Here is a 57671-nt window from a genome sequence, read left to right as displayed (position 1 = left end):
TTAAATGGTAGGAACAATGGTTACCTACTCTTTAATCCCATGCCTTATGGCAACTCTAGATTTTCTATGTGGAGCTTGGTGGTAGGAACCATTAAGATTTGCTACATTGGCCAATTATATAAAGTGAATTAACTATTGCCAAAGAGAATCTCTAGAATGAAAAAACACCTTTATTTAATTGCCTGTATCACTCTTGTGGTGGCATGTCAAAAGAATGCTACCACCGAAACCATAAAAGTGAATGAAGAAAAGCTGCTTTATAATTTAAAGGTAATCTCACACGATTCCATGCAAGGGAGATTCTTTGGAACTGAAGGGAATTACAAAACGCAACACTACATTGCAGAACAATTTGCGGCACTTGGAATAGCACCCGCATTTGCATCGGGAAGTATTCAAAATTTTCCATACACCTTTAAAGGAAAATTTAGACATAGAATTTATCCTGTTGCCAATCCTTCCCTAGACTATAGCAATGTGCCGGACACCACGGTAACCGGTGGGAATGTAGTCACTATGATTAAGGGTGAAAGTGAAAGGGCCATTGTAATAACCGCGCATTTAGACCATTTAGGGGTAAGGGATGGTGAGATTTTTAATGGAGCCGATGATGACGCGTCCGGAACTGCGGCATTACTGGCCATAGCCGATTATTTTAAAAACAGATCCCCAAAGCACACCATGATTTTTGCGGCGGTAGATGCCGAAGAGATCGGGTCTCTAGGGGCCGATTATCTACTCAATAATTTCCCGATTGCCATAGAGAACATTGCTCTCAATGTTAATATGGATATGATAGGGCGGAATGATTCCTTACAACTTTATGCTTCAGGACTGTACCATTACCCAAATTTAAAGCAGCCTTTGGATAAGGTAAAATCTACCAAAATACAGCTGTTATACGGTCATGATGATCCTAATGATGAGGCAAAGGCAGATTGGACGTTCTCTTCTGATCATCGTATATTTCATAAAAAACAGATTCCATTTATTTATTTTGGGGTAGAAGATCATAAGGATTATCACCAGCCTACCGATACCTACGAGCAGATAAGTAAAACATTTTATGTAAGTGCGGTGGAATTAATTATTGAGGCCATTGAAAAATATGACTCCTTTTTAATGGATGAAACCTAGACCTGTTTAGCTCAACCTGAAACCGTTTCTAAGGCTTTAGAAGAAGGGTGTACATGTTAGAAATGCATCGTGAAACCTTGTTCTAATGCTTTCTGGTGAAGTAGCGTTCATGCATTAATAATATTACTTTAAGTATGAAATTTCACTTAGATTTCCATGTCAATTCAGGATATAGGAATAGAAATTATATCTGTATGTTGACCATCATTAAAAATCAGGATTATGCAAAAAACTTCAATTTTTATTTTATCAATTTTTATCTCAGTTTTATTATTTTCATGTACCGGAGATTATGAGGAAGTTTCAGAACAGGAATTCATCAATAACATACTTCCAGAAGTTGATATAAATAATGTTACAATAAAAAACAACGAATTAATCCTCATATCCACAAATGATAACGAGAGGTATAGGATTAAAGGTAACCCACCGAATTCTTTAAATATCTTGATAAATAAAATACAGTCGGAAAATCAAAATTTTGGGGTGACCTATACTGATGAGCCAAATTATTTTGGTAGTATATTTTTACTAATTCCTATTCTCATGCCCTTTATAATCCTAGTGCATATTATATTGTTATGGGTAGCGCTTAGAAGAATTATTCAATCGACAGTAGCGCCTATGGAAAAATTGGTTTATACTATTATTTCAATATTTGTTCCACTTTTTGGCCCTATAATCTATTTAACTACCAAAAAGAATTAGATCATAATCACATTTAAGAAAGAGGCTGCTCCCCATCGGTAGCAGCCTCTTTCTATAAAGATCTGCAATATTAAGCAACCGTTTCCTTCTGGTTCAGTAACGTAATTTTACTTTCTACGCCTACACCGTTCACTAAATTGTCCAATATGGGGCAACGCGCTTCTACAGCTGCAATTAGTTCTTGTATCCTTTCAGGATTTTCGTCTGAATCGATTATAGTTTCAACCTCTATTTTCTGGTATCCGGGACGTACATTTTCGTCTATTCCAAGGAAACCGCGCCAGTCAATATTACCTTTGGTTTCTACCTTAACCCCATTTAGCTGTATACCCTTTAGCGCGGCTACGGCCTGATAAGTTATTACTTGGCATGCGCCTAGAGATCCCAGCAAATACTCAATGGGATTGGGGCCTACATTTGTGCCCGCTAAAGCTTCCGGCTCATCGGCGATAAACTGGAATCCCCTAGCGGTGTTTTTTACTCGGACATGCTCTTCCAATTCGGAAGTGACCCTAAAAACCCCTTTTGTTTTGCTTACATCCTTCTTGGATTCTTCAATAATACCTTGAAATGTACTTCTTACTAATTCTGACATGATTTTGTTTCGTTTAGGTTTATAATAATTATGCGTAAATAATACTGTGGATTAGGCAACCAGTTCCCTGTTATTCTGAACTGTTAATTTGCCTTTCACTTTATTTGTATTTGCAAAAATGTCCAATACCGGGCAAACTGCTTCTACTTGTTTGTATAGCGCTGCCAGTATTTCGGGATCTTCTTTCGATTCGATAACGGCATCAACTTCTACCTTTAAATAGCTAGGACGTGTTTCTTTATTTAGGCCTAAGAAGCCATTTAGGTCGGTGTATCCTTTAACCTTTACCACTACATTGTCTACCTGTATGCCTTTTAAAGACGCTAACGCCTTATAAGTAATGGCTCGGCATGCGCCTAAGGTTGCCAATACATATTCTACGGGTTTGGGTGCAGAATCGTCACCTCCTAAGATATCTGGCTCGTCAAATTCACAATTGAACTGCCTAGTGGTACCTTTTACAGTGAGTTTTTCTCTCAATAAAGCGGTTGCTTCAAAGTTGGCCGTTGCCTTTTCTGGATTCTTGTGGATATCCTGAATAAGGTCTTCAAATGATTGTTTTACAATCTCTGACATTGTTGTAAAATTTATGGATGAAAAAATAAATACGTAGGAATAGGGGAGGGCAATGCAAAAGCATATGCCCAACAGACGGAAAGGTCTTCGGTCTTGTCTATTTTAAAATGGGTGGATTACATACAGCCACACATAGACATCTCCATTTTCTGCATACAGCAAAATAAATGGTGACTCTTGTGGAGTATAGATTTCTTAGAAAAAGTGTAATTGAGAAATGTGTCCTGTGTCTTCATGATGTCTTTTTTATATTCCTCTTTTCAGAGTCAGGATTTGGCACCTTTTCATTTTTTGACGGTTGCCAGTAGGTCATAGAGCCAGTCTCTCGCTACTTCTTTATAAAATCAAGCATCTTTTTAGGATGTCATTGACGAAATTGTAGGGCAAATATAGATGTAGAATCTTAAAAACAAAACTTTCTGGCCTCTTTTTTAAAAAAGCACTCCATAAATAACTGTCTAAAAATGAGATAATCCTACTACGGAAGAAGATGAGGCGTATTCTACAGGTCAAAATAGAATCACATAACCCGATAATTTATGTTTAAAGATTAAGAAGAAAAAAACAGGGAAGATATTTAAGAGAGTTATCGCTAGTATAGTTAAATGTTTATGGAATTATTAGCATCTTTAAATCAAGAAAAACAAAACACAAATGAATATGGATAAAATTGAAACAGTCACTTTAATAGAAACAACTAAGAGCTGGAACGGTAAAGCTTTGCCTACATATCCGGAGGGGAAACCTAAGGTTACAATCTTGAAAATAACCATTCCCCCTCAATCTAGATTAAATATTCATAAGCACCCTGTTATCAATGCCGGTGTACTAACAAAGGGTGAATTAACGGTGGTTGATGAAGAAAATAATACGCTTCAATTAAAAGCAGGCGATGCGTTGGTGGAGTTGGTAAATTCTTGTCATTTTGGGGTAAACAACGGGGATTCCCCTGCCGAAATCATTGTTTTTTATGCAGGAACAGACGAGTTGCCTATAACTGTTGAGGAGAATAAGAAGTATAGCGATTGTTATACCGCCTGGAAATCGTCCTAATAGCATTCTAAGATGAATCTTGATTTTTAGGTAGTTAATTTGCAAATGATTTATCTTCCGACAATAGCCGATTTCGACTATGCCTGCCCATGTAAGGCAAACGAAATCTCAACATCCGGTGACTAGTGGTGCCGAAGGGTATTCTAATGAAAGCAAGCCCAAATAAGCCATTCTAAGCAAGGATAATTGTAGCCAAGGCTATCGTAAAGGTCGGGTTTTAGTGTTTTTAGAAGGCAGCTGTGCACTTCTGGGATTAGTTGTAAATTCCCATGTGCCGCTATTTAAATCAAAATAGATCCCTTATTTTTGACCGAAATGGGATTTCTTCAAAGACTTCCATTGGTAGAATTAATTCATAACTATGATAGAATTAAATAAAGCAGTTGGAGTCCTTACCGTTAGATTGATATTAGGATTTATTTTCTTAATGCAAGGCTTTGGTAAGGTCGTTACTTGGGGCATCGAAAAGGTATTTCAGGCCGACTTCTTTCATGGTACTTTTGAAGGTATATTGCCCGAGTCTATTATTTGGGCAACAGTGTATTATACTTCCTATGTGGAGTTAATTGGTGGGTTGCTCCTTGTTTTGGGACTTAAAACCAACTATGCCCTGTACGCTCTTGCCTCTGTTTTAGTTGTTGTAACTTTTGGACATGGATTAGCAGAGCCCATTTGGGATCTATCGCATGTGCTGTTTAGAGCTATCCTGCTTGTGTCCCTACTTTTATTACCGCGAGAATGGGATAGGTTTTGCTTAGATACTATTATGAAGAAAAATTCTGACGCTAGATAATTCTAAACGGAATTGAAATGTGGTTTAGCTAATATGAGTAAGCATTGTGCAGATCTTAAGAATACAAAATCAAGAATACGCCCAATAGAACTCCTGCTAAAGGCACCAATTTCTTTCGCTTATTCTGTTCCTTAAAAATAAGTCCGCCAATTACCACGGCTATTAAAAGCTGACTTCGTTTAATTGCAGAAAGCAACATAATTAAAGCCTCTGGATCTTGTAAGGCTTTAAAATAAAAATAATCGGCCGCTAGCAAAAATAATCCAACAGCAGGAATACTCCAACGCCATTTAAAAGCGCTTCGCTTTTCGGCATGTGGGAACCATGATATGGATAGAATGACAAGTAAAATAAGAATGACATAAAAACTAAACCAAAAAATTAAGGTTTGTGGGTTCAAATCTAAATACTGAATGAGGAACTTATCATACAGGCCGCTAGAAGCGCCTAAAAATGTTGCAGCAATAATGGCAAATATCCATTTGTTCCGTCTAAAATTAATGCCTTCTTTCTTCCCTACTTTAGAATATAAGATCATAGAAAAAATAATGACAAAAAAGCCGAGCCATTGTAAAAGATTAGGTCTTTCATGATAAATAAAAATGGCGCCAATAAAAGTAAAAAATGGACCAGCAGATCTAATAGGAGTCACAATAGTTATGGGCAAATGTTTTAGCGCTTGATAGGCTAAAATCCAAGAAGCTGCCATAATAGCGGATTTTATAAATATATAGCCATGAACCTCCCATGGAATTTCGGAAATATAAAATCCACTGGCCTTACTGTACTCGGGAAAAAAAACAGAACCAATAAAAAACGGTAGAATAAAAAGAAAACCCGAGCCAATAGTACCTAAAAGTACCGGAAATACTTCATTTCCCTGAACAGCATGTTTTTTACATAAATTGTGTAATCCTAAAAAAAGCGCGGCTAAAAGCCCTAAATACATCCACATTTCGCGAAGATAAGCTTATTTTTAAGACCTTAATTCTGCGTTAAATCCGACTTCAGATTGCTTTTGGAATCTTTTATTATTTGAAATCAGCACGATCCAAAATTGGTCGAAAATACCAATGTAGATAGGCGCAACCGAAATGCTGTTCCGTCTATCCCTTCATGATAATTCCACGTTTTAAAATAGCAGTTAATCGATTTCTTCTACGTTTTACAGTGCTGGTTATTTTATTCAGAATTAAATAATGCTGTATATAATAAAAGCAATTGTAGTCCGTTATGTACACTCTTGTGACGACAAAACTCAAGATTAATATCAGAGGAATTAGCACTGTAGTATTGATGAATATTATTTTTTATGAGGTTTTTATTGTTAATAATCTAAAAAACATTTCTATTTTAGAAGTTTTTTAGGGTAAAATGCTCCCTTTTTGTGCTAATAATATAAAACTAAAAGTAGCCTGTAAATAGAACTTTTAACCATAAGTCGGCTTTCTTTCTAGACCTGTAATGTATGAAGAATACACTATTCGCTTTATTTAAAATTGCCCTTCTATTAATGGGCACTCATCTAGCTACAGCCCAAGAAGAGGAAACTAAAAAATCACCCGTTGAACTTACTGGAAGTCTTGGCTTTTATTATGACTATTACTCTTTTTCACAAGAGAATTATGCAACCTTTAGACCCCGTTATCCTGAAAACTTGCTACGTCTTAATGCTCAAATGAGCATCAATATCGGGAGCCACTTCAGTATTCCGATAAGTGTTAATGTGACCAATCAAGATGTCATGTATACCTTGCCTTCTGTACCAGAAGAAAGTGTTTTAGACTATATACAAAATCCTGCCAATCAAATTAGTATAAACCCCAAGTATAAATGGGCACAAGGTTTTTTTGGAACGCAAACTCCTTTTTATTCTCGACTTAGTACTGGCGATATTCCCATTTTTGGGGTAGGGGTTGAAATTAATCCTGGCCGGTTTATACTATCTGCTACTACAGGAAAATCACAACGCGCTATTGAGCCAGACATCAGCTTAAACATTCCTGGTGCTTATGAGCGGAACATCGTTGCGGCCCGTATAGGGATTGGAAAACTAGAAGGATCTAAATTCACCCTTAATATGGTACGGGTTCAAGATGATGTCTCATCGGTGAATACGGACCCTGTGGGTGTGCAACCTATTGAAGGGGTGACCATTTCGCCTTATGCCGAATTCAAATTATTTGAGAAATTACACCTGCAAACAGAAACTGCGGGATCTGTTTATACCAGCGATGTTCTTAACACAGGAACCATAGATGAAGATTATGTGACTGCTTTAGAAGATGTTATTACTATTAACGCAAGCTCTACCGCAGATTTTTCCCACAATACACGTCTAGATTGGAAGGGAGATAAATTTCAAATCGGTGGTGAGGTAGAATACATAGGACCTGGATTCTTGCCCGTTGGGTATCGTTTTATAGAACGTGATATTCTTGACTACAAATTAAATACGGGCATGAAATTATTTAAGGATAAAGTAAATCTTACGGGTAGTTTCGGGATACGAACAAATAACTTGAACAACACTAAACTATCCTCATCAAAGCGAGTAATATCTAATGCGAATCTGTTTGCTCAGTTGACAGAATCATTTTCAATGAATGTAAATTATAGCAACTTTGGATTTAATAACGATGCAAATTTATTAAATCAGCGTATTGAATTAGTGAATAATTCGATCACCATATCCCCAGCGTATACGATTAAAAGTGAGAAGTATGTGCACCTTATTTCTGGGAATATGGCATTCAATAGTTTTGAGCAGTTTGATGTGATTAATAATGCATTCGCAAAAGCTGAAAACGAAACCTTTTCCCTTAATTATAATCTAGCCTTCTTAGAAATGCCTCTCAATTTAGGGGTGCAAGGGATTTACTTGGAAAACCAGTTACCAACGGGCGATTTTAATATGCTGAACTATGGTGTCATGGCCAGTTATAAATTATTCGATAAAAAATTGAGTCCATCCATAGGACTCAACTATGCCCATATAGATGTGCCAGGTTTCACAACAGATTACAGAACTAATATGAACCTGAGACTGGGTTATAAACTGACGAAAAAATTACAATGCAAACTACAGTACCGCTATATCAATTTAGATTATGGCGATTCTAAACCGAATGCATATGTAGATCAAAACAGAGTACAATTCTCTATTCAACAACGATTTTAAAAGTATAATTGTGAAATGAGCATACCCTAAACTGGTCGTAATTACCAATGAAGATATGCAAACCAGACTGCCATCAGGCAAGTTTACAGATGACCATTTAAAAACAATATATAGCTATATATGAAAAAGATAATCTTAGTACTCCTGTTCATAATTTCTGCAGCTTGGTCTGTACAGGCGCAACTTCAGGTAACCTTAAATGTAGACTCCAATCCTACGCCAGAGTTAAGTGAATGGGTGAATCGTAACAATTTGGCAATTCTTACCGTCACAAATCCTACCGATAAATTTATGCCGGAATATCGCATTAGGGTGAGCCTCCTACTCAATGGTGAAATGAAGCTTACCACCGATGAATCGGTGCCTTATATGGTTGCCGAATTTGGGACGGAAACTTTCTTGGCAGATGAGTTAATACCCTATAACGCAGTACAATTTGTAGATGCTGGGTTTAAAGATAAAATTGGTCGTACCGGTATGTTGCCACCAGGTTCATACAGCTTTTGTGTGGAACTATTAAACCGTGAAGGCCGTAGCCTAACCGTGCCACAGCAAATCTGTAGACCCATGATTATTACAGATTACCAGATGCCAGAACTGCTGTCACCTATAGACGGTCAGGAAATAGATCCTTTATTAATCAATTCCTTGATGTTTAAATGGACGCCTTTGGTTCCTATTCCAGATCCAAGGACTGGACTTACTTATTTAATTGCAATCAGTGAAGTACAACCAGGTCAGACCCCTAGTCAGGCATTTGGTGTTAATTATCCTATCATTGAGGAGGAGGTTCGTACGGGTACTCAATTTATATGGCCTATAGATATAGAAGCACCAGAAGAAGATAAACAGTATGTCTGGGGAATTAAGCCAATGACAGAAGAAGGGAATACCTATCGGGCAAAGAATAATGGTTTTGTGAACTACGGAGTTTTCAATGTCAAAGGAACTAACAAGTCGGGTGAAGATGAAGGTGATAACGATGGCAACACCAAATCACTTGATAAAGGAATAGTGAATTGCAACATAAATCCTTTTGAATTAAGTAAACAGCTTATCGCTATACCTAGAGACAATAATACTAAAATTGACTTAACAGGAATCAGTAGTCTGCAGAATAGCTATTGGATGCAAGTAACTGGAGCAATTGATCCTACAAAATATCAATTGGTGACCACCATAGATTGGGGCTGTACACATTCTATAGATCCGGTGCCTTATCTCACTGCTTCAAAAACCCATGATTATAACAATCCTAATGACCATAATATAGCAAGTCCTACCGCTATTAAAGTGAGCATGGAATTGCGACCATTGCAGGCAGGCTTGGAACCGTGTAAGATCGTAGTCACTAAAGATTTGAAAAGTTTATCAGGCGAGGGAGATGCTCTGGTAGATACAAAAGGTCCCCCTACTTCTAAAGCTTGTAAATTCCCTTCACAAAATGATTTTGAGAACATAGTAAACTTCATAGGTAGCTCTCCTAATGATCCGCTTCAAATAGAATTGGCAGATATACAGGCGTTTACCATGAGTTTAAAGGCTGAAGTGGCAAATGGGGGTAATCTTTCAGATGTTGATGTGTCCTTATCGGTGAATTATGGTGGCAACCATAGTGTTGAAAGTGAAGGAGACGGAATGGATATGGTTATCGGCCACACCTATTCTTATGTGTGTAAACATGGGGTTGATACCCCTACAAAAGTGTGCCTAACATATGTAGCGAGGAAGATAGTAAAAGGTAAATTGATCAGTTGTGAAAAAACTTATTGTATTGCGTTGCCCCAAGAAACAATTAAAGCCATAGAGGCGTTAGTAGAACCTGGTGCTGATGATAATACCGCCGAAAAGGAACCTTGTGCTTGTCTTAACGATAGTCAAGTTAATATTCCAGATTTAACAATGGAGTACGCTGAAGATAATGATCAGCACACGCTTACCATTCCTGATTCTCCTACTACATTACAATCCATTATAGACTGTATGACTACAAATGAGCTATTTTACGGCTCGGAGAATATGGATGGTCATCCAGAATATAATTATCAGGCGCAGTTTTTTACTGGTACAGTTACACATAACTGGCATATTCCAAATGCCATGAACGACCCTAGTAATACACATACATTTGCGGTGTTGGGGGTGAATGATCAGCCATTGCCAGAATTTGTCACAGTTACTTACCACATAGAGAACCCTACTGCAGGTATCGATTGTTATTTTACACAAGAGGTAATGATACCGCATGAAGCTTATAATGCAATTAATGGTATTGATCCTTGTGAGTGTGATCTAGAAGTAGCCACTCCAGAGCTCACGTTATTAAGACCTGATGCAGCTGAAGAACCCCGCGAAATTATGTTAGGTGGTGTTACTGCATACAGAGATTATTTATTAAACTGTAATAGTAATTATAGTCTTGCCACCCATAGCATGGAGGTGACGATTAATTGGGATGGAGCGCATTCAGAGGAGTCCATTGTAAACGCTGGTCCATTTACCCATATTTTTGATGCTAATCAGCATCAAATTCCAATTGAAATATGTGTTACCTATGCCATCACACCTCTGTTTCCTTCTAGCGATGGTCAAGCATGTCTTACCACTATATGTTTACCAGTGCCTGCTGATTGGCAAGCACTAAATACAGCTGCTGTTGGTAATGGCCCACTTGCTGCTGGTGGTTCTATTTTTGCAGGGGAACAGGTTAATGGTCAGGGTGAATTTGAAATTATTACCGATACGGTTATTGGTAACGGTCCATACTCGGGTACAGGGTCGGTGTACATTCCGTGGTTGCTAGCTCATGTAGCTGTAGAATTTACAAATATTACAGTTGATGCTGCTGCTAATTTAGTTTCTGGAGAAATTACTGTAGTAGTGTCAGATGATGCTCCAGTGTATCCGTACGGCTGTGTAGGAATGGGGCACGATGACGCAAATGATATACAAGCATGGTTAACCACCGATGGTGACATCGTGGATTATGCTCCTAGTAGTGGATTTATGACGCCATTAGAAGCTCCTTTTGGGATTAATTTTGATAGCGGCGATGTCATAGCGGTAAGCGCTATGGTTTTTAAACCTACCAAATCGGAATTTAACTTATTGGCTATCAAACAGTTTCAGCCAGATGTGAACCCAGATCAAGTTTTAGGTTTTAAAGCCTGTGGTACTGATTTTCATCCAGCTGCTCCCGTATGGCCTCCAGAACGACTAGAATTATTGGAGGATATTACCTTAGGAAATATAAATAATAAAATCACCTATACCTTTAAAGCTCCAGTTCCCGGTGCCGGCCCTGGTTGTTTTATAGAATGGGGAGAATTGGGTATAACCAACTATGCCGTAGAAGTAGATGTCGACTTTACCAGAGAATGGTTAATACCCGTAAATGAAATAGATGGAACAGAAAAGTCCACCGCAAACCTCGTGGGCGTTGGTACCAACTGGCACGGATTAATACTTACCGGTAACTTGGAGGAATCTATTTTATCTGCCACCATTCCTGATCCTGATAATGGTACGCCAACCGATTCAGGTGCGCACGACTTTATAATTCTTGCAGATGAGATTGCCTTTGATATGTCTGATACCATGAACACCCCAGGGATGGCCTTTCCCCCTATTTACACAGGAGAAACAACCAATCTTTTTAAAGGTTTTTATATGGATGAGTTAACAGTAAAATTCACTCCTAATAAAATGAACACGCCAAACGGTGGGCCAGTAGAGGTAAGTATTAATGATATGATTATTGATAATACGGGCATCACGCTAATGGCAGAGGCAGAAAACCTTATCGCGTTTGGCGGTGCTGAAGTAGCAGACATGGTTGCTAGTGTAGATCGTATTTATCTTGAAATTCTTTCCAGCAATTTTGTTGAAGCTGGTGTAGAGGGGCGTATTGCTATTCCTGTAAACGAAGGAAACGGGATTGATAATTCCTTGGGGTATACCGCCCTATTTAACAACCCATTGGACCCTGCATTGAATAATAATTTTCAAATTATTCTAGTACCTGATCAGCCCATACAAAATGATCTCTTTGGCGGTGGACAATTCACCCTAGATGAGACTTCTAATCTTACAGGCTATTTTGATAAGGACAAAAAAACCTTTAGCATGGATCTTAATGGTGATTTAGCTTGGGTAGATGCTACTGTGGGGCCTGTAGATCAAATTAATATGGCCTTAGGCTTTGAGGGCTTAGGCTTTGACTATGACAGCAGTGCTCCCACTAATAAATTACAGTTCGATCAAGGAAATTGGGCATTTGCAAGTCCTCAAAAAAAGATGGCGAATTTCCCAGTGACCATAGAAGAAGTGAAATTTACTCAAATGCCGACCACTGGAACTCAATTATTACACGGGAAGTTGAATTTTGACGTAATCTTTAACCTGTCTTCAAAAATAGGAGGTCGTTCTACCTTAGGCCTTGTAGGTGCAATTACAGATAAAAAATCAAGTGGCGGAAAAACCTTCGATCCAGAATTTTTAGGCGTAGTGATAGATTCCATCAACGTATCTGCTGATATGGCTGCTGTGAAAATCAATGGTGCCATTGGTTTTAGAAATAACGACCCTATTTATGGGAATGGTTTTATAGGAACATTGGATGCCGAGTTTAAAGTGGGTGGAATTAAAGTAGGTGCCTTGGCCGAATTTGGTAATACGGACTATAATCACAGCAGTCTTTACCGTTATTGGCGTGTGGAAGCCAATGCTACTTTTCCAGCGCCCGGTATTACCTTCCTACCTGGTGTTGCCTTTCGTGGTTTTGGTGGTGGCGCTTTTATGAATATGATTGCCACGCCGTCTGGTAGCGATTTTATCTTTACACCAAAATATGACCAGATAGGTTTTAGGGCAAATGCTGTCATTGCTACTACTCCTAAAGATGAGACCTTTAATGCAGACGTCGGATTGTTAGCTGCATTTTCACCCTCTAGTGGAATGACCAATATTGCTTTTACGGGAGACTTTTTTGTAGGTGCTGCAATCGCAGATCGTAGTAAAGCAAAAATAAGTGGCGAGGTTGGTGTAAGTTATAATTTTCCGGATAAGAGATTTATCCTGACTGCGGATGTAAGTGTTAATGCACCCCCTATTACCACACCTGCACCGGCAGGTTTGATACTGGATATAAACGGAAAGAAAAATGAATGGTTTTTCAAATTTGGAGAGCCTGGTAGACTTAATGTTGTTAAAATAAGTGGTATCACCTTATATGAGTATATGATGTTTGGGAATAAAATACCGTATCCAGGTGGATTTACCCCCTCTTTTAGCACGAGATACTATAACGCCGTAGGGAACTATCCGTATGCCGGATCTACAGGAGCTGGTGGTGTAGGTAGTAATACAGCGACAGGAAAAGGTTTTGCATTGGGTATAGGCTTCATGTTTGATGAAAGTGGAGAATATAAAATAACCAAATTTAATAATGGTAATAGGAAACATGTTCTGGATTGGAACCTCGCTGCTGGCGCAGAATTGCATTTATCCTTTATGCAATACCTAGGTGCGTGTGGGGGGTATTCGCCAATTGGAATCAATGGCTATCGAGCTAAAGGTGGACTAGGGATGTACGGTAGTGTGGGCGCAGGGGTAACCCGATACAAGAAGAATGGAAAAACCAAATGGCATATCAATTTAGCTTCTTTAAAAGCCGGAGCTTGGATTAGTGGCGAATTCCCTAAGCCTAATTATGCCGCTGGTGCTGTAGAAGGACAAGTAGGGTTATTTGATGACTTAATTTCCTTTAACTTCCATCAATCTTTTGAATATGGCACCCCATGTTACAACGGTGGTGCAAGTTCAGGCACTCCGGTAACTCAAGCTGATGCAGCTGCAGAACAACAAAATGCACTAATTACCTATGTTAAAGCCTCCCCGGGTTCAGAATTTCCATTAACGCAGCCTATTATAGCAAAATTTGGTCTTGCTCCTAATGAAGTATTTGATGTAAGCGAGCAACAATCTAATGGGACGGTTAAAATGCGCACGTTTAAAATGATTAAAACAAAATCTCTTAAAATTAAAAATGAAACTACGGGAGCTTGGGAGCAGGTGATTGTTGGACATTCTCAAAATAATCTTGGGGAATATCTATACGTGAAGCAAATGCCTATAGAAGCCATGGCGTCAGTGATTACAATGCCATTGGCTCCTGCTTTCGGTAGCCTTCCTGTAGCTCCGCCTGCCACAGTCTATATGTCGATGCCATCTATGACAGCCATGCCAGCCATGCTATCTGCTGGCGTATTTGTTAATACGGGGCCTCCTGGGGTGACGACTTATCCAGTGCCACCTAGTAATAGTTATGATGATTTACCACCAGATCCAGATCCTGTAGTAAATAGTCTAGAATATGACCGTAGGTATAAGTTTACGGTAACAGCAACCTTAAAAGAATATAATGGTTCCTCGTGGATCACGGCTCTAAAAAGTAACGGTACACCAGTAACGGAGACCATTACTAAAACATTCAGTACTGGTCCTATGGGAGCTATAACTGTTGGTGCTTCAACTTTTTAAAATGAAAGAAATGAAAAAATATACATACCTCATATTGCTCGGATTATTGTTTTTTGTTTCTGCTGTTGTTCGTGCGCAAGAGGAACCGACTTCATATATTAAAACCAAAGGAAGATTTATTGATAATAGCGTGGAATTACGTTTTTTTCCAGATAGGAAAAGTGCGCTTAATCTTGCTTTTAAATCTGGTTTTATTATTGAACGAGCTATTGGTTCCTCTAATAAATTTCAAGAAATAGGGCGTACCCAACCCTTTAATGAACAGCAGTGGGAAGTGGCAATGAAGGCTACAGAAATTCAGTTAGAAAAGGATGAAATTGAACTGGCTCAAGATTTTTATTTGGACATCCTTGAAAATAGTGGTGGCACTATGAATCTCTCAGCTGGTATTGCAGATCTTAAAAAGCAAAAAGCTATGGAAGATTTTAAGCTGATGATTTCATTACTTACCGCTGTTAAAAATGCAACTGCCGCAAAAGGGTTAGGATTTTCATTTACTGATAAAGACATTAAAGCTGGGACGGAGTACACGTATAGAATTAAGTTGGTAGCGGTATCTCCTATTTACAAAACAGAATCGATTCCTTTTAAAATTACCACTACGGCCGATGAGAATGCATTTAAAAATAAAGTTTATGTAAAAACTGGCGATACACAACTGGGATTTGTATGGGATGACCATCCAGATTTAAGCGGTGTAGATGTGGAACGAATTATAGATGGTAAAAGCGTAAAACTTAATGAAGCCCCTATATATACATTAAGAGGTGACGAATATGATGGCCCTAAGCGCTCCGGCTTTAGTGAAGAAAATTTGGTAAATTATCAGAAATATACCTATCATTTTTATGCCCAAACTCTTTTTGGTGAACGAGTGAAATTTGCAGAAGTAACGGCTATGCCGCGTGATTTAACGCCACCGCAGCAGCCATTTCTGAAACAACCGCAACATGTTAAACCTGATGAGGTGCATATAGAATGGAAAATGAACACAGCTGTGGCAAATGATTTTAAAGGATTTGCAGTTTCTAGATCAGAAGAAAACAATGGAGAATTCACGCTTCTACATGATAAATTACTACCCGGGAGTACTCGAAAATTCATTGATAAGTCATTCCTTACCGGAAAGACCAATTATTACCTTGTACAAGCAGTGGATACCGCAAATAATATAAGTTCATCATTTCCGGTAGCCGTTACACTAATAGATAGTATTCCACCTATTAAACCAATATTTATCGAAGGTAAGATAGACACTACTGGGGTGGTGACCATAGCGGTGAAAAGAAATCCTGAGACAGATTTAATGGGATATAGATTATATCGCTCAAATGCTGCCGAACATGAGTTTTCAGCGATAAAGGAAGGTTTTTTATCCATAGATAGCTTGGAGCAAAAAGTGCAAACCACTTATAGAGATACGGTAACCTTAAAGTCGCTAACTCCCTATATTTATTATCGGGTAGAGGCATTGGATTTTAATCACAATACCTCAGAATTTTCAGAAATTCTAAAAGTGAAAAGACCCGATAAAATTCCTCCGACTACCCCTGTTTTCAAAAAAGTAAAATCGACAGAAAATGAAGTCGAATTGAATTTTATTTTAAGTAAAAGCATCGATGTTAAGGAGCATATATTATATCGTAAAACAGATCTAAAAGCGCCATGGGAAAAATTCCAAAACTTAAAGCTAGATCAGGTTGCCTACCGTGACGAAGAAGTGAAAAAAGGCACTATTTATTATTACAGCATGCGCGCCATTGATGAAAGTGACAATGCTTCAGAATACGCTGTACCTGTGCAGGGAAAAACTTTTGACACTGGTGTAAGACCACCTGTTGAAAATTTAAGAGCTGCTACCTCCAAAAATGGTAAAGTAACCCTTACATGGAGCTATAAATACGTAGACAAGAATACTTATTTTGTAATATATAAGAAGAATAAAGAAGGACAATTTCTACAACATGGAAGAAGTGATGAATTAAGCTTCCTAGAAAACGAGAAAAGCCCAAGCATTTATGCTGTTAAAGTTTTTACTAAGGATGGTGGGCAATCTAAGTTGAGTAAAGAGGTGCGTAGCAATTAATAATGGAAAAATAAATTAAAAATGATGCTGGAAATGAGGGAGTACTATATAAAAAATAGAATGCTGAATAAGCAATTTAAACATTAAGGGTTTAAATATTCAATAATTGTATAACTTGCCTCAAAAATTACAATCTTCGACACTATAATTTTCATCGAATGGAAAAAAAGACGAAAAATGTATTTGTGCAAGGACCAATTACTCCAGAGTTCATTGCCAATTCCATTGCAAAGCACCAGTCTAAGACCACTATTGGCGCCCATAATATATTTTTGGGCCAAGTAAGGGCCGACATGATAGATGGGTCGGAAGTTACGGGAATTGAATATACTGCCTACGCGGAAATGGCCAATCAGAAATTTCACGAAATAAGGGAGGCTACCTTTGCCAAATTTGATCTCAGCTGTATGCATATTTATCACAGCTTAGGAAAAGTAGCGGCAGGAGAAATATGTTTGTTCGTATTTGTATCATCTCCACATAGAAAAGAAGTTTTTGAAGCTTTGCACCATGTGGTCGAGGAGATAAAAAATCAAGTGCCTATTTTTGGGAAAGAGCTGTTTGCGGATAATTCGTATCAATGGAAAGTAAATAAATAAGTATGGTAGATATCACTCATAAGAAAGACAGCTTACGTACCGCTATTGCACAGGCTGTGGTTCAGGTAAGTTCCGAGGATACCATAACTGCTATAAAAAACAATACCGTGCCCAAAGGTGATGTGTTTGCTATGAGTAGGGCTGCAGGCTTGCTAGGAGTAAAGAAAACAGCAGATTTGTTACCCGATTGTCACCCTATGCCCATAGAATTTACCGATATTGTTTATACCATTAAGGGGCTGCAGATTCAGGTCTTGGTTACGGTAAAAACCATATACAAAACAGGCGTGGAGGTAGAGGCCATGCACGGGGCAAGTATTGTAGCCTTAAATATGTACGATATGCTAAAGCCTATCGACAAGGGCATTGAAATACAGAATATAAAGTTATTGAGGAAAACAGGGGGGAAGTCGGACATAGGAACGGATAGTTCGAAAAATGTATAGCCCATTTTTTAACATTCTATTAATACGATATACTAGTATCTTTGTAGTGTGAAAGTAGCTGCTTATTATAAAATTTTACTTTTTGTTCTCTTCTTGGGCCTAGGGAGGGTTGCCATGGCAACCACCCAAGTTCAACCAGAGGATCCCGTTATTTCAGATTATGGGGTGCATAAGAATGATCACCAAAATTTTGGGGACATTCCTACTTTTACCACTATTTTACTGCAGGAAAGTAATCCGGAATTACCTTCCGCATCCGATTTTAAACTACCATCTCATCACACTAAAAATTATCGATTATTAGTTGATCGGAATCCGTTGACTATTTATAAAAAGAGGGCGGATATCACAGTCAGTTTGGATAGTCTGACCCTTATTTTTCCTTTCCATACATTTTTTTAGAGCACTAGGTTTTTTGCTTTTTCAATAGTAACCCTATTGAAGAAAATCCTATCCCGCCTTTTAGGGTCGGGAGGTAATTCAGTCTAAAAAAACATACAATTATAAACGTTGACTGTTTTAAATTCTAGCTATTTTTTATGGCCATCAGACAGGGGGTAACTACCTCCTATACGCTTATGGTTCCACATATGATAAAGATAGCATCCCAGGGTTTAAATCCGTCGTGCTTAAAAAATAAGAAAATGAACAACTCAATGACTTTAATATCCGTGCTTTTGGTGCTGGCAGTGGTTATCCCATTTTTGGTTTTAAATTCCTCCGGGAAAGGGGAGGCCAAAACAATTGCTAATAGAATAAAAGAATTTGCAAAAGAAGCTCATCTTAAATTCGACCAAAAGGAAAGTTGGGGCAATAGGTTTATCGCGATAGACAAAACTCGGAAAATCCTGGTTTTCTCCAGAATAGTGAACGGGGAGGTGGTGATAAATGAGGTGCCTATGGACCAAGTGGAGAAATCAACCATTCAGAAGGCCACCAAAATGGTGAAAACCAATTCAGGAAAAGAAAACGTCTTGCAGAAACTCGATTTGGAAATCACCTATTTTGCGCATCATGAAAAGGCGCTGTTGCTTAATTTTTATGATATAGACCAGATCTATACAGAGGACTACGAGCTTAAAAGAGCGGAAAAATGGAATGTCATTATTAATGAGGTTGCTACTACTTCCTCCGTTGGGAAAATAGTGGCCTAATTATTCCGTATTTCCAATGTATTTTTTAATTGCTCGGCTATGCTTATAAATATGGCCGGGCAATTTTTTTTATGTTTTTAATTACTCCCTTCTTATCCATATTTCATGCAGTGGGTCTCCCTTGCTGCTCTTTCCGCTATGGTGCCAATCTGGCCCTTTTAATTCAAAGTCGAAAGAAAGGCTAGCGCCAACCCTAGCGTTGTCCCTAGAGAAATAGCTTATATTTTCTGTGTATTTGGCATTGTCAGCTTGATAATTACCGCCACCAGTTCCAAAAAATTCCATGGTTTCGGTATTGAAAGCGATCCATTGGAAATGTCCGTCCAACAAAAATTTCATGGTTTTCCGCGGTCTAGAAGTAGCTACCCGTTCTTCCCCTTGGTCCGTTACCCTTCCCGAAAACAGCCATTTCCCATCTAAGGCTTGGGAGTATTTGGGAACCGGAACGAAGGTCATTGGAGAGCTGCCTTCCAAGATTAGTGTTTCCTTGTCCATTTTGTACGGGAGATTCATAGTGTTGGAATTCTCGGTCGCGAAATCAGAATTAAATTCCAATACTAATTTTATATGATTATTTTCAATGGTATAGAATCCGCCAAAGGTCTTTATAAAGGTTGGTGGAGCTTCTTTATACACACTGTGAATAAAATAATTTCCGTCAATTTTTAGTTCGTGTTTTATCGTTTCCCCATTATTTTTTTCATCGAAATGATAGACCTTGGATGCTATTTGGGCATTGAGGATATCCAAAAAACCAAGAACTAGTAAAATGGCCAGTGCGATGCAATGTTTTGGATGTGTCATAGCTAAAATTTTATCCATTAAAATTATAAAATAAGTAATTAAAAATCAATAGATTAAGTGTATATTCTTTTATTTTTATTTGAGAGGGGAAAGATTAAATTAACTTTGTCCTAAAATTTTTTAAAACTCTTGTTTTTTCATTTTTTTTGTTTTCATTTGCTCCCTCAAATAAGCATCAAAATTTAGATAAGACAAATAAAGTCTTGCTTTTAAAAATGAACCATATTTTTAGATTTGGACAATGTAGATCGGGGCAACATGTGCCGGTTGATTCACAGATGGTCCACAGCCGAAAATGGAAGCAAGCCCTAAATTTTTATTTCCTTGTTGCAAGTCAGCACGAATATTTCTTTAAGCCAACAACAGAAAGACAGTTAATAGTATAGGGCTTGGTATTTATTCATTATTTTATTTTGCATTTACAATACTAATTACTTACTTATATTTATAGACATAATATTCATGAACACAAAGTATATTAATCTTATCGATCAGACTTATTACTTTCCCCAAGAGGAGTTTACCTTGGAGGACGAGAGTTTGAAATTTCACGACGTTCCCCTAATGGATTTGGTGGAAAAGTACGGAAGTCCTTTAAAGTTTACTTATTTGCCCAAAATTTCGGAAAATATCAGCAGGGCAAAGGAGTGGTTTAAATTGGCTATGGAAAAGAATAATTACAAGGGCAAATACCATTACTGTTATTGTACCAAAAGCTCCCATTTTAAACCGGTGCTTAACGAGGCCTTAAAGAATGATATCCATATAGAAACCTCTTCTGCTTTTGATATCAATATTGTGGAAAAGTTAAAGTTGACGGGTAAAATAAAGGATAATACCTATATAATTTGCAACGGCTTTAAAAGGGATCAATATATTTCCAATATTGCCAATCTAATTAATAACGGGCACCAAAACTGTATCCCAATCATAGATAACTATGAGGAATTGGACCTTTTGACCGATGCCATAAACGACACTTTTAAAGTTGGGATTAGAATTGCCTCCGAAGAAGAACCTAAGTTCGAATTTTATACCTCCCGTTTGGGAATCGGATATAAAAATATTGTACCTTTTTACGAGAATCAAATTCGGGACAATGATAAGGTGGAGCTAAAAATGTTACATTTTTTCATCAACACTGGAATTCGGGACAATGCTTATTATTGGAACGAGTTAGTAAAATGTTTAAAAGTGTATATTAGGCTTAAAAAGATTTGTCCATCTTTGGATAGCCTTAATATTGGCGGTGGGTTCCCCATTAAAAATTCCTTGGCATTTGATTACGACTATCAGTATATGATAGATGAGATCATTAACCAGATAAATATTGCCTGTCAGGAAGCAGACGTTGACGTGCCAAATATATTCACCGAATTCGGTAGCTTTACGGTAGGTGAAAGTGGGGGTGCCATTTATGAGATATTGTATCAGAAGCAACAGAACGACCGTGAGAAATGGAATATGATAGACTCTTCTTTCATTACCACCTTGCCAGATACTTGGGCGATCAACAAGCGGTTTATTATGTTGGCTATCAATCGTTGGAATGATGAATATGAACGTGTTCTTTTGGGTGGATTGACCTGTGATAGTGATGATTATTACAATAGTGAACAGAATATGAACGCCATTTATTTGCCAAAGTATAAAAAGGACAAACCCTTGTATATTGGGTTTTTTAATACAGGAGCCTACCAGGAGTCAATTGGAGGTTATGGGGGGTTACAGCACTGTTTAATACCGCATCCTAAACATATCCTGATAGACAAGGATGAAAATGGTAAGATAACGACCGAATTGTTCAGCGAACAGCAAAAAGCGGAAGATCTGCTCAGAATTCTTGGTTATGAAATGGGGAAGAACGGGGAAACCGAAAAAGAATAATATTATAAAATAGAACAGTAACCCTCTGCAGAAATGCAGGACTGAACAATAAAAACATTAAACTTTAACAAATGAAAACAACTAACAATTACGCTGGCATACCAGACGAGTTTGCGCAATTGGAGAAGGCAAAGGTAGTTTTGATTCCTGTGCCTTATGATGGGACCAGTACCTGGGGAAAAGGTTCCGACCAAGGTCCGGAAGCTTTTTTGAAGGCCTCTGAAAACATGGAATTGTACGATATAGAAACCGATTCAGAAGTATATCAGCAAGGGATATTTTTGACGGATTTTGTGGAGGAGGACAGCTCGCCCGAAGCTATGGTGGATACCGTGCACAAAACAACCAAGGAGTATATAAAACGCAATAAGTTTGTTACCGTATTTGGTGGGGAGCATTCCATTTCTATCGGAACAATCAGGGCGTTTAATGAGTGTTTTGATAATCTTACCGTACTACATATAGATGCGCATGCAGATTTGAGGAAAACTTACGACGGTACAAAATTCAACCATGCCTGTGCGGTCCATGAAGCCAGTCAGACTACCAACCTTATCCAAGTAGGTATTCGTAGTATGGATGCCATAGAAAAAACCTTTATGGACGAGGAGAAGACCTTTTTCGCTCATGATATGGTTACGGATGAATATTGGATGGATAAGGTGATCGAATTAATGACCGACAATGTGTTTATTACCTTTGATCTAGATGCTTTGGATCCTTCTATAATGCCGTCTACAGGAACTCCGGAACCAGGAGGATTGTTGTATTATGAGATCTTGGATTTCTTAAAACAAGTATTTACGGAGAAGAATGTAGTTGGATTTGATATTGTAGAGCTTTGCCCTAACAAGAATGATAAATCCCCCGATTTCTTAGCTGCTAAATTGTATTATAAAATGTTGAGTTATAAATTTATGGGAGAGGCCGTTACTAATGATTACGACAACACTTATGACGTTCAATCCAAAGTAGCAGGTAATAACCAATCAAAATTTGACGATGATGACGAATAAAGGACCGATTTCTAATTTTATAGAAAAATATTATTTGCATTTTAATGCTGCGGCATTGGTAGATGCGGCAAAAGGATACGAGGCTCAGCTGGCTCAGGGATCTAAAATGTTGGTGTCTATGGCTGGCGCCATGAGTACCGCCGAGATAGGTAAAATTTTTGCTGAAATGATCCGGCAAGATAAAGTACAGATTATTTCTTGTACTGGAGCCAACTTAGAAGAAGATATTATGAATCTTGTGGCTCACTCGCATTACAAACGAGTGCCTAATTATAGGGACTTAACCCCGCAGGAAGAATGGGATTTAATGGAAAAAGGACTTAACAGGGTGACGGATACGTGTATTCCTGAGGAAGAGGCCTTTAGAAGGTTGCAAAAACATATCCATAAGATATGGAAGGATGCAGAAAATGCTGGGGAGCGCTATCTTCCACATGAGTATATGTACAAGATGCTCTTGTCCGGGGTATTGGAGGAGTATTATGAGATCGATATTAAAGATTCCTGGATGTACGCTGCTGCCGAGAAAAATTTGCCCATAATATGCCCAGGTTGGGAAGATAGTACCATGGGGAATATTTTTGCCTCTTATGTTGTAAAGGGTGAATTAAAGGCCAGTACAGTGAAATCTGGGATTGAATATATGACCTTTTTAGCGGATTGGTATACTGCAAATTCCCAAAATGGAATTGGATTCTTCCAGATCGGTGGAGGTATTTCAGGGGATTTTCCTATTTGTGTGGTTCCTATGCTGTACCAAGATCTTGAACGTACAGATACCCCATTTTGGAGCTATTTCTGTCAGATAAGTGATTCTACCACTAGTTATGGGTCTTATTCTGGGGCAGTGCCAAATGAAAAGATAACTTGGGGGAAACTAGATGTAAATACCCCAAAATTTATAATTGAGAGCGATGCTACCATTGTTGCTCCCTTAATTTTTGCTTACTTACTAGATATGTAGTTTATGGACAATTTAAAAAGAGTTATTGTTGATTTTAAGAAACTTACGCCAGAGGTGTTAAAACTCTTGGTGGAGAAGTATCCCGATGGATATGACGACCTTAACATCATAACCTTTAAGAACGCCCAAGGCGAACGGGTAGAGGCAGTAGAGGTCACTACCGAGGACACCAAGTATCTGGTGAAGATCAGTGCTAAGTTGGAGAAGACCATGGCCAATTATGACGAGGATGACTATGAGGATTTTGATGATGATGATCCAGAAGCAATTCCGGATGTGGACCTTGAGGGCGTAGAGGGTGTAGATGATGAAGATGACGACTAGAAAAGATGTTTGAGGTTGTTGCTTATCATATAGCGACTACCATTAATATTAGGCAATGTAGAACTTTATTGCCCCTAGAGATTTTGTTTTCAGATAGCGATGAGCTTTATTTAAAAAATGGGGATAAGAAGTTTATCTATATTTTTAGATATGGATTAGTATCTTTTTTTAACCACTCCCAAAAGGAGCAGGGGATCATATTAAAGTCGCTGTCGTCTATTTTAGATGAGGTTAATTCTCCTCAACTTACAGAGTCTATTCAAGTAGAAATAATCGAAGGCCGCCAACAGGTGGCCTTCGATAAAGTAATCTTGCCAAATTTTGATTCGGAATATATTAGATTGGTGATGTTGAATACTTCCCAGTCCGTTGCCTTGGATCGTTATTCCGAAATTACGGATCAGCTTTTGTCCGAGACTAACGAGCATACCGCCTATTTAGAAAAGAAGGGTCGGTTGTATATTTCTGGAGTAAAGTTAAAAAAATTTATAGGGAAGGTTCTAAACATCAAAAATCAGATTTCCGAAAACCTTTATATTTTTGATGAACCCGACAGTACCTGGGAGAACGAAAATCTGAACAGGTTGAACCTAGAGCTTAAAAATACTTTTGACCTTAAGACCAGGTATAGAAATATTCATGAGCGCATAGAGATCATTAAAGAAAACTTGGATCTGTTCAAGGATATTTTGGACCATAGGGAAAGTAGTAGATTAGAATGGGTGATCATTATTTTAATCTTGGTGGAAGTTCTAGATCTTTTTCTGTTTAGGCTTATTAGGTAGTTTGCGATTAAACTTTTTTATTACCTTAGATATACCTCAACCCAGAAATAATAATATCATGAAAAATGTACCTTTTCATATGTCCTTGCCATGTTTAAGTATTAGTAAAACGGAAGATTTTTACGTAAATATGATCGGTGCCGAAATAGGAAGGCATTCTCCTCGCTGGTTGGATGTTAATTTGTTCGGGAATCAAATAACCTTTACTAAGGCCGGTAGCTTTAATTTTACTTTTAAAACCTATAAGTTTGAGAATACCGTATTACCCTCCTTTCATTTCGGAATTATTGTAGACAAGTCCACTTGGGAAGGTTTGTATGCTAAATTGGCCAAAAGTGAATTCGATGTAATGGCCGAAGTGGTTTTCTTGAAGGATAGGAAAGGGGAGCATAAATCGTTTTTTATTCAAGATCCCAATGGGCATACGTTAGAATTTAAATGTTTTAAGAAGCAAAAAGAAATGTTTTTAATGTAACACTAGGCCTAATCCCTATATTCCAACTTTTTATTTATTATTTAAAATAATAGACAAGAAATCTTGATTCTAAAGAGTCAAGTTGCTTATTTTGCACACTTATAAATTAGATTATAAAAATGACAGCTAATAACCTTAGTATAATTGGAAGTGAAGAATGGTGTGTTTTTGAGGAGCTGGAAATTCCAGCGATAAAGGCTAGGGTAGACTCTGGTGCAAAAACATCTTCCATTCAAGCAAATAATATAAAGATATATACAAAAGGAGCACACGAATGGGTAAGGTTTGAAGTAAATCCCTTGCAGGACAATAGGAGTATTAATATTGAGTGTAGGGCACGGTTGATAGACCGTAGGGTGGTAAAGAGTTCTTCTGGAATATCGGAAGAACGCTACGTCATTAAAACGCCTGTAAAAGTGGGGGAGTTAATTTTTGATATTGAGCTCACTTTGGCCAGTAGGGATACTATGGAGTATAGAATGCTTTTAGGAAGGGAGGCCCTAAGTGGAAGGTTTGTGGTAAATCCGGCTGTAAGCTTCAATATAAATGAAATGAGCCTAAAGGAGGTCAGCGATAAGTACGCCTCTTATGTTAAGGAAAAAACGGGTCTTAAAATTGCAATTTTAGCGAGCAACCCGCAATTGTACAGTAATAAAAGGCTTATGGAGGCTGGCGCTGCACGAGGACATGATATGGTGTTCTTAAATGTGGAACACGCCTATATGAAACTAGATGCCAATTCCCCAGAAATTAGGTATAGGGGAGGAAATATCTTGAACGAATTTGATGCCATTATACCTAGGATAAAACCAGCGGTCACTTTTTATGGCTGTGCATTGATCCGACAGTTTGACAACCTAGGGGTCTATTGCCAAAATTCTGCTGAGGCCATCACCCAATCTAGGGATAAGCTTTTTGCCTCACAGTTATTTTCCAAGAATGATATTCATATTCCCATCACTGGATTTGCCAAATCACCTATGGATACCAAGGATCTGATCCGAATGGTAAACGGGGCGCCATTGATTATAAAATTATTGGAGAGTACCCAAGGGAAGGGCGTAGTTTTGGCGGAAACCAATAAGGCTGCAGAGAGTGTGATCAATGCCTTTAAAAGTGTACAGACTAATATTTTGGTGCAGGAATTCATCAAGGAGGCAAACGGACAGGATATCCGTTGTTTTGTAGTAAATGGAAAGGTGGTAGCTTCTATGCAACGCCAGGCCGAAAAAGGAGAATTCCGTGCAAATTTACATCAAGGAGGGAAGGCCTCGGTAATAAAGATTACCGTAGAGGAAAGAAAACTAGCGATCAAGGCTGCGAAAGTACTTAATTTAGCCGTTGCCGGAGTAGATATTATCCGCTCCAACAAAGGGCCATTGCTTTTGGAGGTGAATTCTTCCCCGGGATTAGAAGGGATAGAAAATGCCACTGGAAAGGACATTGCAAACAGTATGATCGTGGCAATAGAGCGAAAAATAAAATTTAGCTTATTATAAGGATAAGGAACTGGGCTATTTGCCCAGGTTCCTTAACATCTCCTCTGTGGTTTGTTCCAAGTTGAAATTCGACTTCCAGTTCCAATCTTTTTGAGCCTCGGAGTCATTAATACTGCTTGGCCAGGAATCGGCGATATCTTGTCTAAAGTCGGGATTGTACTCTATTTCAAAACTAGGGATATACTTCTGAATGCTTTTGGCAATCTCTGCTGGAGTAAAACTCATCCCTGCTAAATTGTAAGACGATCTTTCCAAAATAGTATCGGAATCACATTCCATAATAGCAATGGTAGCCCTTATGGCATCATCCATATACATCATAGGTAGTTTAGTGTTCTCCTTTAAAAAGCAGCTGTATTTTTTATGGGAAAGTGCACTGTGATATATGTCTATCGCATAATCGGTAGTGCCTCCGCCGGGGAGGGTTTTCCAACTGATTAAGCCTGGATACCGTACACTTCTAACATCTACCCCGTACTTTTTAAAGTAATAGGAACACCAGCTTTCTCCAGATTGCTTACTGATGCCATAGACCGTACTGGGTTCCATTATGGTATGAAGGGGAGTATTCTCCTTGGGGGTGCCAGGACCAAACACGGCGATGCTAGATGGCCAGAAAACCTTGCTTATCTTTTTGTCCTTGGCTAAATTCAATACATGAAAAAGGGAATTCATGTTTAAATCCCAGGCTCGCATCGGGAATTTCTCGGCTGTGGCGCTAAGCATTGCTGCCATAAGGTACACTTCCTCAATTTCATAATGCATTACTATATTTTCTACGGCTTGATAATTAGTGGCATCCAAAAGCTCAAAGGGTCCAGATTGCATAAGACTTTCATTCCCTTCCCTAATATCGCTGGCAACTACTCTGTCGTTTCCATAACGCTCCCGTAGCGCTAGGGTCAATTCTGTTCCTATTTGCCCACAGGCTCCTATTATCAATATTGATTTTTGCATTAAATTGTGCTTAAATATAAGTTCGGGTAAAGATAGCTTTTTATTAAAATTTGTACCTTCGTCTTATGGGAAAAATATTATTCTATGGTGTGGTGTTTTTTATGGTGTTGTCCTGCAAGCAGGAGACTGGTAAGGAAGTCGACTTGGATACTCAAGAGACCTTTTTTAGTGTGGATTCGCTTCCAAAACCGGTAGCAGTGAATGTCAAGGCTGTGGAGATATTGAAAGATTGGCAGGCTTTTAAGGACATGGAAACCGCGTTCGAATCCCTTTATCGCGTTGCTAATAGGGAAGATCTTACCTTGGTGATAGAAGATCTAATAGAAAAACAGAAATTATTGGAAAATTCCGAATATCCCGCAGTTTTTAATAAATCACAGATCAAGAGCAGACAAAAAGTATTTCAGACTTTTATTCTAAAGACAAAAAGGGATTTGCAATATTTTGTTAATGCTAAAGAATCCACATTGGAAATGATAGCGGCTTATAACGCTTATAGAAATCAGTTCAATGTGTTGATGAATAGTGAATTGGACCTAAATCTAATTATGAATGAATAAATGTTGTATTTTATTATTGACATTCATACTATTTTATGTACCGATGTGGTCTCAGGAAGTTGCGGTGAAACAAGCTATAAATTCCGTTATAGATCAATGGCATTTGGCGGCTGCCGAAGCTAGGCTAGAGGATTATTTTAACGCCATGTCCGCCAATGCGATCTTTATTGGGACTGATGCCAGGGAGAATTGGCATAAGGACGAATTTCTAAGGTATGCGAAGCCCCATTTTGATAAAGGAAAAGCGTGGAACTTTACAGCACTAGAGCGAAATTTGTATGTAAATGATAATGAAAATATTGCTTGGTTTGACGAGTTGTTAGATACTCAAATGAAGCTTTGCCGCGGTTCTGGGGTACTGCAAAAAATTGATGGTGATTGGAAAATATCCCATTATGTGCTTTCCATTGTGATCCCCAACCAAAATGTTTCCGAAGTGGTCCAGATTAAACAGGAAACGGATGATGATATCATAGAGGAATTGAAGAAGCAGTAATGTATTTTATCAATAGAAGAATGCTCCTTTAGATAATACTTTAATTAAAATTCATAAAAAATAGCCACTGATTGCAGTGGCTATTTATATAATACAAGGTTTAATGATGAGCTAGGCTCATAATTACTTATTCCTGTGCCTCAGGTTTTTCCTTTCTCGACTGTAATGCCTGCTTGCTTAAGCTAGCCAGATTAAAATTAGGATCAATTCTTAAGGCTTCCTCAATGGTAGCAAGTGCCAAATCAATGTTGCTTTGGTCGTTGTTGAACTGTACTAGCGCTCTTAGGTGAAGCAGTGCCGCTTTTAATGAAACTTCATAGGGTTGTTGTCTCTCGTAAAAGGCATATTTCATATCGTCCTTAGCATTTGCAATACCATAATCGATATTTGCAGTTGCTCCTACATTGTCACCCGTTTGTATCTTAAGATCGGCCAATTCATAGGCTAAATAAGAATTTGGAATTCTTTGGTTCAAAATTTCAAATTGTTCCAAAGCTCTTTTTGGTTGGTTCAATGCCTTTAACGAAATCGCTTTAACCTGAACGGCTAAATCTGAATCCTTCTCGTTCTTTTCAATGCCAATGGTGTTTAAGGCTTGTAGGTGCTGATTGTCGTTGGCGTATATGTAGGCTAAAGTGTCATTGCGTTCTACACTAGGCGATAGTATGTTTAGATGTGTCAATGCGTTGATTACGCCGTCTACATCGCCTTGCACCCTCATTTGATCATAAAATGCCTCATAATGTTTAAGTAAATCACTCTTGGTCTGGGCATTAGCGGAAATTCCTACAATAAGGAGGAGTATCAGTCCTATTTTTTTCATTATTCTATTTTTAGTGTGCCAAATCTAATAAATTATTTCATTTCTAGTGTTAAGGAAAGTCTTAAAGCTTTGATAAGCAATAAAAAAGGATGCCGTAAAGCATCCTTGTATTTATTATGGCAATAAATTGCTGTATCATTAAGAAACAAGGGCCAATTTAGAATCCTTGTTTCCATAGGTTTTTAATAGCTGGGCATAGAAGGCAATATTGGAATTGTCAGTGTCCAAACAAGAATTCAAAAGCTCCTCCAGATTGTCAAAAAACATATTTGTTCGCAATAAGGGGAGTGATAAATTAATTGTTTGTGGATTATAGTAGCTATCGTCCATTACAATTTCCATAATCACGCGATTTCTATTATAATCTATAGATGCGTCTACCGCATTATAATGGTTTTTTATTATTGATTCGTGTAAATTTTGAGATTTACGCGATAGCCTATTCTTTGAGCAGCTTTCAGAAATCAAGCTTTTTATCTCCAAAAATACGGTGCTTTTTAGCCTTGAATTTTCCATAGTAACTAATTTTAAATATTTCAATAAAGGTATATTTTACCGATGAAAGGTAATAAATCATCGATGAAAATTAACATCAGGAAATGGTCTTTGTTGTGAAAGTGTCAAATTGTGTGGTGAATCAACTGATAATTGATGTGAAGTAGTGGTATATTTTAACAATTTCGGGTGTATTTTCTATGATTTTGTCGCCTTTTTTGTTTGTTACAGGGAGATAAGTAGGGGGGGAGATGCCTTTTTTACTGGCCTCGGAGGTGTAGTATTCCTTTTTTGTGGGATGTAACGGGTAGACCCCATTGATCAATACATTCTCATAATTTTCTGTCAGAATTGTTCTGATGAGTCCAATACAATCGTCTAAATGAATCAAATTGATGCTATCCATCCCGTTGGTTAGATCCTTCTTGCCCGAGAGTTGATTTATAGGATGTCTCTTGGGTCCAATAAGACCGCCAAAACGAATAATGGAGGTGTTTAATACGGTATCTTTTCTAAAGATATTTTCTGATGCTAAAAGCTGTTTTCCAGATTCGGTATTGGGCTGCGGCAAGGTGTCCTCGGTAATCCTGCCTTGGCAATTTCCATAGACCGAGGTGCTACTTATAAATACAACTGTTCTTATCTTGGCTTCCTTTATGGCTTGGTGTAAGTGGGTTATTTTTTTAACGTAATTTTCTTTAGGTTCACTGCGCAATCTAGGGGGAATATTTATAAGCACAATCTCCAAATCTTTTAGGAATCCTTTGATGTCACCATTTATTCCAATTTCTGAAAGCTGAATCAGGAAGGGAGTTATCCCTACATTTATTAAATCTTCTATTTTTTCTTGGGTGGTGGTAGATCCGTGAACCTTGTAATTATTTGATACTAAGGTTGTGGCTAAGGGCAATCCCAGCCATCCGCATCCTAGAATGCCAATAGTTTTATTCAAATTTTATTTTTTTAGTAATTAGTATTGCGTCGTTTAAAACAAATGGTGTTGGAATATTGTCTTCTGGGCGTTGCGGGACACTGAATTGTGGATGGTTCAATAGATCATTGGATGCCTCATAGAGTGTGAGTTCCAATTTGCTTTGCCTCGGGATGGCTATTTGTAAATAGGTGGGATCGTTATTACTTACGTAATGAGTGATTAATTTATTGCCATTTCTGTTTTTTAGATAGTAATCGGTCAATGGAATCGTATTGATGACCGCTTTCGATATTTCAATCTCATTGGTGAATACTTCCAATCGGTTTATAGGTCTTTGGGGGCTAATGATAATTTCGAGCAATCTATCCTCCCCTGATATGGTATCTTTTACTATTTCTACTTTTGGTGGTGTCATATTTTTCAAAGGCGCGTTGGCTACAAAGCTAAATCCGGTTCCGTATTTACTGCTTAGGTGTTGGTGCTCCGTTTTACGGGGTGTTTCCTTATTGATGCCTATATATTGTGCAGTCCAAGGTGATAAAACCTTATCGTAGGTAGTCCATTGGGCGGTGTTGCTATCTGCGTCCAAAAGGTAGATCAGGCTGGTGGGTTTCGCATTGTCCTTGTTGAAGCCTGAATTTAGATGGGCCGATACAAGAAAGCCAATAAAAAGGAGTAGGCATAGATAGGCCAGACGCTGTTTTGCCTTTATAGTACCAATATTTGGTAGCAGTAGAAAAAAGCTAAGGGAGGTTAGTAAGGTAGTAGTGATAATCATTTTAAGGCCAAGGCCTACTGGGAACATTTTTATCAGTGGCGAATACAGCCATATGGCGGGAAGCGCCAAGACTACAAATAATAGTGGATGGGGAGATTTCTGACCAATTAGAATCCACAGCGATGCCAAAAGCGCAAAGACGGGCAGGATAAAAAAACTGCCTCCTTTTAAATATATAGCCAGAAAACCACATATAATTAACCAAAGTACTGCTGGGGCAATTAGAAGATTTGGGATACTGGCCTTGCCTAACCTGTGATAACACCAAAACCCTACTGCAAGGCATACAAAAACAAATGCGGTAATATAGGAATATCCATTATAGGTGAAACCATGGAGTATGTCTTGGTATTGAGGGTAAACCTTTAATATTAAAGACCATCCAAAATACCCAATCAGGCCATTAATGACCAAGGTCAATAGCATAGGAATAAAACCGGTCCCAATTTCCGTAAAGGTCAAAACCTTTTTTCTAAATCCGTGGAAGATCAAAATCAAAAATAGAAATACGGCGCCTATCAGCATAGGCCATATCCATTCAAAAGGATAGGATAACAGTCTAAAATATGGCATATTAAAATAGACCAGATCGTTAGGACTTTTAAGATGGGTAAGGTCGGCATCGCTAAAATGTTGTAACAATGGCATTAGATAGGTCCCTTGGTGGGCCAAGGTGTTGGCATCCAGTCGGTCGTAATTATCCCTTACAGTATGGTAGTCAAAGTGGTCATCTATAAAAGCAAAGTTGAAACCGTCTATATCTCGGTCTTCCCTAAAAACTGTTAAGTCAGTATCATTGGGAAGCATTTTATAGATGCTATAGACTAAAGAGTTCGCTACAGGGTAGGTGGGGTTGGCGTTGATGAATTCTTTGATTAACGAACCGTTTCCCCTGTTGGTTTCCAAAAGCATATAGGATGGACCGCCGCTGCCCCTAGCTTCAAAATTAAGAGCCAATTTCACTTCTTTTGCCCAAGGATGGTTGTTTACAAATAGATCGGCACCATTTAATCCTAATTCCTCCGCATCTGAAAAAAGAATGATGATATCATTTTTAGGGCTGTTATTTTCTTCCAAATAGGCCCTAACCCCTTCCAGAATAGTAGCTACCCCGCTTGCGGCATCACTTGCTCCCAAGGAAGAATGTGGGCTGCTGTCATAATGTGAGAGCAACAGTAGGGCATTTCCTGGATTACTGCCTTTTATGCGAGCCATTACGTTGGTAACTCTACTGAAATTTGCCCAATCTCCTGCGGTATATCCCGTTTGTGTGACGGGTTCTAAACCAAGTTTTTTTAGTTCATTGATTAGATATTCCCTTACCTTGGTATGTGCCGGAAAACCTACGGCATGAGGTTCTTGCGACATGTTTTTCACGTGAATAAAGGCGCGGTCCGTAGAAAACTTGGTTTTGTCAAGATCCATATCGGGCTGGTAGGTGGGCATGCTGCTCCAAAATCCTAGATATATGGCAAGGAGAATAAGCAGCAAGGTAATGGCAGTAGGAAATTTTTTCATAGTGAGTTGCAAAAACTTAAAAGTAAGAAATTCTTTCTGTATATTATTCTTGGTAAGGATTACCATGGGGAAGTCTGATTTTTATGAATTTTGATATTAAATAATTGCTAAATATTTAGCATAATGATTGCCATGTACGCGCTTTAAATAGTAATTAGTTGTGCAATGTGTTGAAATATGCTATCTTTCAGATTAACCTAAAAATAATCTTATGGCAATAAAAAGTTTTCAGGGGTTTCGCAAAGCGATAAAAAAGGAATATGACGCCCCCATTTTAGTAGAAGATTATATGTGTAAAAAATTGGTGACGTTTACTCCCGATCAATCTATTTTGGAGGTTATGGAAAAATTTGCCAAGCATCATATTTCTGGGGGACCGGTTCTGGATGAAAATGGATTTTTAGTGGGTATTATTTCTGAAGCAGATTGTATGAAGCAGATTTCGGAAAGTCGCTATTTTAACCAGCCAATATTGGATAAAAGTGTAGAGCGGTTTATGACCAAGAACGTGGAGACCATTCCACATGATACCTCCATATTTGATGCTGCTGGAATTTTTGTTCAGCACAATAGAAGAAGATTGCCTGTACTGAAAGATGATATTCTGGTGGGCCAGATAAGTCGCAAGGATATTGTTATTGCTGCCTTAAAATTGAGTGGACATAATTGGAAATAGTAAACCAATAGTTCTTCAAATAGTCTCTTGCACTTTTGCGAGCAGACATTTTATAAGGTAATTGCACCTAGTCAAAAGTATTCCCAGTTAAGAAGCTAAAAGTGCTATTCTCGTTTTACAATCATGTAAAAGTCATTGTCTAATGGAAGATATCCAAGGTCGTAAACGAAATAATAAGTAGTACCTTTTTTGGTAGTGTATAGGTTGGTTAGGTACTCAAAATCGAATCCTTTATCCATTAAACGGGTCTTGGTGGTTTTAGTTTTTCCATCGTTAAGGGGGAAACTGTCTAGTATCCTATAGTTTTTACGCAAACGGTTATTGATGTTGCGTACTAGATTTTTACTGTCCTTATTCAGTTTATTGTTATAGGAGTTCCTACAATAGTCCGAACAGAATTTTTTATCTACCCGTCCCAAAATCTTATCACCGCATTCCAAACATTTTTTTTCCATATACCTTTTATTTTTAGTTTGGTCAGTAGTAGTTGCTTTTAAGTGGAGTTACTACATGTTTCTATTCCCAATATAGTGAAAATACCTCATTATGAAGTGCTTAAGGAAGTAGCGGTTTTTAATCTCTTTATGATGCTTAGGATTAGTAACACATTCTAAATCCCATAATAATTTTAAAATTTGACTTATGAACTGCCATTCTATGGTGTCGGTTTGAGGGTTATTTTTGATAAAGTTCTATAGGCAATTGGTCGGGGTCAAAAATAAAAGTGAATTGTTTATGGGTGAATTCGTCCATACGAACTGGTTCTGCTACTATTCCAGATTGAGATAATTTATCGATAACTTTTTCTAGGTTAGCTACTTCAAAGGCCAAATGGCGTAATCCCGTTGCTTCTGGTCTAGACAATCTGGTTGGTGTTTCGGGAAATGAAAAGAGCTCTAAAATATAGGTCCCGTGTAACGCTAGGTCTAATTTATAGGACTTTCTTTCCTTTCTAAATACTTCCCGGATAGGCGTTAATCCTAAAACATCCACATAAAATCTTTTGGATTTTTCGTAATCAGAGGCAATAATGGCGATATGGTGAATTTTGTTGAGCATTGTCTAGAGGGGTGATTTTACCTATTCTATATCAATATTATACTTTAGCAAGAGTCCCAACGCACCCTCTTTAGAAAATTTCGCTTTTTTTAACTTGTTATTTTCTGGGTCGATGTTGAAATTTATGGCTGAACGAAAATCTGTTTTCAATAAAATGGAGTTCTCAAAAATCGCTTCCTTTAGGTCGCAGTTATCAAATTTAGCATTGGAGAGATCGCTTTCGGAGAAGTCGGCCTGATGAAGTTTACAATTGCTAAATACCATATTCTTTAGCGTTAGTTTGTGGAAGGAGGACAAGTTTAAGGTGCAACCCACAAACTTGAAGGAAAGTAGGAAAGGATTGCAATGATCAAACCTGACTCCTAGCATTTTACAATTTTCAAATTCGCTCTCTTTTATAGCGGTATTTTTAAGATGCACATTACTTAAGTCGCACTCTATAAAGGTGCATTCCATAAAGGATACATTGGCAATGTCTGCCTTAGAAAATGAGCAAGATTCAAAAACACAGTTTTCATATTCTCCTTTTGGTAATTTATTTATGGTATAGTCTATGCCTTTGTAGGTTTGGTCCATTATAAATGGATTGTTCATCTTATTTGTGTTTAGAATTAAACTTCTTATACTGATTGTTACTACAGTGCTAATCAGTATTGTATAATGTGTATTTCTTGCTGGAATCAACTTTTTCCAAAGGGCAAGGTACTAATAAATTCGTCCTTCTTTCAATTAAACTTTGGGATTTGGGGGCACTATATTTTTCGATATAGAGCCCTTTAGCTTTTGAAATTGTGATGCAGTGCTGAGCTCTATAATTCCCTTTATTCGGGGGAGTATTTTATGTTTTTAAACGACTACAAATGATTACAAGCGAAATTAAATAGTTTTCAACCGAATAAAGTTTGGAGTGTGGAATAGGTTTGTGGTATCAAAAAAATAATTTCTGTTTAACATTAAAACTATTTATTATGAATGCACTTAGAAACAAAGTACAGTTGATTGGAAACCTGGGAAACGACCCAGAAATCATTAATCTTGATGGAGGTGCCAAACTGGCCAAATTTTCCGTAGCTACCAATGAAACCTACAAGAATGCCAAGGGGGAAAAGGTAACCGATACGCAATGGCATAATGTGGTGGCCTGGGGCAAGACTGCGGAGATCGTGGAGAACTATTTAACCAAGGGCAAGGAAGTGGCCATAGAAGGTAAATTAACCACAAGATCCTATGAGTCCAAGGAAGGGGAGAAGCGCTATATTACTGAGATACGTTGTAATGAGTTGCTGATGTTGGGGAAATGAATTGGGTTTCTGGCTATTGTAAGAAGGTCTGTTGTTTCCTATGGCAGGCCTTTTTTATTGCCGATTGGCGGATGCTGCCTAATAAACAATACAAACCGATTGAATTTAGCTCCGTAGGGGCGAGGTCACTATCTTTCAGTGGTATTGGGGTATTGAATTAGAAATTCATGCAGAATATGTTCGCTAGGGATGATATCGTAACATAAAAAGTATGGTACGGTGAATTTATGCCACTTTCATTATCAAATCAAAGCAGGGACAACGCTTGCAGCGTTTGGATTCGGCTTTTAAATACTTTTCACAGCATTTGGTCTTGCAACCTGCAGGAGCCATGGCTTTAAGTAGCATTTTCTGCTCCTTTTTCTCCGCCTTTTTTAGCTTCTTATCCTTTTTTTTATCGACTTTTTTCTTGTTGCCCACAATGAATTGGTATTGACTAGACAAAAGTATTTATTTTAAATGAATCTAAATAAGATTAATTGTTAAATTAATTTTGCGGGGTATTGGTAGTTCTGTTTGCTGTAATTCGCTCTATATCAGGACCAATAAATACAGTCTGCCTTTGTTCAGAATGTACCGCAGCAGTGCTCGCTCTAGGGAACTATAGGCTTATTTGTGCAACGCTAACTGTATACGTTTTCTGGTAATATCCACTTCAAGGACCTTAACGATAATTTGTTGGTGAAGACTAACATGTTCATTCACATCCTTTACAAAACTATTCGATAGATTGGAGATATGGATTAAACCGCTTTCCTTGATGCCAACATCTACAAAACAGCCGAAATTGGTGATATTGTTGACAATGCCTGGTAATAGCTGTCCTTCCTTAAGATCGGATATGCTGCGTATATTCTGATCGAACGTAAAGACTTTTGCCTTTTCCCGAACGTCCAAGCCTGGTTTTTCCAATTCTTTTACAATATCCTCTAAGGTGAATAATCCTACCGTATCCGTGCGATATTTTTGTATGTCAATTTTCTTAATTACTTCCTTGTTGCCAATGATTTCCGAAAGGACAATATTTTGATCTTTCACCATTTGCTTAACAATGGAATAACTTTCTGGATGTACTGCCGAATCGTCCAAGGGATTTTTAGCCTTTTTTATGCGTAAAAATGCGGCCCCTTGTTCAAAGGCTTTCGCTCCTAATCGGGGTACTTTTTTTATTTCTGCGCGACTCTCAAATGGGCCGTTTTCATTGCGATAGGTGACAATGTTTTCGGCCAGCTTTGGTCCAATTCCCGATACATAACTCAATAAGGGAACACTTGCTGTGTTTATGTTTACTCCAACAGTGTTTACACAGCTTTCCACAGCGGTATCCAAGGAATTTTTTAAAAGGGTCTGGTCCACATCGTGTTGGTATTGCCCTACTCCAATAGATTTGGCGTCTATTTTCACCAATTCTGCCAAGGGATCCGCCAGGCGCCTCCCAATAGATATGGCCCCACGGACAGTAACGTCGTAGTTGGGGAATTCGTCCCTTGCGATTTTAGAAGCGGAATATATGGAGGCTCCTGCCTCGCTTACCACAAAAACCTCCATATTATTTTTAAAATGAATGCGTTTTATCAACTGTTCTGTTTCCCGCGAAGCGGTGCCATTACCGATGGCGATGGCCTCTATTTTATAAGCGTCTGCCAAAGAGCTTATTTTCTTTATGGCGCCGCTGCTATCGTTTTGCGGGGCATGTGGGTAAATAGTCTCGTTGTGTTTCAATTCCCCCTGTGCGCTAAGACAAACCACCTTGCAGCCAGTTCTAAAGCCGGGATCTATGGCTAGGATTCTTTTTTCTCCCAAAGGAGAACCTAGTAACAGTTGTTTTAGATTTTTTGAAAACACTAGGATGGCGGCTTCATCGGCCTTTACCTTGGAAGATTTTAAAGTTTCATTGGAAAGAGAGGGTAACAGTAATCTTTTATAGGCGTCCTCGATGGCCAATTGTAGATGTTGGGTGCATGCGTTGTTCGATTTAATGATCCTATATGCAATATTGGAAATGGCCTTGTCGTCATCTATCTCTATTTTCACACGGACAAAACCCTCGTTCTCCGCACGTAAAATGGCTAATAACCTATGAGAAGGGCAGCGATTTAAAGATTCACTCCAGTCAAAATAGTCCCTATATTTTTGAGCTTTTTCATCATCTTTCTTGGCGGTGATCACTTTGGTGGTAATCTGCGCAAATTTTTCCAATTGGTTCCTCAACTGATTTCTGACGTCTGTACGTTCGTTGATCCATTCCGAAATGATATGTCGAGCGCCCTCCAGGGCATCGTCTTCGTTGGGAACGGTATTGGAAAGGAATTTTGATACCTCCCTTTCCAATGCGTTGGATTTCTGTGCCAAAATGGTTTTTGCCAACGGCTCCAATCCATTTTTAATGGCGGTTTCCGCTTTGGTCTTTCGTTTTTTCTTATAGGGAAGATATAGGTCCTCCAAGGTAGTTGCGTCCTCTGTGGCAACAATTTTATTGGCCAATTCAGGGGTAAGTGCCCCTTGTTCTTCAATGGACTTTAGAATTGTTGTTTTCCGTTTTTCTAAGGCCTCATATTGCGCCTTGTACTGTACGATATCGCCCACCTGCACCTCGTCTAAATTTCCCGTTCGCTCCTTTCGGTAGCGGGAAATAAAGGGCACCGTACAATCCTCATTTAATAAGCCTACCGTGTTTTCTACGCTTTTACTAGGTAGTTGCGTGTGTTTGGTGATGTAGGAAATCAGGTTCATGAGGTATAGCGATTTATTTGGAAGATGGTATTTCTACTACTGTTTTTCTAATCAAGGCTGTTTGTCGTTGGCTTCGTGCAATCTAGGTTTGTTAGCTCTGGACTGCGCCTGTCTATCGTCAGGCAGGCGCTACCGGACCGTATTCTTTCTCAATCCTAGTATTCTATGTGAAGTTGGGGTTTCCCCTCCTTAAGCTAGAACCCTAGTTAATAGTTTCTCCATTATTTACTCCATCCTCGTCCGGATTCACAAAAACTAATTTTCCGTCCCCGTTTTCTGTCATTAATATCATCCCTTCACTCTCTACACCGCGTAAGGCCCTTGGAGCTAAGTTTACTAATACCGTGACTTTTTTACCTACTATTTCTTCTGGTGTAAAACTTTCAGCTATTCCCGAAACTATCGTTCTAACATCCAATCCGGTATCTACCTTTAAGACCAAAAGTTTTTTGGCCTTCGGCATTTTTTCGGCTTCTATAATGGTGCCTACCCTCATGTCTAATTTGGAAAAATCTTCAAAGGTAATCGTGTCTTTTTGTGGAGTAACTTCCTTGTTCATGGTTTCGTTCGCTTTTTTAGTAGCCTCTAATTTGTTTAATTGTTCTTGGATGGCTTCGTCCTCTATTTTGCTAAATAAAAGTTCTGCTGGATTTATCTGATGTCCGGCGGGTAATAAACTGGAATTTTTAGCAATCGCACCCCAGTTTAATTCCGATTCTAGATTTTCGGATCCTAAGATATTGTTCAGTTTTTTTGAGGTAAAGGGTAAAAATGGCTCGCTTAATACCGCAAGCGCGGTAGCAATTTGTAAGGCAACGAACATAATAGTCTTTACCCGTTCCTCATCTTGCTTAATCACTTTCCATGGCTCTTCATCCGCTAGGTATTTATTACCCAATCGGGCTAAGTTCATGACCTCTTGACCAGCCTCTCGGAATCGATATCTTTCTATGGAACTCGTCAATATCTCAGGATATTTTTTTAGTTCTGCCAAGGTTTCCTCGTCTACCGGACTATATTCACCCGGATTGGGGACAATGCCGTTGTAGTATTTATTGGTAAGTACCACTACCCTGTTGATGAAATTTCCAAAAATAGCAACCAATTCATTATTGTTTCTAGCCTGAAAATCTTTCCAAGTAAAATCGTTGTCCTTGGTCTCTGGGGCATTTGCCGTTAAGGTGTACCTAAGCACATCTTGCATATTGGGGAAATCCTCCAAATATTCATGTAGCCAAACGGCCCAGTTCTTGGAGGTGGACAGTTTGTTGCCCTCCAAATTCAAGAATTCGTTGGCAGGCACATTTTCCGGTAGTATAAAGTCGCCATGCGCCTTCAGCATACTCGGAAATATGATGCAATGAAATACGATATTATCCTTACCTATAAAGTGCACCATCTTAGTGTCCTTTGCTTTCCAGTACAGTTCCCAGTCCTTTCCTTCCCTTGCTGCCCATTCTTTGGTGGAAGAGATATATCCTATAGGTGCATCAAACCATACGTATAGCACTTTGCCTTCTCCCCCTGCTACTGGAACGGGAATTCCCCAATCCAAATCCCTTGTCACAGCTCTTGGTTTTAGGCCTTCATCGATCCACGACTTACATTGGCCATAAACATTGGGTTTCCAATCGTTTTTATGTCCTTTTAAAATCCATTCCCTTAAAAATTCCTCATACCGATCTAGGGGTAAAAACCAATGTTTGGTTTCTTTAAGCGATGGCACGGCACCAGAAATAGTAGATTTAGGGTTGATTAGATCGGTGGCATTTAAGGAAGATCCACAGCTTTCACATTGATCGCCATAAGCCTCTTCATGGCCACATTTTGGGCAGGTACCTATTACAAAGCGGTCTGCCAAAAATTGTTGCGCTTCCTCATCGTATAATTGCTCGGTAGATTCCTCAATAAAATCACCTTTTTCATATAGATTTATAAAGAAATCGGAGGCGGTTTGATGATGTATTTGGGCCGAAGTCCTAGAATAGTTGTCAAACGTAATTCCAAAATCCAAAAAAGATTGTTTTATTATATGGTGGTACTTATCGATGATATTTTGTGGTGTAACACCTTCTTTTTTAGCTTTCATGGAGATAGCTACCCCGTGTTCGTCACTACCACATACAAAAGCCACATCGTTTCCTGTTGCTCTTAAATATCTGGCATAGATATCGGCAGGGACGTAAACCCCAGCCAAATGTCCAATATGTATGGGACCATTGGTATAGGGGAGTGCAGCGGTAATGGTATATCTTGCTGGCTTTTGTTGGTTTTGAGACATTACTTTTGAATTAGGGTGCAAAAGTAAAGATTTTTGTGGGGAGCTAAGGCATTCCACAAAAAAATATACCCTAGTTGTCCGTATTGGAATTCGTGGTCAACCAAGGCCTTCGCCCATTTTTTAACTTATGCCACCATAATGGATTTGCTCAGCTTTTTATCCTGAACCTGAATCCGGTAAATATATTTTCCCGAAGCTAGGGAGGTAGGGAGTCTTTCTCTAATATTTATTTCGGTGGAGCCTTCCATCATCATTTCATTGTATACCGTTCCTAGATGTTGCCCCATAATATTGAACAATTGTATATCTACATGGGCGCTAAAGGGCATTTCTAGATAGATATGAGGGGTTTGGTCTGTAGGGTAGAAGGGTTTGTGTATGATGGCGTTTACCAATTCTGGATCAGGAACTTGTCCGTCTGTAGGAGGAGGAGTAGAAGTGGTTGGAGGGGTTGGTTGTCCGTCGTCATATGGGATATCCGGGAAATCTGTACCACTACAGTTAAACCCAAGATTTACCGGGGTGTATGGATGGTCTAAAAGATGCTGTTCTACCAAGGGGATAGGAACACAGAGCCACTCTGCCATTACGGTAGCATATAGATCTCTAAAATCCATGGTAAATTCTAGGTTGCCACGGCCGTCCGGGTCATCTAGAGCAGGGTGGTCGCCCACAAAGGCACTACCGTTTAATCCAGAACCAAAGAAGAGGGTTGGCGCCGCTTTTCCGTGATCTGTCCCGTTGGAACCGTTTTCATAGATTCGTCTTCCGAATTCGGAGAAAGTCATTCCCAAAACCTTTTCATCTTGTTGGGTAAAGGAAAGATCCTCATAAAAGTTATTGACGGCAATAGAAAGATTAGACATTAATCGCTCGTGAACCATAGGCTGGTTCCCATGAGTATCAAATCCGCCCATACTTATCATATATACCTTGGTGCCCAAATTTCCTTTGATCAGTCTGGCTAAAAGGGCAAGTTGTCTGGCGAACCCATTTTTTTGATATTCTACCTGATTTTGCCCACGTTCATAAGCTTCATGTATCTTACCAGAATATTCGTAGGTGGTATTGGCTGTTCCCCTTAAAAACTTTAGCTGGTCACCATACATACAGTTATTGAATAGGCTTTCATCCAAACTGTATTGCACCCCTGTTTCCGCAATTCGTTCTAACTGTTCCACATTGGAGGTTACAAAGGCATAATTGGTTTCTTCCCCTTGAAATACCAAACTTCCAAAATTTCCAATTTGAATAGCGGCTGGGGCATCTGGCGGATTTACCAAATAATCTGGGAATATATTTTCAAAATGCCTTCCCATCCAGCCGGTATTCAATCTGTTAAACCCGGAGGAGTTGAGGTCTGTATTGGCAAAAATATCTGATCCTGTAAAATGGGATAGATTTTGATTTTCGTAGCCTACGCCATGTACAGCCTTAAACTGGCCTTCGCTCCACATAGGCTCTAAAGATTTCATATAAGTAGGTACCCCAAACTCATCGGTTAGCCTTAATATCTTACTTTCTGGGAGATATATGTTGGGTCTGGCATTGGCATAGGTATCGTATTGGGAAATTGGAATAATGGTGCTGAGTCCGTCGTTGCCACCTGTAAGACGTATCAGTATTAGAATATTATCTGTTTCTGCTGCTGCAATGGCAGCGGTTAGTGGCGATGGTGCGGAGGCGGTTAGCATATTACTGCCCAACATAAGGGAGCCCGATCCGGCAATCCCTAGGGCCTGCAGAAAAGAACGTCTACTCCAATATTTATGTTCAAAGTCATGACCATTTTCCTTTTGATCATTTTCGGGGTGAATATTATGGGTATCGCACATATTGGGAGGGTTATTTTAATTGAAATTCGGGTTGTCTAATTAGGTGCAATAACAAGAGATAAACCTGTAATGGTGCTTCGGGACTGGTTCCCAACATCCAATACCCTAATCCTTCCGGGGTAAAGTCCGATCCATAATAATTATCAGGGATGTCTTCTACCATAAATACATCCAAGGCATTATTGAAATCTTGTTCCGTAAGCAGTCCTTTGGGTAAAACTTTAGTTACTATGGCCTGAACTACGATTCTTGGATTGCTTGTATTGCTGTTACTTGGGCCAACAGTAGCCACCGCAAATGCCCGAAATTGTTCTGGCTTATCTCCCCAAAATTGCTCCAACACCATTTCGGAGGTCAGCCATCTGCCGATCATAAAGTTGGTGTTGATCCATGTCCTATTTCGTTGCCAGCCATTTACATCGAACGGATTAAAGACTTCTTGACTTAATAACCTAGAGGTTTCTGCCACGGTTCTGATCATGGAATCGTCATAGGCGAAGCTGGTTTCGTTGATTAGGTTCAGGAAGATATCGAACGGACTTTTAATGATAACCCCTATGGCTTCGTCATCAAAGAAATGCTGACTTTTAAAAAGTTGACTTAGGACGGGGGCTATTTCAAAATTATTGGCAATAAAGGTTGCGGATAGGCCGTCTATAATGGATTTGGCGTTATTGGCATCATCGGTGGAATCTGGATGTATAAAGAATTCATATAATTTTTTACAGATAAAATACCCAATTTCAGTAGCCTTTTCCTCAAAAAGTATATCCATGACATCGTCATAGCCCCAGTTTCCCGTTCTTCCAAAAATAGTCTTAGTTTCCGTATTAAATTTAGTAGGGTCGAAGGTAACCTTGGTACAGCCAATCTCGCCTCTGTTCACATATCCGGTTAGGGCCTTGGCGGTTTCTATAATGTCTTCTTCGGTATATCCATTTCCTTCCCCTAAGGTAAATAGCTCATAGAGCTCCCGGGCATAATTCTCATTGGGGTTGTCGCCATTGCTATACGCTCCGTCCAAATAATAGAGCATGGCACTGGTAAGTCCAACCTCACTCACCATGGTCTTAAAATTCCCAATGGCGTTGCGCTGCAGGCAGTTGATGTACTCGTATAGAAACTGATTACAACTATAGACTTCCAATTGAGTGACCAAATGATTGCTCCAGAAAAAACTGAGTCGATCCCGAAGGTTGTTATTTAGCAGAGTTTGGGTATAGGCGATTCGCCATTCCTCCTCTTGGGTGTTTTTTATTTGATTGCGCTGTTCATCATCTGTGGGATAATTGCTATTATCCCAATTGGCCCATGTAGGTTCGGGCAAGGGAGGCATGTTCTGGGCCTCGGCGATCAACATATTTACTAAAGCGTTTGCTGATTGACCTGTTGCCTGTTCTATGGTTTGGACAGCGGCACTAAAACCCAATCGCCTATATAAATGGGCCGCTTTTGCGGCATCCAAAGCAGGGGTGTACGGCGCTAGAGATGACGTATTGCAGTTTATAAAATATTCCATGGATTGTTCCGCGTTGGATAGGTTAATGGGTTGGGTAAATGAATAACGGATTTTTCGATTGTTAAGTATGTGGCTGATAGTAAACAGCTTATAGTACTTAAGATAATACGTGGATTATCCAATTTTGGACGTCAACAAGAAAAAGTTTTCGACAAGGTGCGTGTTTTTTTTGTAGTATATTTATAATAAGATGGCAATACACAACGAATTCGGAGAAAAGGGTGAAAAATTGGCGGAAGCTTACCTGCGGAAAAACGGGTATCAAATTGTTCATAAAAACTATCGCTACTTAAAGGCTGAAATTGATATTATAGCCCAAAAGGGCGATATATTGGCTGTTGTGGAAGTCAAATCTAGAAGTTCTGAATATTGGCAGGATTTTGCCGATACAGTAAGGGAGAAGAAAATTAAATTATTGGTAAAAGCGGCAGATCATTATGTAATCAGTAAAGATCTGGACGTAGAAGTTAGATTTGATATTATTACGGTCCTTAAGGACGGTTCAAAATTTAAGATAGATCACTGGGAAAATGCGTTTTATCATTTTTAATTATTTGTTTTATTTGTAACAAATTGTTATTTTTACTAAAATTATAGTAAAATGAAGACTATTTCATCGGTAGTAGAGGACTACATTAAGAAGAAGCCTTTTTTGCAAAGCGCACTTGCTCAGGGCATTATAAATCTCACTTCCTTGTCTAGGATTGTTAAACCCGAGATTGAAAACGAACTGGGAAAGGATATCAGGAACGGGGCAATAGTAATGGCCTTAAAGCGACTTTCAGATGATCTGGAGTTTAGAGCGACCCATAAAATTATTAAAGTTCTCAAAAATATAGGAGAAATAACGGTGCGGTCTTCCTTAACCGATTTCACTTTTTTGGTTTCCGATAGTATTTTGGAAAATCAGACTATTTTATTAAAAGAAATCAATAAGAACAAAGATGTTTTTTATACTTCTTCTAGAGGGGTAAACGAAATGAATATTGTTGTTAGCAACACTTTGGATAAAGCCGTGGAGGAATTGTTTAAACACGAAAAGTGTACACAGAAAGCCGAACACCTATCCTCTATTACCGTAAAGCTTCCTGCCGAAAATGTTTCGGTACCTGGTATCTATTATTTTATTTTCCAACGTTTGGCTTGGGAGGGTATTGTATTGTTTGAGGTGATCTCAACCACCAACGAGTTTACCATTATAGTGAACGATGAGCAGGTAGATATTGCCTTTAGGACCATTAAGGATCTGAAAACCTTATAAGTTGCCAATGTAGCAATGGAACGATGAGTTCATGTACCAATGTGTTAATTTGTTGCCATGGAACTTTTCTTTAGGAATGGAATAGTAATAACTAGTTATTGATCTCCTTTCAAAAAAGCGATCACCTCTTTATAAGTATCTGGTTTGGCAACAATTCGTTTTTCTTTGTCTAAAATGAGATAGGTAGGTGTTTGCTGTATATCATATGTTTTCACATATTTACTATCCCATTTTCCCAAGGAAATACCATGGATAAAATCGGGTAATTTTTTAGTTTCCATTTTCCAGGTGCTCCTATCTTCTTCCAGTCCTATAGCCAATACTTTAGTGTTAGATAGTGTTTGTATTCCTTGATGAAGCTTAGGAAGTTCGTTTAGGCAATGAGAGCATTGGCTGCTCCAAAATATCAGAATATAGTTTTCTGCACCAGACAGATCGCTCAGTTTTTGTGTCGTCCCTTCATTTTCCCACTCAATTTCTGGAGCAATGGCGCCAATTCTCAAGCGGGTATGGGTTTCTATTTTCTGGGTCAGTTCGGTATTGTTAGTCGCTATTGCCAAGTCGTGCAAATAACCGGAATAGATGAAATCGGCTGTGTTGTTAAGGTTGTTCTTGGCGGCCGTACTCCAAATATCGTCCATAATTCGTGCTTTGTATCTGGCGTTCAAATTGGCAATTACTTCAGCAACATGTTTTATGTTCAATTTTAATTCCGATTCCATTTCTTCTACTGGTAGAGGCTGGGCTGAGAAGGTGTTAAAGACATAGTTTAGTACTTTATCGGATATAAATCCTGATTCCTGTAAAATAGAATCTTCCAAATCGATCAGATCAAAATAGTGCTTCTTTTTATGGGCAAGGAAAATTTCCTGATTCTGATAATTAATGGGAATATACGATTCGTTTGCTTTGATAAAATGTTCGCTTAATAGTCCTTTGGACTGGAGTTCAAAGGATTTTTGAATTTCCCTTAGTGCTCTGTATTGTTCCTCAAGAAGCTTGGGGTAAGAATTGTTGTTTGCATACAGTTGGTGTATTTTCTGCTCCAATTCCTTTACTTTTTCAAAATAACTATAGTAAATTATATTCTCCTTAGAAGAATGGAATTCCAATCCCTTCTCCCGATTAAAAATCAGACTAATGCTCTCCTTGCCACTGTAAATAACATCGAAATAAAATTCTTCCTGAGGGATGGCATATACAATACGATATACCCCTGGAAGGGAGTTTTCTGGAATGTTTAAGGTGAACATTCCATTTTTCACTTCGGTATCGGTAATATAAGTTTGGGCAGTCGGATTTAATTTGTAAACAATCAACCATTTAAAATCATCTGCTGGCGACAGGTTCCCTGAAATATGATGTTGGGCCTGAAGGTTTAGGGCAAGTACCATTCCCAATAAGAATAGAATTTTTTTAATATACATAACTGATCGGGGATTTTAGGTGGATTTAATTTCCGCATTTAATCGTTCGGGACTTAGGACTTGTATGGCTTTAAAGGCCTTATCCAAAGTTTTTATTTGTTCAAACACCAATAAAAGACGGAGTCCGTTGCGAGTTTCTTTTTCCTTTAGTTTTGCGAGCTTAGGATTGCTTTGGATAAATCTTAAAACCGTAGTGAACTGTGTGCTCTGGTAGAAATTTGATTGCTGATCTGCGATAAAATAACCTATCATTTTACCTTTTTTCATGACGATTTTCTCCAAACCTATACTGTTGGCAATCCATTTAATTCGGACTGAGTTCAATAAATCCACTGCTTGGGGTGGCAATTCCCCAAAGCGGTCTTTTAGGTCCGATTCAAATTTTTGCAAGGCAGCCTCATCCTTTACTTGGTTAAGTTGGGTATACTGATTGAGGCGTTCGGTAACATTGTTGATATAATTGTCCGGGAAAAGCAGTTCAAAATCTGAATCTATTTGAGTATCCTTAACGTAAACCTTGGGCTTTCCTTTTACCTCTTCATAGAGATCCTTAAACTCATTTTCTTTAAGCTCATCAATAGCCTCTGCCAATATTTTTTGGTAGGTATCAAATCCAATATCGTTGATAAATCCGCTTTGTTCACCCCCGAGGAGATCCCCGGCTCCGCGAATTTCCAAATCTTTCATGGCAATATTAAAGCCACTTCCCAACGCTGTAAATTGCTCTAAGGCCTGAATTCGCTTTCTGGCATCGTTGGTCATGACTTCATAGGGAGGGGTAATAAAATAACAGAATGCCTTTTTGTTACTTCGGCCTACCCGGCCCCGCATTTGGTGTAGATCGCTCAATCCAAAATTATTGGCATTGTTAATGAAAATGGTATTTGCATTGGTGACATCCAACCCACTTTCTACAATGGTGGTGGATACTAATACGTCAAATTCCCCATTCATAAAGGCCAACATTAGGGTCTCCAATTTTTTTCCTTCCATTTGTCCATGACCAATACCTATTTTAGCGTCTGGGACCAAACGCTGTATCATGCCTGCTACTTCCTTGATGTTTTCAATCCTATTGTGGATAAAAAATATCTGTCCCCCGCGTTGAATTTCATAAGAAATGGCATCCCTAATGGTCTCTTCGCTAAAACGGATTACCTCGCTCTCAATTGGATACCTATTTGGTGGTGCGGTATTAATGACAGAAAGGTCTCTGGCCGCCATCAGGCTAAATTGAAGGGTTCTTGGAATGGGAGTGGCGGTAAGAGTAAGCACATCTACATTTTCTTTGATAGATTTTAGTTTGTCCTTAACCGATACCCCAAACTTTTGTTCCTCATCTACTATCAAGAGTCCTAAATCCTTAAACTTTACATTTTTGTTTACTAATTGATGGGTGCCAATGATAATGTCGACCTTACCAGCTTCCAAATTTGCAAGGGTCTCCTTTTTTTCTTTTGCGGTCCTAAAACGGTTGACATAGTCTACGGTGACAGGCATATCTTTCAGTCTCTCTGTAAAAGTACGGTGATGTTGGAAGGCCAGAATGGTGGTTGGTACTAGGACAGCAACTTGCTTACCGTTGTCTACCGCTTTAAAGGCGGCACGTATAGCCACCTCAGTCTTTCCAAAGCCCACATCTCCGCAAACAAGTCGGTCCATAGGACGTTCATTTTCCATGTCCTTTTTAATGTCCTCGGTAGATTTAGTTTGGTCGGGGGTATCTTCATAGATGAAGGAGGCTTCCAATTCGAGCTGTAGATAACTGTCAGGGCCGTACTGAAAACCTTTTTCCGTTCGGCGTTTTGCGTAGAGTTGGATGAGGTCGAACGCAATTTTCTTTACACGCGATTTGGCCTTGTCCTTAATTTTTTTCCATGCGCCCGAACCTAGCTTGTATATTTTTGGGGGAGCCCCGTCCTTCCCATTGAATTTGGAGATTTTATGAAGGGAATGTATGCTTACATAAAGGATATCACGATCCCCGTACATCAATTTTATGGCCTCCTGTTTTTTGCCTTCTACATCTATTTTTTGAAGTCCGCCAAATTTACCTATACCGTGGTCTATATGGGTTACATAGTCCCCAATTTCCAGTTTGTTCAGGTCTTTTAGGGTTATGGCCTGCTTTTTAGCATATCCGTTCTTCAGATGGAACTTCAGGTATCGTTCAAAAATTTGATGGTCGGTGTAGCAGGCAATTTTTAGATCGCTATCCAAAAATCCTTGGTAAAGGGGATAAACAATGGTTTTGTAATGCACTTCCTTGTCCACTTCCTCAAAAATATCATGGAAGCGTTGGGCCTGTTGGTCTGTAGCACAGAAAATGTAATTTACATATCCATTAGTATGATTTTGGTTTAGATTATCAATTAAAAGATCAAACTTTTTATTGAACGAAGGTTGAGGTTGTGTATTAAATAGAATGGTGTCCCCGGAATTGGAATCTTTATTCCCATCTATTTCCAATACCTTAAAACTCCCCAACTGTTGTTGTATTAATTCCGAATTTGCAAAAAGCTCTAAGGGTTTAGCCCGCTTTATTTCATTGGATAGTTTGCCGAACGCTTCCTCTGCTTTTTCAAAAAACGAATCGAGCCTATCGAAAAGGTGGTTGAGGTTTTTGCTTACTATAAGAGTATTTGGTGCAATGTATTTCAGTATGCTTTCCCTGTTTTCATCCAGGAATTTATTTTCTACATTGGGGATAATGGTAATCTTCTTTACCTTTTGATTAGACAATTGTGTCTCTACATCAAAGGTTCTGATACTGTCTACTTCGTCTCCGAAAAATTCGATCCGGTAAGGTTCATCATGCGAAAAGGAGAATACGTCCATAATTCCACCCCGCACGGAAAATTCTCCCGGCTCGGTAACAAAATCGACCCTCTTAAATTTGTATTCGAACAATACTTCGTTCAGAAAATCGAGCGAAAGCGTGTCGTCCAGTTTTATTTTTAAAGTATTTTTTTCCAATTCCCTTCTGGTGACCACTTTTTCAAAAAGCGCATCCGGGTAAGTGACAATAACGGCTGGTTTTTTTCTAGAGTTGATACGGTTAAGGACTTCGGCACGTAACAGTACATTTGCATTGTCCGTTTCTTCTATTTGGTAGGGCCTCCTATAGCTGCCCGGATAAAATAGGGCATCCTTTTCACCTATTAGCTGCTCCAAATCGTTTAAGTAGTAGGCGGCTTCTTCCTTGTCCGAAAGCACAAATAAAAATGGAATATTGGCTTTTTCAAAGGCCTCGGCAACTACAAAGGATAAAGAGGATCCAGTTAGACCTTTTAGGTTGGTTATCGAAGGTTCTCCTGGTGTAGTGTTATTTTGGGAATCGGCAATAATCGTCTGCAGTTTTCGCAGTTGCGGAGACTGTGCAAACAGTTGTGGCAAGAAAGATTTTGTCAACTGTATTTTTTTTACAAATATAACCTCTGTACACCCTTTTAACCAAAAATAAGCTTCAAATAATTGGATTCAGCGGAATGAGATGTAGTCCTATCCTTAAAAATAGTAGGCTTTGATGGGCTTTTGGTGGCTGAAATAGGCGGTATTTATAGGAATAGAAATTAGGCCTATTTTAATTGACCAATTCAAGGATTTTTGAAATGGTTTCCTTGTTATTTACCCCAAGACCTTCTTGTTGGTGCGCCAGTTCGCCCCCTTGGTCAAAAACACTAATGATGTTGCTGTGGGAAAAATCCAATGGAGATATTCTCTTGTAGTTTACGGCTAATACGGCAGCAAATTCGAGGGTATTTTCTTCAGAGCCTCTTAGTAATACCCATTTCTTAGAATCCATCTTATTTTCCTTGGCAAATGCTGCCAATCGCTCTGGGGTGTCTGTTTCCGGATCTATACTTACTAGGACTAGGGTGACCTTATCTTTTTTGTCTGCAGGGATCTGTTTTTCAATGTTGCGCATATCTGCGGCCAATCTTGGGCACGCCGTTTGGCAAGAAGTATATATCATTACCATAACCACAACATCGCCTTGTAATTCCTTTAGCTCAATTTCTTCGTTGTTTTGTGTGGTCCATATAGAGGGTAGATTATAAATGGAAAGATCAGAAATTGCACCATCTTTTTTTTCCTTGATGGATACCGGAACCAAATCCATTTTACAAACTGGGCAACTTCCCGGTTGGTCATAGGTTTTCTCTCCTTCGCAATGCATGGGGCATTCATAAATTACAGAGGCAGTTTTATCGTTCTTGCCAAAATTGCAAGAGGTGAAGCTGCCGACAAGAAGAAATAATAGGACAATCTTTAAGGTGTTTTTCATTTTATCGACTAGAATTTTCATTCATTTTATTAAGGGGTTCTACACACCTGAACCCAAGGTTTCTCATAGAATAACTGGCTTTTAGACTTCCTCTAAGGGCGTACCGCATAAAGGCGGCATAGTTCATAAGGTCCGATGCTCCTACAGCGGCACTGCCGCAAAATAGATTGCTGTCCTTATCTACATCCTTACGGGATTCCCCAGAAATTAATACGGAATTGAAATCGATGGTCCATTCCCAGACCAATCCATGAAGATCGTAAATTCCCCAGTAATTTTTAAAGGTAGATCCTATCTTGTTTTTAAAAGTTTTGGGCGCCTCGTACCAATCTAGAATCTGCTGGTTGTAGCTTTCTTTTGTTCGGGCGTCTGCCATAGTTTGATCTGCCATAGCGGCGTATTCCCACTCGTCAACAGTGGGCAAACGTTTGCCTAGGCATTCACAATAATTTTTAGCAGCGAACCAAGAGATATTGGTGATAGGTGCATTGGGCTGTAATACATCTCCAAAAGAGGTGTCCCCCTCCCAATTCACTAGGTAATTACCATCCGAAAACAATCGTATTATCTTACTGCGTTGCCATTGTGGATGTTCTTCCACAAAACGCAAATAGTCGCTATTGGTCACTGGATATACATCCATCTTGAAAGATTTTACCGTGACGGCCGTAGAATCCACGCCGTATAACGGAATGTAAGTCCCTCCTTTTACAACGGCCATTTCATTCCGTTGGGCGGAAGCAGTGCCAACAATGAAACTGCATAAAAAGATGAAGGCTATTTTTAAAGAGGGACCCATTATTCTTCTGTTAGATTAACTAGATTAATTTCTTCTGCTTTTTACCATGGCGGGGGTGACATCCTTTTTAGAATTGCCCCAACTGTTATAAATGTAGGTCATCACATTGGCAACTTCCTCATCGGATAGGGACTGAGAGGTCATAACACTGTTGTATTTTTTCCCGTTTACAGTTATCTCTCCTGTTAGGCCGTACAATACAATATCTATGGCGCGCTCAACATCGGCATTTAAATAATCTGATTTTGCCAGTGGGGGAAATGCTTCTGCAATACCTTGTCCTTCTCCTTGGTGACAGGCAAAACAGGTCTGCATATAAGTCGCTTTTCCGAACTCCATTTTCTCTGCCATGGATTTGGCGGGTATATCAGATTCTTTAACCTCATCAGTACTCGGCATTGTTTGGATACCAGGACCTTCGGGCAAATAAATCCCTTCTTCCAGTTCCCCTGAGTAAATGGATTTATTTTCTTCACCTTCTACTTTTAGCATTCCCAAGGCACCTTTGTTAAAGGCCCTGAAAATGGAATGGTCCACCAGAATAAAAGTACCTGGGACATCGACCTTAAATTCTACTATGGCGGCTCCTCCAGCAGGGATTAGCGTGGTTTGTACATTTTTGTTAACCATATCGCCACCTTCAACATAAACCTTGTCAAAAATTTCCCCTATCACATGAAAAGAGGAGACTAGGTTTGGGCCACCGTTGCCTACAAATAAACGAATGGTTTCCCCAACGTTGGCAGTTAGGGCATTGTCCCCGGTTAGGGCTCCCATTTTACCATTAAAAACTACATAGTCAGCGCGTTCATCAACAGCTTTCTGCATATCGAATGGTTGCAGACCTCGCTCGCCATTGGCACCTTTGGTATAGAAATCGCCCTGCATAATGTAGTATTCCTTATCTACCGGTGGTAGGCCACCTTCGGGCTCCACTAAGATTAGGCCATACATTCCGTTGGCAATGTGCATTCCCACGGGCGCTGTAGCACAGTGGTATACATAAAGACCTGGATTTAGAGTTTTAAAGGAGAATACCTTTTCACGACCAGGAGCTACAAATGAAGATTCTGCACCACCACCTGGGCCGGTAACCGCATGCAAATCTATATTGTGTGGCAATTTGTTGTCTGGGTGATTTTTTAGATGAAATTCCACCTCGTCACCAACCCTTGTCCTAATAAAACTTCCTGGAACCGTTCCTCCGAAGGTCCAATAAATATAGCGGACCCCATTGGTCATTTCACCTTCTTGTTCTAGGATTTCCATATCTACGATCAGCTTTTTGGCCTTTCTCTTTCCTACTGGTGTGGGAACATATGGTGGCGAGGTTAATTCTGCGATCATTTCTCGAGTAGCAGGAATTTCAGCAGTACTGGCGTACTCTTTTTTCTTCTTTTCGGCACAGGAAAAAAGAAGAGAGGCCATACCAGCTAATAGTGCTGATCGCAGGACTGTGGTTTTGGTAGTCTTAGACATCATAATTAAGTGTTTTATTTGGTTATTGTAAGATTTTATTCTTTTTATACTCCTTTAATAGGGGCAAAATTAAACTAGCAGGACTGTTCAAGATATGACGTTTATCATATTTTATACTTTCCTAATCAATAATAGCAATTAACATTAAATATGGAGAGTGTTAACTTTTATGTTAAGAGAGGTAAGCGCAGTTTTGAAAATACAAAAAGCAAATTACCTTAATGGTTGGATTCCTAATTCACTTTGAAATATAGTTATATTAGTACTGATATCAAAAAGTAGGAGGTTTGCAGTGTGGGTTCTAAATGATTAAACAATGGTTTGGAAGTTTGTTATGTGCTTGAAATCATAGATTGCCCTAATCTGCCTATTTCAGAAGATTATTATTAGCTTGTCCTTTGGATAGAATTCTTTTTTGGGCTTTGAAATATCTAAGATAAGGTTTTTGCTTATTCTTTGGTGGTAAACAAAGTAGGGTTGATTGTCAGCATTACCCAACCCCAATTATTGGTGTTTCCATCGGAATTTCCTTTTAAGGTTTCCATACCTTTAGTTGGGAATAAATGTGAATATCCGGTGGTCAAGGAAACATATTTTTGAAGTTTATAGGCATAGGCCAAATCTAATTCACTGCCCAGTTCCTTTTTGTCCGTACCGGAAATTTTGCCTTCTGCTGAGAAATTATGAAAGGCAAGGCTTAGATCGGATTTTTCGCTAATGGTTAGTTTTGTCTGAACGTACACATCCAACAATCCAACATTGTTGTTATGGCTGCCCACGTAGAAATAATCCATATGACCATTAAATTTATGGTTGGTGCCATAGAAGGGGGTAAAGGCCTTGTTCTTGCCGTCGGCAGGAAGTCCGTTGTTATTTCCACTCTGTAATTCTGCACCAAGGCCAACCCGCCATTTTTGGGTCACGTTATAATTTCCTTCCAAGGCCAAAAGAAATGCATTTAGATCATTATCAAGAACATCTTTGCCTATTTGGTAGAAAATATTGGAGCTTAGGTTTAAATGGCCTTCCTGATATTTCAGGTGAGTTCCCAAAGTCTGACTGTATCTGGTTTTGTTATTATTGCTGTTGATTAGGTCTATAAATTGTTCCCCGTTGTTCAGTATTAGAAGGCTGGCAGAAAACTGTTCCCAAGTTTTATTTCCCCAGATATAGTGTAGGCTCTTGTATGTGCTAGGGGTGGTTAAAGTAGTCCCATTGAGGCGCTCTGCATCTTGATTATAGGCAAGGCCCAAATGTATCTTAAAATCTGATTTTTGATACTTAAGGAGTAGGGCATCGTGACTACGGGCTTGTTGTGCCCAGCCAACATTCCCAAATATCCGATGATCATCATAACTAATTTCCTGTCTTCCTACCTTAAGGGATAGGTCTTCAAGAAGTTGTATTTCCCCCCATACCTGGTGAATTCCCAGTCCGTTCTTATCGGACAGGTTAAGTTGTGGGACATCGCCCCAGACCCGTACATCCTGAAGGCTTAAATAGAAGGATAGGCCATCCAGTTTGTAATCTGCATTCAATCTGGTGCGCTGCGATACAAATAGGGCGGCATCCACATGGTCTGGGATAAGTGTTTTATACCCATGACGATATTCGGCCCGCGGACGTAATTCTGTGTCAAGGGAGAATTGCGCGTGCCCAAAAGAAAATATAAAAAAACAAAAAACGACTTTGATAAAGTTGTCTGGTTTCATAATTGATCAGTTATTGCTAGGAGCAAAAATTCAACTTTCCAGGATATAAAACTATGACGATTGTCAGGCACACTGTTTCTATACTAATATTCTAAATGTAGTAGGTGAATTGTGAATCGAAATAATGTTTAATGAGGTTCATTATCAACTATTAATACCATCAAAGATCTCGGCGATCATTGCTTTTTTAGAACTGCTTATCGGTATGCTTTGGTCATTGGACATTAGGATATACCCCCCATCGTTCCGAATGTATTTTTGCATATAACTGGGATTAATCAAGTAAGATTGGTGCACTCTGAGAAATAGAAATCGCTTTAGGGAATTTTCTACATCCTTTAGGGTCCTGCATATAAATAACTTCTCTCCATTCTTTAAAAAAATAGAAGTATAATTATTTTGGCTCTGACAATATAGGATGTTCTTTATTTCAACAAACTCCAGACCATCACTCACTGGAACGGCTATTTTATTTTTTAAGAGATTTTCTTTCTTCAGATGGTTTAATAAGTTGCAAATCTCAGCAGAGGATTCCTCCGAGTTAGGAGATTTTTCTAGCCACTGATTAATCGCTTCCTCAAGTTCATCCTCGTCAATCGGTTTTAAAAGGTAGTTATTAGCCTGGGCTTTAAATGCCTGAATGGCATATTGGCTATATGCGGTGGTGAAAATCACGTCGAATGGAAGTTTGTCAAATTGTTCCAAAAATTCGAACCCATTCATCCCCGGCATCTCAACATCTAAAAAAAGAAGGTCTATGTCCAGTTCCTTTAATGATTTTAATGCCTCAACAGGATTGGTGCCTTTGTAAGCTACCTTAAAATCTGGAAATAATTGACGAATATGAAATAATAAGCTTTCTACACAGTGTAGTTCGTCATCCAATATAGCAATGTTCATTACCCTTATCTTTATTATTACTTAATATTAAGAACAACACAAGTTCCCAAAGCCTCCCCATTGCTATCTTTTTTGTCGATTATTCTATAGTCTAAGGATTTGTTATAACTCTTGTTGAATAAATGGATCCGCTTATCAACTATTTCAGTTCCCCTGCTTTTATGTGCGCCATATTGGGATGGTTTTTTTTCTTGACGCCCCTGTCCATTGTCTTCAATATGAATTTCTACCATACCGTTATTTCTTTTAACCATTATTGCAACACATTTAATCTCTTTATTGCTGGGTAAAAGACCGTGCCAAATTGCATTTTCCACAAATGGCTGCAATAACATAGTTGGAAGATATACTTTATTTGCTTCATTGTCAATTGTATTACAAAAAGTGTAGGTAAAATCACTATTAAATCGATTTTTTTCGAGTTCCAGATAATAAGTGGTAAGCTCCAATTCCTCCATTATACTGTGCATGGGTTTGTTAGCGCTCTCTAGAACCATACGGGTAAACCTAGAGAATTTAACCAAGTATTTAATCGCCTTTTTGGTGTCATTTTGTTGGATTAGGTATTTGATAGAGTTAAGGCAATTGAACAGGAAATGTGGATTTAATTTCATTTGATTTGCCAGGATTTCGGCTTCCAGTAAATTCCTCTTATAATCTGCTTCTACCTTTTCCTTTTCTTGTTGATGAATTATAGTTTGTATTGCTTTTTTATTCTTATGGTTCTTGTACTGAAGCAATATTATGATTGCAAGTGTTAAGAAAACAGCGGCCAATAGGAATATTATTATTCCCCTATTTTTAATGGCAGCTTTATGATTCATTATCTGCTCTGATTGAAAAGACTGCTCTTTTTTTAATAATCCTATTTCTGCTTCTTTTTTCTCTAGATTAAATTGGTTGCTAATGGTGGCAATTTGTACTTCTTGGGAGGCAAGGTTTATACTGTCCTTATAATCTCTAGCTTTTTTATAATACACTAGGGCTTCGGAATAGTTGGCTGTTTCTTCATGTATGGTAGAAATAATTTCAGAAATATTCACAATCAACACCTTGTCATTCAACTGTTCGGACCTGCTTAGGGCATCGTTCAATCGTTCTAAGCTAAGGGGGTAGTTCTTTTGCTTAAAGGACACTAATCCTAAATTATAAAGTGTCAACGCCTGTCTGTGTTTGTCCCCTAAATCCTTAAACATTTGATGGGCCTCTAAAAAGTAA

The 57671-nt window shown here is 38.8% G+C and carries 49 protein-coding genes and 1 riboswitch (1 of these 50 cut by a window edge); of the genes, 24 read left to right on the top strand and 25 right to left on the bottom strand.

Annotated features, from left to right (window positions below):
• Positions 1 to 156 precede the first annotated feature (156 nt).
• The gene (locus tag KCTC52924_RS04850) at positions 157 to 1137 is read left to right on the top strand and encodes a M20/M25/M40 family metallo-hydrolase (protein WP_251806904.1); all 981 of its coding nucleotides are present in this window, start codon (positions 157 to 159) and stop codon (positions 1135 to 1137) included.
• Between the two features lie 222 nt (positions 1138 to 1359).
• A complete protein-coding gene (locus KCTC52924_RS04845) occupies positions 1360 to 1845 on the top strand; it encodes a PLD nuclease N-terminal domain-containing protein (protein WP_251806905.1) in 486 nt (161 codons plus the stop codon).
• A 70-nt stretch (positions 1846 to 1915) separates the two neighbouring features.
• On the opposite strand, the gene KCTC52924_RS04840 is transcribed toward KCTC52924_RS04845, so the two are convergent.
• Positions 1916 to 2440, bottom strand: coding sequence for an OsmC family protein (locus tag KCTC52924_RS04840; RefSeq protein ID WP_251806906.1), 525 nt, complete (start codon positions 2438 to 2440; stop codon positions 1916 to 1918).
• A 51-nt stretch (positions 2441 to 2491) separates the two neighbouring features.
• Entirely contained in the window at positions 2492 to 3016 is a 525-nt protein-coding gene (locus tag KCTC52924_RS04835) for an OsmC family protein (RefSeq protein ID WP_251806907.1), read from the bottom strand.
• 243 nt (positions 3017 to 3259) lie between these two features.
• Positions 3260 to 3361: riboswitch (SAM riboswitch) on the bottom strand.
• A gap of 315 nt (positions 3362 to 3676) precedes the next feature.
• Between KCTC52924_RS04835 and KCTC52924_RS04830 the strand changes: the two genes are divergently transcribed.
• Together KCTC52924_RS04830 and KCTC52924_RS04825 are read left to right on the top strand one after the other, a co-directional pair.
• Positions 3677 to 4069, top strand: a complete 393-nt coding sequence (locus KCTC52924_RS04830; protein ID WP_370671513.1) for a cupin domain-containing protein — start codon at positions 3677 to 3679, stop codon at positions 4067 to 4069.
• A gap of 361 nt (positions 4070 to 4430) precedes the next feature.
• On the top strand, positions 4431 to 4862 hold the full coding sequence (locus KCTC52924_RS04825) for a DoxX family membrane protein (RefSeq protein WP_251806909.1): 432 nt from the start codon (positions 4431 to 4433) through the stop codon (positions 4860 to 4862).
• A 55-nt stretch (positions 4863 to 4917) separates the two neighbouring features.
• On the opposite strand, the gene KCTC52924_RS04820 is transcribed toward KCTC52924_RS04825, so the two are convergent.
• On the bottom strand, positions 4918 to 5817 hold the full coding sequence (locus KCTC52924_RS04820) for a DMT family transporter (RefSeq protein ID WP_251806910.1): 900 nt from the start codon (positions 5815 to 5817) through the stop codon (positions 4918 to 4920).
• Positions 5818 to 6330: 513 nt separating this feature from the next.
• On the opposite strand from KCTC52924_RS04820, the gene KCTC52924_RS04815 reads away from it, so the two are divergent.
• The 7 genes from KCTC52924_RS04815 to KCTC52924_RS04785 all read left to right on the top strand — a co-directional run bounded on the left by KCTC52924_RS04815 (position 6331) and on the right by KCTC52924_RS04785 (position 18868).
• Positions 6331 to 8043, top strand: coding sequence for a porin family protein (locus KCTC52924_RS04815; protein WP_251806911.1), 1713 nt, complete (start codon positions 6331 to 6333; stop codon positions 8041 to 8043).
• Between the two features lie 120 nt (positions 8044 to 8163).
• Positions 8164 to 14583, top strand: a complete 6420-nt coding sequence (locus KCTC52924_RS04810) for a hypothetical protein (RefSeq protein ID WP_251806912.1) — start codon at positions 8164 to 8166, stop codon at positions 14581 to 14583.
• 10 nt (positions 14584 to 14593) lie between these two features.
• Positions 14594 to 16669, top strand: a complete 2076-nt coding sequence (locus KCTC52924_RS04805; protein ID WP_251806913.1) for a fibronectin type III domain-containing protein — start codon at positions 14594 to 14596, stop codon at positions 16667 to 16669.
• A gap of 158 nt (positions 16670 to 16827) precedes the next feature.
• Complete coding sequence (locus KCTC52924_RS04800; protein WP_251806914.1) at positions 16828 to 17268, top strand: molybdenum cofactor biosynthesis protein MoaE; 441 nt, start codon at positions 16828 to 16830, stop codon at positions 17266 to 17268.
• 2 nt (positions 17269 to 17270) lie between these two features.
• Entirely contained in the window at positions 17271 to 17714 is a 444-nt protein-coding gene (gene moaC, locus KCTC52924_RS04795; RefSeq protein ID WP_251806915.1) for a cyclic pyranopterin monophosphate synthase MoaC, read from the top strand.
• Between the two features lie 48 nt (positions 17715 to 17762).
• A complete protein-coding gene (locus KCTC52924_RS04790) occupies positions 17763 to 18116 on the top strand; it encodes a hypothetical protein (protein WP_251806916.1) in 354 nt (117 codons plus the stop codon).
• A gap of 137 nt (positions 18117 to 18253) precedes the next feature.
• Positions 18254 to 18868, top strand: a complete 615-nt coding sequence (locus KCTC52924_RS04785) for a hypothetical protein (protein WP_251806917.1) — start codon at positions 18254 to 18256, stop codon at positions 18866 to 18868.
• Between the two features lie 81 nt (positions 18869 to 18949).
• On the opposite strand, the gene KCTC52924_RS04780 is transcribed toward KCTC52924_RS04785, so the two are convergent.
• Entirely contained in the window at positions 18950 to 19672 is a 723-nt protein-coding gene (locus KCTC52924_RS04780) for a hypothetical protein (protein ID WP_251806918.1), read from the bottom strand.
• Positions 19673 to 20134: 462 nt separating this feature from the next.
• On the opposite strand from KCTC52924_RS04780, the gene KCTC52924_RS04775 reads away from it, so the two are divergent.
• The 7 genes from KCTC52924_RS04775 (at position 20135) to rimK (ending at position 26622) form a co-directional block, all read left to right on the top strand.
• Positions 20135 to 21559: an arginine decarboxylase gene (locus tag KCTC52924_RS04775; protein ID WP_251806919.1), complete on the top strand. Its 1425-nt coding sequence runs from the start codon at positions 20135 to 20137 to the stop codon at positions 21557 to 21559.
• Between the two features lie 71 nt (positions 21560 to 21630).
• Complete coding sequence (gene speB / locus KCTC52924_RS04770; protein ID WP_251806920.1) at positions 21631 to 22575, top strand: agmatinase; 945 nt, start codon at positions 21631 to 21633, stop codon at positions 22573 to 22575.
• Entirely contained in the window at positions 22565 to 23539 is a 975-nt protein-coding gene (locus KCTC52924_RS04765; RefSeq protein ID WP_251807174.1) for a deoxyhypusine synthase family protein, read from the top strand. Before speB ends, KCTC52924_RS04765 begins: the two co-directional genes overlap by 11 nt.
• A 3-nt stretch (positions 23540 to 23542) precedes the next feature.
• Positions 23543 to 23863, top strand: a complete 321-nt coding sequence (locus tag KCTC52924_RS04760; protein WP_251806921.1) for a hypothetical protein — start codon at positions 23543 to 23545, stop codon at positions 23861 to 23863.
• Between the two features lie 5 nt (positions 23864 to 23868).
• Positions 23869 to 24648, top strand: coding sequence for an RMD1 family protein (locus KCTC52924_RS04755; RefSeq protein ID WP_251806922.1), 780 nt, complete (start codon positions 23869 to 23871; stop codon positions 24646 to 24648).
• Between the two features lie 58 nt (positions 24649 to 24706).
• The gene (locus KCTC52924_RS04750) at positions 24707 to 25123 is read left to right on the top strand and encodes a VOC family protein (protein ID WP_251806923.1); all 417 of its coding nucleotides are present in this window, start codon (positions 24707 to 24709) and stop codon (positions 25121 to 25123) included.
• A 119-nt stretch (positions 25124 to 25242) separates the two neighbouring features.
• Positions 25243 to 26622 (top strand): 30S ribosomal protein S6--L-glutamate ligase, encoded by a 1380-nt coding sequence (gene rimK / locus KCTC52924_RS04745; RefSeq protein ID WP_251806924.1) that lies wholly within the window; start codon positions 25243 to 25245, stop codon positions 26620 to 26622.
• A 15-nt stretch (positions 26623 to 26637) separates the two neighbouring features.
• Here rimK and KCTC52924_RS04740 read toward each other — a convergent pair whose 3' ends face one another.
• Positions 26638 to 27579 carry an NAD-dependent epimerase/dehydratase family protein gene (locus KCTC52924_RS04740; RefSeq protein ID WP_251806925.1) on the bottom strand — a complete coding sequence of 314 codons (942 nt, stop codon included), beginning with the start codon at positions 27577 to 27579 and terminating at the stop codon, positions 26638 to 26640.
• Positions 27580 to 27644: 65 nt separating this feature from the next.
• On the opposite strand from KCTC52924_RS04740, the gene KCTC52924_RS04735 reads away from it, so the two are divergent.
• Positions 27645 to 28139 (top strand): hypothetical protein, encoded by a 495-nt coding sequence (locus tag KCTC52924_RS04735; protein ID WP_251806926.1) that lies wholly within the window; start codon positions 27645 to 27647, stop codon positions 28137 to 28139.
• 16 nt (positions 28140 to 28155) lie between these two features.
• Positions 28156 to 28635 carry a nuclear transport factor 2 family protein gene (locus KCTC52924_RS04730; protein ID WP_370671512.1) on the top strand — a complete coding sequence of 160 codons (480 nt, stop codon included), beginning with the start codon at positions 28156 to 28158 and terminating at the stop codon, positions 28633 to 28635.
• Positions 28636 to 28762: 127 nt separating this feature from the next.
• Here KCTC52924_RS04730 and KCTC52924_RS04725 read toward each other — a convergent pair whose 3' ends face one another.
• The 4 genes from KCTC52924_RS04725 to KCTC52924_RS04710 all read right to left on the bottom strand — a co-directional run bounded on the left by KCTC52924_RS04725 (position 28763) and on the right by KCTC52924_RS04710 (position 33183).
• Entirely contained in the window at positions 28763 to 29458 is a 696-nt protein-coding gene (locus KCTC52924_RS04725) for a hypothetical protein (protein WP_251806928.1), read from the bottom strand.
• 138 nt (positions 29459 to 29596) lie between these two features.
• On the bottom strand, positions 29597 to 29974 hold the full coding sequence (locus tag KCTC52924_RS04720) for a hypothetical protein (protein WP_251806929.1): 378 nt from the start codon (positions 29972 to 29974) through the stop codon (positions 29597 to 29599).
• Between the two features lie 121 nt (positions 29975 to 30095).
• Positions 30096 to 30905, bottom strand: a complete 810-nt coding sequence (locus tag KCTC52924_RS04715; protein ID WP_251806930.1) for an SDR family oxidoreductase — start codon at positions 30903 to 30905, stop codon at positions 30096 to 30098.
• A complete protein-coding gene (locus tag KCTC52924_RS04710; protein ID WP_251806931.1) occupies positions 30898 to 33183 on the bottom strand; it encodes a M28 family peptidase in 2286 nt (761 codons plus the stop codon). Before KCTC52924_RS04710 ends, KCTC52924_RS04715 begins: the two co-directional genes overlap by 8 nt.
• A 211-nt stretch (positions 33184 to 33394) precedes the next feature.
• Between KCTC52924_RS04710 and KCTC52924_RS04705 the strand changes: the two genes are divergently transcribed.
• Positions 33395 to 33859, top strand: coding sequence for a CBS domain-containing protein (locus KCTC52924_RS04705; RefSeq protein ID WP_251806932.1), 465 nt, complete (start codon positions 33395 to 33397; stop codon positions 33857 to 33859).
• A gap of 104 nt (positions 33860 to 33963) precedes the next feature.
• Here the strand turns inward: KCTC52924_RS04705 and KCTC52924_RS04700 are convergent, their stop codons facing one another.
• The 3 genes from KCTC52924_RS04700 to KCTC52924_RS04690 all read right to left on the bottom strand — a co-directional run bounded on the left by KCTC52924_RS04700 (position 33964) and on the right by KCTC52924_RS04690 (position 35512).
• A complete protein-coding gene (locus KCTC52924_RS04700) occupies positions 33964 to 34314 on the bottom strand; it encodes a hypothetical protein (protein WP_251806933.1) in 351 nt (116 codons plus the stop codon).
• 220 nt (positions 34315 to 34534) lie between these two features.
• Positions 34535 to 34918 (bottom strand): VOC family protein, encoded by a 384-nt coding sequence (locus tag KCTC52924_RS04695; protein WP_251806934.1) that lies wholly within the window; start codon positions 34916 to 34918, stop codon positions 34535 to 34537.
• Positions 34919 to 34939: 21 nt separating this feature from the next.
• Complete coding sequence (locus KCTC52924_RS04690) at positions 34940 to 35512, bottom strand: pentapeptide repeat-containing protein (RefSeq protein WP_251806935.1); 573 nt, start codon at positions 35510 to 35512, stop codon at positions 34940 to 34942.
• A 374-nt stretch (positions 35513 to 35886) separates the two neighbouring features.
• On the opposite strand from KCTC52924_RS04690, the gene KCTC52924_RS04685 reads away from it, so the two are divergent.
• On the top strand, positions 35887 to 36219 hold the full coding sequence (locus tag KCTC52924_RS04685; RefSeq protein WP_251806936.1) for a single-stranded DNA-binding protein: 333 nt from the start codon (positions 35887 to 35889) through the stop codon (positions 36217 to 36219).
• 225 nt (positions 36220 to 36444) lie between these two features.
• Here the strand turns inward: KCTC52924_RS04685 and KCTC52924_RS04680 are convergent, their stop codons facing one another.
• The 5 genes from KCTC52924_RS04680 to KCTC52924_RS04660 all read right to left on the bottom strand — a co-directional run bounded on the left by KCTC52924_RS04680 (position 36445) and on the right by KCTC52924_RS04660 (position 44587).
• A complete protein-coding gene (locus KCTC52924_RS04680; RefSeq protein WP_370671511.1) occupies positions 36445 to 36639 on the bottom strand; it encodes a hypothetical protein in 195 nt (64 codons plus the stop codon).
• Positions 36640 to 36828: 189 nt separating this feature from the next.
• Positions 36829 to 38952 carry a Tex family protein gene (locus tag KCTC52924_RS04675; RefSeq protein ID WP_251806937.1) on the bottom strand — a complete coding sequence of 708 codons (2124 nt, stop codon included), beginning with the start codon at positions 38950 to 38952 and terminating at the stop codon, positions 36829 to 36831.
• Positions 38953 to 39154: 202 nt separating this feature from the next.
• Positions 39155 to 41233, bottom strand: a complete 2079-nt coding sequence (metG, locus tag KCTC52924_RS04670; protein ID WP_251806938.1) for a methionine--tRNA ligase — start codon at positions 41231 to 41233, stop codon at positions 39155 to 39157.
• A 125-nt stretch (positions 41234 to 41358) separates the two neighbouring features.
• On the bottom strand, positions 41359 to 43068 hold the full coding sequence (locus tag KCTC52924_RS04665; protein WP_251806939.1) for a DUF1501 domain-containing protein: 1710 nt from the start codon (positions 43066 to 43068) through the stop codon (positions 41359 to 41361).
• A 10-nt stretch (positions 43069 to 43078) separates the two neighbouring features.
• Positions 43079 to 44587 carry a DUF1800 family protein gene (locus KCTC52924_RS04660; RefSeq protein ID WP_251806940.1) on the bottom strand — a complete coding sequence of 503 codons (1509 nt, stop codon included), beginning with the start codon at positions 44585 to 44587 and terminating at the stop codon, positions 43079 to 43081.
• A 190-nt stretch (positions 44588 to 44777) separates the two neighbouring features.
• On the opposite strand from KCTC52924_RS04660, the gene KCTC52924_RS04655 reads away from it, so the two are divergent.
• Entirely contained in the window at positions 44778 to 45137 is a 360-nt protein-coding gene (locus KCTC52924_RS04655) for a YraN family protein (protein ID WP_251806941.1), read from the top strand.
• A 51-nt stretch (positions 45138 to 45188) separates the two neighbouring features.
• Positions 45189 to 45848, top strand: a complete 660-nt coding sequence (locus KCTC52924_RS04650) for an aspartate kinase (protein ID WP_251806942.1) — start codon at positions 45189 to 45191, stop codon at positions 45846 to 45848.
• A gap of 95 nt (positions 45849 to 45943) precedes the next feature.
• Here the strand turns inward: KCTC52924_RS04650 and KCTC52924_RS04645 are convergent, their stop codons facing one another.
• The 8 genes from KCTC52924_RS04645 to KCTC52924_RS04610 form a co-directional block, all read right to left on the bottom strand.
• Positions 45944 to 47275, bottom strand: a complete 1332-nt coding sequence (locus KCTC52924_RS04645; RefSeq protein ID WP_251806943.1) for a thioredoxin family protein — start codon at positions 47273 to 47275, stop codon at positions 45944 to 45946.
• Between the two features lie 15 nt (positions 47276 to 47290).
• Positions 47291 to 50686 (bottom strand): transcription-repair coupling factor, encoded by a 3396-nt coding sequence (mfd, locus tag KCTC52924_RS04640; RefSeq protein ID WP_251806944.1) that lies wholly within the window; start codon positions 50684 to 50686, stop codon positions 47291 to 47293.
• Between the two features lie 172 nt (positions 50687 to 50858).
• A complete protein-coding gene (locus tag KCTC52924_RS04635; RefSeq protein WP_251806945.1) occupies positions 50859 to 51584 on the bottom strand; it encodes an SCO family protein in 726 nt (241 codons plus the stop codon).
• On the bottom strand, positions 51565 to 52362 hold the full coding sequence (locus KCTC52924_RS04630) for a formylglycine-generating enzyme family protein (protein WP_370671510.1): 798 nt from the start codon (positions 52360 to 52362) through the stop codon (positions 51565 to 51567). Before KCTC52924_RS04630 ends, KCTC52924_RS04635 begins: the two co-directional genes overlap by 20 nt.
• A 24-nt stretch (positions 52363 to 52386) precedes the next feature.
• On the bottom strand, positions 52387 to 53841 hold the full coding sequence (nirK, locus tag KCTC52924_RS04625; protein WP_251807181.1) for a copper-containing nitrite reductase: 1455 nt from the start codon (positions 53839 to 53841) through the stop codon (positions 52387 to 52389).
• A gap of 449 nt (positions 53842 to 54290) precedes the next feature.
• Positions 54291 to 55553, bottom strand: a complete 1263-nt coding sequence (locus KCTC52924_RS04620; RefSeq protein ID WP_251806946.1) for an alginate export family protein — start codon at positions 55551 to 55553, stop codon at positions 54291 to 54293.
• A gap of 144 nt (positions 55554 to 55697) precedes the next feature.
• Positions 55698 to 56453, bottom strand: coding sequence for a LytTR family DNA-binding domain-containing protein (locus KCTC52924_RS04615; protein WP_251806947.1), 756 nt, complete (start codon positions 56451 to 56453; stop codon positions 55698 to 55700).
• Positions 56454 to 56470: 17 nt separating this feature from the next.
• On the bottom strand, positions 56471 to 57671 hold the 3' portion of the coding sequence (locus KCTC52924_RS04610; protein WP_370671509.1) for a tetratricopeptide repeat protein. Its footprint extends 743 nt past the window's final position; 1201 of the gene's 1944 nt are visible here — the last part of the coding sequence; its start codon lies off the right edge, out of view — the gene reads right to left on this strand; it ends in the stop codon at positions 56471 to 56473.

It is taken from the genome of Arenibacter antarcticus, assembly GCF_041320605.1.
Lineage (GTDB): Bacteria > Bacteroidota > Bacteroidia > Flavobacteriales > Flavobacteriaceae > Arenibacter > Arenibacter antarcticus.
Note: the sequence above shows the minus strand (reverse complement) of the source record. Positions and strands in the feature narration are given on the sequence as shown.

Bases quoted from the DNA above. Each gene is read 5' to 3' on its own strand.
- KCTC52924_RS04850 (WP_251806904.1), top strand. From the start codon at position 157: ATGAAAAAACACCTTTATTTAATTGCCTGTATCACTCTTGTGGTGGCA.
- KCTC52924_RS04845 (WP_251806905.1), top strand. From the start codon at position 1,360: ATGCAAAAAACTTCAATTTTTATTTTATCAATTTTTATCTCAGTTTTA.
- KCTC52924_RS04840 (WP_251806906.1), bottom strand. From the start codon at position 2,440: ATGTCAGAATTAGTAAGAAGTACATTTCAAGGTATTATTGAAGAATCC.
- KCTC52924_RS04835 (WP_251806907.1), bottom strand. From the start codon at position 3,016: ATGTCAGAGATTGTAAAACAATCATTTGAAGACCTTATTCAGGATATC.
- KCTC52924_RS04830 (WP_370671513.1), top strand. From the start codon at position 3,677: ATGGATAAAATTGAAACAGTCACTTTAATAGAAACAACTAAGAGCTGG.
- KCTC52924_RS04825 (WP_251806909.1), top strand. From the start codon at position 4,431: ATGATAGAATTAAATAAAGCAGTTGGAGTCCTTACCGTTAGATTGATA.
- KCTC52924_RS04820 (WP_251806910.1), bottom strand. From the start codon at position 5,817: ATGTGGATGTATTTAGGGCTTTTAGCCGCGCTTTTTTTAGGATTACAC.
- KCTC52924_RS04815 (WP_251806911.1), top strand. From the start codon at position 6,331: ATGAAGAATACACTATTCGCTTTATTTAAAATTGCCCTTCTATTAATG.
- KCTC52924_RS04810 (WP_251806912.1), top strand. From the start codon at position 8,164: ATGAAAAAGATAATCTTAGTACTCCTGTTCATAATTTCTGCAGCTTGG.
- KCTC52924_RS04805 (WP_251806913.1), top strand. From the start codon at position 14,594: ATGAAAAAATATACATACCTCATATTGCTCGGATTATTGTTTTTTGTT.
- KCTC52924_RS04800 (WP_251806914.1), top strand. From the start codon at position 16,828: ATGGAAAAAAAGACGAAAAATGTATTTGTGCAAGGACCAATTACTCCA.
- moaC (WP_251806915.1), top strand. From the start codon at position 17,271: ATGGTAGATATCACTCATAAGAAAGACAGCTTACGTACCGCTATTGCA.
- KCTC52924_RS04785 (WP_251806917.1), top strand. From the start codon at position 18,254: ATGGCCATCAGACAGGGGGTAACTACCTCCTATACGCTTATGGTTCCA.
- KCTC52924_RS04780 (WP_251806918.1), bottom strand. From the start codon at position 19,672: ATGACACATCCAAAACATTGCATCGCACTGGCCATTTTACTAGTTCTT.
- KCTC52924_RS04775 (WP_251806919.1), top strand. From the start codon at position 20,135: ATGAACACAAAGTATATTAATCTTATCGATCAGACTTATTACTTTCCC.
- speB (WP_251806920.1), top strand. From the start codon at position 21,631: ATGAAAACAACTAACAATTACGCTGGCATACCAGACGAGTTTGCGCAA.
- KCTC52924_RS04765 (WP_251807174.1), top strand. From the start codon at position 22,565: ATGACGAATAAAGGACCGATTTCTAATTTTATAGAAAAATATTATTTG.
- KCTC52924_RS04760 (WP_251806921.1), top strand. From the start codon at position 23,543: ATGGACAATTTAAAAAGAGTTATTGTTGATTTTAAGAAACTTACGCCA.
- KCTC52924_RS04755 (WP_251806922.1), top strand. From the start codon at position 23,869: ATGTTTGAGGTTGTTGCTTATCATATAGCGACTACCATTAATATTAGG.
- KCTC52924_RS04750 (WP_251806923.1), top strand. From the start codon at position 24,707: ATGAAAAATGTACCTTTTCATATGTCCTTGCCATGTTTAAGTATTAGT.
- rimK (WP_251806924.1), top strand. From the start codon at position 25,243: ATGACAGCTAATAACCTTAGTATAATTGGAAGTGAAGAATGGTGTGTT.
- KCTC52924_RS04740 (WP_251806925.1), bottom strand. From the start codon at position 27,579: ATGCAAAAATCAATATTGATAATAGGAGCCTGTGGGCAAATAGGAACA.
- KCTC52924_RS04735 (WP_251806926.1), top strand. From the start codon at position 27,645: ATGGGAAAAATATTATTCTATGGTGTGGTGTTTTTTATGGTGTTGTCC.
- KCTC52924_RS04725 (WP_251806928.1), bottom strand. From the start codon at position 29,458: ATGAAAAAAATAGGACTGATACTCCTCCTTATTGTAGGAATTTCCGCT.
- KCTC52924_RS04720 (WP_251806929.1), bottom strand. From the start codon at position 29,974: ATGGAAAATTCAAGGCTAAAAAGCACCGTATTTTTGGAGATAAAAAGC.
- KCTC52924_RS04710 (WP_251806931.1), bottom strand. From the start codon at position 33,183: ATGAAAAAATTTCCTACTGCCATTACCTTGCTGCTTATTCTCCTTGCC.
- KCTC52924_RS04705 (WP_251806932.1), top strand. From the start codon at position 33,395: ATGGCAATAAAAAGTTTTCAGGGGTTTCGCAAAGCGATAAAAAAGGAA.
- KCTC52924_RS04700 (WP_251806933.1), bottom strand. From the start codon at position 34,314: ATGGAAAAAAAATGTTTGGAATGCGGTGATAAGATTTTGGGACGGGTA.
- KCTC52924_RS04695 (WP_251806934.1), bottom strand. From the start codon at position 34,918: ATGCTCAACAAAATTCACCATATCGCCATTATTGCCTCTGATTACGAA.
- KCTC52924_RS04690 (WP_251806935.1), bottom strand. From the start codon at position 35,512: ATGAACAATCCATTTATAATGGACCAAACCTACAAAGGCATAGACTAT.
- KCTC52924_RS04685 (WP_251806936.1), top strand. From the start codon at position 35,887: ATGAATGCACTTAGAAACAAAGTACAGTTGATTGGAAACCTGGGAAAC.
- KCTC52924_RS04675 (WP_251806937.1), bottom strand. From the start codon at position 38,952: ATGAACCTGATTTCCTACATCACCAAACACACGCAACTACCTAGTAAA.
- metG (WP_251806938.1), bottom strand. From the start codon at position 41,233: ATGTCTCAAAACCAACAAAAGCCAGCAAGATATACCATTACCGCTGCA.
- KCTC52924_RS04665 (WP_251806939.1), bottom strand. From the start codon at position 43,068: ATGTGCGATACCCATAATATTCACCCCGAAAATGATCAAAAGGAAAAT.
- KCTC52924_RS04660 (WP_251806940.1), bottom strand. From the start codon at position 44,587: ATGGAATATTTTATAAACTGCAATACGTCATCTCTAGCGCCGTACACC.
- KCTC52924_RS04655 (WP_251806941.1), top strand. From the start codon at position 44,778: ATGGCAATACACAACGAATTCGGAGAAAAGGGTGAAAAATTGGCGGAA.
- KCTC52924_RS04650 (WP_251806942.1), top strand. From the start codon at position 45,189: ATGAAGACTATTTCATCGGTAGTAGAGGACTACATTAAGAAGAAGCCT.
- KCTC52924_RS04645 (WP_251806943.1), bottom strand. From the start codon at position 47,275: ATGTATATTAAAAAAATTCTATTCTTATTGGGAATGGTACTTGCCCTA.
- KCTC52924_RS04635 (WP_251806945.1), bottom strand. From the start codon at position 51,584: ATGAAAATTCTAGTCGATAAAATGAAAAACACCTTAAAGATTGTCCTA.
- KCTC52924_RS04630 (WP_370671510.1), bottom strand. From the start codon at position 52,362: ATGGGTCCCTCTTTAAAAATAGCCTTCATCTTTTTATGCAGTTTCATT.
- nirK (WP_251807181.1), bottom strand. From the start codon at position 53,841: ATGTCTAAGACTACCAAAACCACAGTCCTGCGATCAGCACTATTAGCT.
- KCTC52924_RS04620 (WP_251806946.1), bottom strand. From the start codon at position 55,553: ATGAAACCAGACAACTTTATCAAAGTCGTTTTTTGTTTTTTTATATTT.
- KCTC52924_RS04615 (WP_251806947.1), bottom strand. From the start codon at position 56,453: ATGAACATTGCTATATTGGATGACGAACTACACTGTGTAGAAAGCTTA.